The 55,422-nt window shown below is 44.4% G+C and carries 64 protein-coding genes and 1 pseudogene (1 of these 65 only partly in view); 39 read left to right on the forward strand and 26 right to left on the reverse strand.

Annotated features, from left to right (window positions below):
* The 4 genes and pseudogenes from FTT73_RS16360 to FTT73_RS09780 all read left to right on the forward strand — a co-directional run.
* Nucleotides 1-118: pseudogene (locus FTT73_RS16360) on the forward strand (RNA-guided endonuclease TnpB family protein); the annotation flags it as partial.
* Between the two features lie 104 nt (nt 119-222).
* A complete protein-coding gene (locus FTT73_RS09770; RefSeq protein WP_100358170.1) occupies nt 223-600 on the forward strand; it encodes a hypothetical protein in 378 nt (125 codons plus the stop codon).
* Between the two features lie 82 nt (nt 601-682).
* Nucleotides 683-1,096, forward strand: coding sequence for a hypothetical protein (locus FTT73_RS09775; protein ID WP_257232872.1), 414 nt, complete (start codon nt 683-685; stop codon nt 1,094-1,096).
* 342 nt (nt 1,097-1,438) lie between these two features.
* A complete protein-coding gene (locus FTT73_RS09780) occupies nt 1,439-2,668 on the forward strand; it encodes an MFS transporter (protein ID WP_005168783.1) in 1,230 nt (409 codons plus the stop codon).
* 73 nt (nt 2,669-2,741) lie between these two features.
* Here FTT73_RS09780 and FTT73_RS09785 read toward each other — a convergent pair whose 3' ends face one another.
* From FTT73_RS09785 to FTT73_RS09800, 4 genes are all read right to left on the reverse strand, one after another.
* Nucleotides 2,742-3,044 (reverse strand): DUF3817 domain-containing protein, encoded by a 303-nt coding sequence (locus tag FTT73_RS09785; protein WP_180191361.1) that lies wholly within the window; start codon nt 3,042-3,044, stop codon nt 2,742-2,744.
* Nucleotides 3,045-3,346: 302 nt separating this feature from the next.
* Nucleotides 3,347-3,889: a superoxide dismutase family protein gene (sodC, locus tag FTT73_RS09790; RefSeq protein ID WP_180191362.1), complete on the reverse strand. Its 543-nt coding sequence runs from the start codon at nt 3,887-3,889 to the stop codon at nt 3,347-3,349.
* 122 nt (nt 3,890-4,011) lie between these two features.
* Nucleotides 4,012-5,142, reverse strand: a complete 1,131-nt coding sequence (locus FTT73_RS09795; protein ID WP_370982120.1) for an AI-2E family transporter — start codon at nt 5,140-5,142, stop codon at nt 4,012-4,014.
* 128 nt (nt 5,143-5,270) lie between these two features.
* Nucleotides 5,271-5,915 carry a ParA family protein gene (locus FTT73_RS09800; protein WP_005094230.1) on the reverse strand — a complete coding sequence of 215 codons (645 nt, stop codon included), beginning with the start codon at nt 5,913-5,915 and terminating at the stop codon, nt 5,271-5,273.
* A gap of 124 nt (nt 5,916-6,039) precedes the next feature.
* Here FTT73_RS09800 and FTT73_RS09805 point away from each other — a divergent pair, with 124 nt between their 5' ends.
* A complete protein-coding gene (locus FTT73_RS09805) occupies nt 6,040-6,507 on the forward strand; it encodes a Holliday junction resolvase-like protein (RefSeq protein ID WP_005094229.1) in 468 nt (155 codons plus the stop codon).
* Nucleotides 6,508-6,534: 27 nt separating this feature from the next.
* Nucleotides 6,535-7,113 carry a hypothetical protein gene (locus FTT73_RS09810; RefSeq protein ID WP_100357833.1) on the forward strand — a complete coding sequence of 193 codons (579 nt, stop codon included), beginning with the start codon at nt 6,535-6,537 and terminating at the stop codon, nt 7,111-7,113.
* Nucleotides 7,114-7,131: 18 nt separating this feature from the next.
* On the opposite strand, the gene FTT73_RS09815 is transcribed toward FTT73_RS09810, so the two are convergent.
* Complete coding sequence (locus FTT73_RS09815) at nt 7,132-7,761, reverse strand: class I SAM-dependent methyltransferase (RefSeq protein WP_100357832.1); 630 nt, start codon at nt 7,759-7,761, stop codon at nt 7,132-7,134.
* A 191-nt stretch (nt 7,762-7,952) separates the two neighbouring features.
* Between FTT73_RS09815 and FTT73_RS09820 the strand changes: the two genes are divergently transcribed.
* Nucleotides 7,953-8,516 carry a hypothetical protein gene (locus FTT73_RS09820; protein ID WP_034608360.1) on the forward strand — a complete coding sequence of 188 codons (564 nt, stop codon included), beginning with the start codon at nt 7,953-7,955 and terminating at the stop codon, nt 8,514-8,516.
* Nucleotides 8,517-8,586: 70 nt separating this feature from the next.
* On the opposite strand, the gene FTT73_RS09825 is transcribed toward FTT73_RS09820, so the two are convergent.
* Nucleotides 8,587-8,919, reverse strand: a complete 333-nt coding sequence (locus FTT73_RS09825) for a HopJ type III effector protein (RefSeq protein ID WP_180191363.1) — start codon at nt 8,917-8,919, stop codon at nt 8,587-8,589.
* A 175-nt stretch (nt 8,920-9,094) separates the two neighbouring features.
* On the opposite strand from FTT73_RS09825, the gene crcB reads away from it, so the two are divergent.
* A complete protein-coding gene (gene crcB, locus FTT73_RS09830) occupies nt 9,095-9,475 on the forward strand; it encodes a fluoride efflux transporter CrcB (RefSeq protein WP_180191364.1) in 381 nt (126 codons plus the stop codon).
* Nucleotides 9,476-9,562: 87 nt separating this feature from the next.
* On the opposite strand, the gene FTT73_RS09835 is transcribed toward crcB, so the two are convergent.
* Both FTT73_RS09835 and FTT73_RS09840 read right to left on the reverse strand, forming a co-directional pair.
* Nucleotides 9,563-9,814, reverse strand: coding sequence for a type B 50S ribosomal protein L31 (locus FTT73_RS09835; RefSeq protein ID WP_100329368.1), 252 nt, complete (start codon nt 9,812-9,814; stop codon nt 9,563-9,565).
* Nucleotides 9,815-9,911: 97 nt separating this feature from the next.
* On the reverse strand, nt 9,912-11,210 hold the full coding sequence (locus tag FTT73_RS09840) for an AarF/ABC1/UbiB kinase family protein (protein ID WP_005094220.1): 1,299 nt from the start codon (nt 11,208-11,210) through the stop codon (nt 9,912-9,914).
* A gap of 389 nt (nt 11,211-11,599) precedes the next feature.
* On the opposite strand from FTT73_RS09840, the gene FTT73_RS16590 reads away from it, so the two are divergent.
* The gene (locus FTT73_RS16590; RefSeq protein ID WP_005094217.1) at nt 11,600-11,740 is read left to right on the forward strand and encodes a hypothetical protein; all 141 of its coding nucleotides are present in this window, start codon (nt 11,600-11,602) and stop codon (nt 11,738-11,740) included.
* On the opposite strand, the gene FTT73_RS09850 is transcribed toward FTT73_RS16590, so the two are convergent.
* A complete protein-coding gene (locus FTT73_RS09850) occupies nt 11,729-13,105 on the reverse strand; it encodes an MATE family efflux transporter (RefSeq protein WP_373686442.1) in 1,377 nt (458 codons plus the stop codon). The genes FTT73_RS16590 and FTT73_RS09850 overlap by 12 nt on opposite strands.
* Before the next feature lie 40 nt (nt 13,106-13,145).
* Nucleotides 13,146-13,604, reverse strand: coding sequence for a DMT family transporter (locus FTT73_RS09855; protein WP_005094208.1), 459 nt, complete (start codon nt 13,602-13,604; stop codon nt 13,146-13,148).
* A gap of 126 nt (nt 13,605-13,730) precedes the next feature.
* Here FTT73_RS09855 and hemW point away from each other — a divergent pair, with 126 nt between their 5' ends.
* The gene (gene hemW, locus FTT73_RS09860; RefSeq protein WP_180076123.1) at nt 13,731-14,885 is read left to right on the forward strand and encodes a radical SAM family heme chaperone HemW; all 1,155 of its coding nucleotides are present in this window, start codon (nt 13,731-13,733) and stop codon (nt 14,883-14,885) included.
* Between the two features lie 221 nt (nt 14,886-15,106).
* Here hemW and FTT73_RS09865 read toward each other — a convergent pair whose 3' ends face one another.
* The 5 genes from FTT73_RS09865 to hemF all read right to left on the reverse strand — a co-directional run bounded on the left by FTT73_RS09865 (nt 15,107) and on the right by hemF (nt 20,067).
* Complete coding sequence (locus tag FTT73_RS09865) at nt 15,107-15,316, reverse strand: cold-shock protein (RefSeq protein WP_004281542.1); 210 nt, start codon at nt 15,314-15,316, stop codon at nt 15,107-15,109.
* Between the two features lie 346 nt (nt 15,317-15,662).
* Complete coding sequence (locus tag FTT73_RS09870; RefSeq protein WP_180191365.1) at nt 15,663-17,486, reverse strand: acyl-CoA dehydrogenase C-terminal domain-containing protein; 1,824 nt, start codon at nt 17,484-17,486, stop codon at nt 15,663-15,665.
* A 396-nt stretch (nt 17,487-17,882) separates the two neighbouring features.
* Nucleotides 17,883-18,671: a shikimate dehydrogenase gene (gene aroE / locus FTT73_RS09875; protein WP_005094203.1), complete on the reverse strand. Its 789-nt coding sequence runs from the start codon at nt 18,669-18,671 to the stop codon at nt 17,883-17,885.
* Nucleotides 18,672-18,769: 98 nt separating this feature from the next.
* Nucleotides 18,770-18,976, reverse strand: a complete 207-nt coding sequence (locus FTT73_RS09880; protein WP_005094202.1) for a hypothetical protein — start codon at nt 18,974-18,976, stop codon at nt 18,770-18,772.
* A 134-nt stretch (nt 18,977-19,110) separates the two neighbouring features.
* Nucleotides 19,111-20,067, reverse strand: a complete 957-nt coding sequence (gene hemF / locus FTT73_RS09885) for an oxygen-dependent coproporphyrinogen oxidase (protein ID WP_005094200.1) — start codon at nt 20,065-20,067, stop codon at nt 19,111-19,113.
* A gap of 236 nt (nt 20,068-20,303) precedes the next feature.
* On the opposite strand from hemF, the gene hemN reads away from it, so the two are divergent.
* Nucleotides 20,304-21,677: an oxygen-independent coproporphyrinogen III oxidase gene (gene hemN, locus FTT73_RS09890; protein ID WP_180191366.1), complete on the forward strand. Its 1,374-nt coding sequence runs from the start codon at nt 20,304-20,306 to the stop codon at nt 21,675-21,677.
* A gap of 150 nt (nt 21,678-21,827) precedes the next feature.
* On the opposite strand, the gene ribA is transcribed toward hemN, so the two are convergent.
* Nucleotides 21,828-22,430 (reverse strand): GTP cyclohydrolase II, encoded by a 603-nt coding sequence (gene ribA, locus FTT73_RS09895; protein WP_005094196.1) that lies wholly within the window; start codon nt 22,428-22,430, stop codon nt 21,828-21,830.
* A 309-nt stretch (nt 22,431-22,739) separates the two neighbouring features.
* Between ribA and dxs the strand changes: the two genes are divergently transcribed.
* The 8 genes from dxs (at nt 22,740) to FTT73_RS09935 (ending at nt 31,688) form a co-directional block, all read left to right on the forward strand.
* A complete protein-coding gene (dxs, locus tag FTT73_RS09900; RefSeq protein WP_180191367.1) occupies nt 22,740-24,650 on the forward strand; it encodes a 1-deoxy-D-xylulose-5-phosphate synthase in 1,911 nt (636 codons plus the stop codon).
* A 114-nt stretch (nt 24,651-24,764) separates the two neighbouring features.
* Entirely contained in the window at nt 24,765-25,595 is an 831-nt protein-coding gene (locus tag FTT73_RS09905) for an inositol monophosphatase family protein (protein ID WP_034608351.1), read from the forward strand.
* Nucleotides 25,596-26,145: 550 nt separating this feature from the next.
* The gene (locus FTT73_RS09910; RefSeq protein WP_180077521.1) at nt 26,146-28,038 is read left to right on the forward strand and encodes a DEAD/DEAH box helicase; all 1,893 of its coding nucleotides are present in this window, start codon (nt 26,146-26,148) and stop codon (nt 28,036-28,038) included.
* Nucleotides 28,039-28,444: 406 nt separating this feature from the next.
* The gene (locus FTT73_RS09915) at nt 28,445-29,263 is read left to right on the forward strand and encodes an ABC transporter ATP-binding protein (protein ID WP_005094190.1); all 819 of its coding nucleotides are present in this window, start codon (nt 28,445-28,447) and stop codon (nt 29,261-29,263) included.
* Entirely contained in the window at nt 29,260-30,039 is a 780-nt protein-coding gene (gene mlaE, locus FTT73_RS09920; protein WP_100355139.1) for a lipid asymmetry maintenance ABC transporter permease subunit MlaE, read from the forward strand. Before FTT73_RS09915 ends, mlaE begins: the two co-directional genes overlap by 4 nt.
* Nucleotides 30,039-30,716, forward strand: coding sequence for an outer membrane lipid asymmetry maintenance protein MlaD (locus tag FTT73_RS09925; protein WP_005094188.1), 678 nt, complete (start codon nt 30,039-30,041; stop codon nt 30,714-30,716). Before mlaE ends, FTT73_RS09925 begins: the two co-directional genes overlap by 1 nt.
* Before the next feature lie 18 nt (nt 30,717-30,734).
* Nucleotides 30,735-31,382, forward strand: coding sequence for an ABC transporter substrate-binding protein (locus FTT73_RS09930; protein ID WP_180191368.1), 648 nt, complete (start codon nt 30,735-30,737; stop codon nt 31,380-31,382).
* A gap of 15 nt (nt 31,383-31,397) precedes the next feature.
* Nucleotides 31,398-31,688: an STAS domain-containing protein gene (locus FTT73_RS09935; RefSeq protein WP_005168745.1), complete on the forward strand. Its 291-nt coding sequence runs from the start codon at nt 31,398-31,400 to the stop codon at nt 31,686-31,688.
* 325 nt (nt 31,689-32,013) lie between these two features.
* Here FTT73_RS09935 and FTT73_RS09940 read toward each other — a convergent pair whose 3' ends face one another.
* Complete coding sequence (locus FTT73_RS09940; RefSeq protein WP_005168743.1) at nt 32,014-33,027, reverse strand: CorA family divalent cation transporter; 1,014 nt, start codon at nt 33,025-33,027, stop codon at nt 32,014-32,016.
* Nucleotides 33,028-33,179: 152 nt separating this feature from the next.
* Between FTT73_RS09940 and FTT73_RS09945 the strand changes: the two genes are divergently transcribed.
* The gene (locus FTT73_RS09945) at nt 33,180-33,770 is read left to right on the forward strand and encodes a TIGR00730 family Rossman fold protein (protein ID WP_005094184.1); all 591 of its coding nucleotides are present in this window, start codon (nt 33,180-33,182) and stop codon (nt 33,768-33,770) included.
* Between the two features lie 31 nt (nt 33,771-33,801).
* Nucleotides 33,802-34,203, forward strand: coding sequence for an NUDIX domain-containing protein (locus tag FTT73_RS09950; RefSeq protein WP_005094183.1), 402 nt, complete (start codon nt 33,802-33,804; stop codon nt 34,201-34,203).
* A 3-nt stretch (nt 34,204-34,206) separates the two neighbouring features.
* On the opposite strand, the gene FTT73_RS09955 is transcribed toward FTT73_RS09950, so the two are convergent.
* Nucleotides 34,207-34,842, reverse strand: coding sequence for a ComF family protein (locus FTT73_RS09955; protein WP_100357825.1), 636 nt, complete (start codon nt 34,840-34,842; stop codon nt 34,207-34,209).
* Nucleotides 34,829-36,874: an ATP-dependent DNA helicase RecG gene (recG, locus tag FTT73_RS09960; protein WP_100329358.1), complete on the reverse strand. Its 2,046-nt coding sequence runs from the start codon at nt 36,872-36,874 to the stop codon at nt 34,829-34,831. The genes FTT73_RS09955 and recG overlap by 14 nt, the downstream gene beginning before the upstream one ends.
* A gap of 33 nt (nt 36,875-36,907) precedes the next feature.
* Between recG and FTT73_RS09965 the strand changes: the two genes are divergently transcribed.
* Complete coding sequence (locus tag FTT73_RS09965; RefSeq protein WP_180191369.1) at nt 36,908-37,723, forward strand: NAD-dependent epimerase/dehydratase family protein; 816 nt, start codon at nt 36,908-36,910, stop codon at nt 37,721-37,723.
* 137 nt (nt 37,724-37,860) lie between these two features.
* On the opposite strand, the gene plsB is transcribed toward FTT73_RS09965, so the two are convergent.
* Entirely contained in the window at nt 37,861-40,428 is a 2,568-nt protein-coding gene (gene plsB / locus FTT73_RS09970) for a glycerol-3-phosphate 1-O-acyltransferase PlsB (RefSeq protein WP_180191370.1), read from the reverse strand.
* 285 nt (nt 40,429-40,713) lie between these two features.
* Between plsB and FTT73_RS09975 the strand changes: the two genes are divergently transcribed.
* Together FTT73_RS09975 and FTT73_RS09980 are read left to right on the forward strand one after the other, a co-directional pair.
* Nucleotides 40,714-41,586: an acyl-CoA thioesterase II gene (locus tag FTT73_RS09975; RefSeq protein ID WP_005094170.1), complete on the forward strand. Its 873-nt coding sequence runs from the start codon at nt 40,714-40,716 to the stop codon at nt 41,584-41,586.
* Between the two features lie 176 nt (nt 41,587-41,762).
* A complete protein-coding gene (locus FTT73_RS09980) occupies nt 41,763-43,001 on the forward strand; it encodes a dicarboxylate/amino acid:cation symporter (RefSeq protein ID WP_257232873.1) in 1,239 nt (412 codons plus the stop codon).
* On the opposite strand, the gene FTT73_RS09985 is transcribed toward FTT73_RS09980, so the two are convergent.
* The 6 genes from FTT73_RS09985 to FTT73_RS10010 form a co-directional block, all read right to left on the reverse strand.
* Nucleotides 42,998-43,417 (reverse strand): VOC family protein, encoded by a 420-nt coding sequence (locus tag FTT73_RS09985; protein WP_180077512.1) that lies wholly within the window; start codon nt 43,415-43,417, stop codon nt 42,998-43,000. The genes FTT73_RS09980 and FTT73_RS09985 overlap by 4 nt on opposite strands.
* A 231-nt stretch (nt 43,418-43,648) precedes the next feature.
* On the reverse strand, nt 43,649-44,593 hold the full coding sequence (gene yihA, locus FTT73_RS09990) for a ribosome biogenesis GTP-binding protein YihA/YsxC (RefSeq protein WP_005168732.1): 945 nt from the start codon (nt 44,591-44,593) through the stop codon (nt 43,649-43,651).
* 88 nt (nt 44,594-44,681) lie between these two features.
* Nucleotides 44,682-45,134 carry an Rrf2 family transcriptional regulator gene (locus FTT73_RS09995; RefSeq protein ID WP_005094159.1) on the reverse strand — a complete coding sequence of 151 codons (453 nt, stop codon included), beginning with the start codon at nt 45,132-45,134 and terminating at the stop codon, nt 44,682-44,684.
* 89 nt (nt 45,135-45,223) lie between these two features.
* Complete coding sequence (gene hmpA / locus FTT73_RS10000) at nt 45,224-46,435, reverse strand: NO-inducible flavohemoprotein (protein WP_005094157.1); 1,212 nt, start codon at nt 46,433-46,435, stop codon at nt 45,224-45,226.
* Nucleotides 46,436-46,751: 316 nt separating this feature from the next.
* Complete coding sequence (locus FTT73_RS16500; protein WP_180191360.1) at nt 46,752-46,961, reverse strand: hypothetical protein; 210 nt, start codon at nt 46,959-46,961, stop codon at nt 46,752-46,754.
* A gap of 59 nt (nt 46,962-47,020) precedes the next feature.
* Complete coding sequence (locus tag FTT73_RS10010) at nt 47,021-48,223, reverse strand: PLP-dependent transferase (RefSeq protein WP_180191372.1); 1,203 nt, start codon at nt 48,221-48,223, stop codon at nt 47,021-47,023.
* A 161-nt stretch (nt 48,224-48,384) separates the two neighbouring features.
* Here FTT73_RS10010 and FTT73_RS10015 point away from each other — a divergent pair, with 161 nt between their 5' ends.
* From FTT73_RS10015 to rplE, 15 genes are all read left to right on the forward strand, one after another.
* Nucleotides 48,385-49,146: a type 1 glutamine amidotransferase gene (locus tag FTT73_RS10015; RefSeq protein WP_180191373.1), complete on the forward strand. Its 762-nt coding sequence runs from the start codon at nt 48,385-48,387 to the stop codon at nt 49,144-49,146.
* Nucleotides 49,147-49,392: 246 nt separating this feature from the next.
* A complete protein-coding gene (gene rpsJ / locus FTT73_RS10020; protein WP_000070912.1) occupies nt 49,393-49,704 on the forward strand; it encodes a 30S ribosomal protein S10 in 312 nt (103 codons plus the stop codon).
* Nucleotides 49,705-49,764: 60 nt separating this feature from the next.
* Complete coding sequence (gene rplC, locus FTT73_RS10025; protein WP_005094152.1) at nt 49,765-50,403, forward strand: 50S ribosomal protein L3; 639 nt, start codon at nt 49,765-49,767, stop codon at nt 50,401-50,403.
* An 11-nt stretch (nt 50,404-50,414) separates the two neighbouring features.
* Nucleotides 50,415-51,017, forward strand: a complete 603-nt coding sequence (gene rplD, locus FTT73_RS10030; protein ID WP_005094150.1) for a 50S ribosomal protein L4 — start codon at nt 50,415-50,417, stop codon at nt 51,015-51,017.
* Nucleotides 51,014-51,334, forward strand: a complete 321-nt coding sequence (rplW, locus tag FTT73_RS10035) for a 50S ribosomal protein L23 (protein WP_005094149.1) — start codon at nt 51,014-51,016, stop codon at nt 51,332-51,334. The genes rplD and rplW overlap by 4 nt, the downstream gene beginning before the upstream one ends.
* Before the next feature lie 11 nt (nt 51,335-51,345).
* Complete coding sequence (gene rplB / locus FTT73_RS10040) at nt 51,346-52,170, forward strand: 50S ribosomal protein L2 (protein WP_180191374.1); 825 nt, start codon at nt 51,346-51,348, stop codon at nt 52,168-52,170.
* 19 nt (nt 52,171-52,189) lie between these two features.
* A complete protein-coding gene (gene rpsS, locus FTT73_RS10045) occupies nt 52,190-52,465 on the forward strand; it encodes a 30S ribosomal protein S19 (RefSeq protein WP_004281508.1) in 276 nt (91 codons plus the stop codon).
* Between the two features lie 11 nt (nt 52,466-52,476).
* The gene (rplV, locus tag FTT73_RS10050; RefSeq protein WP_001982638.1) at nt 52,477-52,806 is read left to right on the forward strand and encodes a 50S ribosomal protein L22; all 330 of its coding nucleotides are present in this window, start codon (nt 52,477-52,479) and stop codon (nt 52,804-52,806) included.
* A gap of 1 nt (nt 52,807) precedes the next feature.
* Nucleotides 52,808-53,560, forward strand: coding sequence for a 30S ribosomal protein S3 (rpsC, locus tag FTT73_RS10055; protein WP_004281507.1), 753 nt, complete (start codon nt 52,808-52,810; stop codon nt 53,558-53,560).
* Nucleotides 53,561-53,563: 3 nt separating this feature from the next.
* Nucleotides 53,564-53,977, forward strand: a complete 414-nt coding sequence (gene rplP / locus FTT73_RS10060; protein WP_004281506.1) for a 50S ribosomal protein L16 — start codon at nt 53,564-53,566, stop codon at nt 53,975-53,977.
* A complete protein-coding gene (rpmC, locus tag FTT73_RS10065) occupies nt 53,977-54,174 on the forward strand; it encodes a 50S ribosomal protein L29 (protein WP_004281505.1) in 198 nt (65 codons plus the stop codon). Before rplP ends, rpmC begins: the two co-directional genes overlap by 1 nt.
* On the forward strand, nt 54,171-54,428 hold the full coding sequence (gene rpsQ / locus FTT73_RS10070; RefSeq protein ID WP_004281504.1) for a 30S ribosomal protein S17: 258 nt from the start codon (nt 54,171-54,173) through the stop codon (nt 54,426-54,428). Before rpmC ends, rpsQ begins: the two co-directional genes overlap by 4 nt.
* A 91-nt stretch (nt 54,429-54,519) precedes the next feature.
* On the forward strand, nt 54,520-54,888 hold the full coding sequence (gene rplN / locus FTT73_RS10075) for a 50S ribosomal protein L14 (protein ID WP_005094147.1): 369 nt from the start codon (nt 54,520-54,522) through the stop codon (nt 54,886-54,888).
* Nucleotides 54,889-54,897: 9 nt separating this feature from the next.
* Nucleotides 54,898-55,215, forward strand: coding sequence for a 50S ribosomal protein L24 (gene rplX / locus FTT73_RS10080; protein WP_004281502.1), 318 nt, complete (start codon nt 54,898-54,900; stop codon nt 55,213-55,215).
* A 16-nt stretch (nt 55,216-55,231) separates the two neighbouring features.
* Nucleotides 55,232-55,422: the 5' end (the start) of a 50S ribosomal protein L5 gene (rplE, locus tag FTT73_RS10085; RefSeq protein ID WP_005094146.1), read on the forward strand. The gene runs 346 nt beyond the window's last position; the window shows 191 of its 537 coding nt (coding positions 1-191); its start codon is at nt 55,232-55,234; the stop codon falls past the right edge of the window.

Here is a 55,422-nt window from a genome sequence, read left to right on the forward strand (position 1 = left end):
AGTATGGGAGTGTGAATGCGGAAGTTCCAATAACAGGGACGAAAATGCAGCGAAGAACATACTTGCGCTTGGGCATAAGCGTCTAGCAGTAGGAATCACCTCCGTTTCAGGGAGGTGAGGATGTCAATGCTGTGTAAATGGGGTTACATAGTCTAAATAGCGTTAAGCTGAAAAGCGCGGCATGATGAATTTGTATAATAAGGATAATCTGGGTTAAACAATATGTTACGGTTATTGGCGGTTACAGCTTTAGGTCTGGGTATGATGATGTCGGGTTGTACCACTACCCAGCAGGTGATTGCAAAAGTGCAGTCTTCTTCGGATACACCTTTGGATCAGGTGCTTAAAATGAGGCCTGATTTACGTAATGAACTGGCAACAGTCGAGATTCGTCAGTTTTTTAATAATGTGGAGTCACCGACCGTTGGGCAGGTGAAAGTGACTGAAACAGGTTTGTTGGATGATTCGGTCAAATCAGTACAGACCATTTATCATTTCAAAAAAGAACAGAAGAGCTGGAAAATGCACAATGCTGAAAAGTTATATCAGTGTGCACGTGGTTCAAATACCAGAAACTTCCAGAAAGCAGCCTGCCCATAATAGTGTTTGATCTTTAGTCAGAATTTAGTTAAAAGCGTATCTTAGTGATGCGCTTTTTGCTTTTGGGAAGAGGGGGGAGTTGATGGACTCAAATATATTAGCCGCTACAATTGGCGTGATTGGAGGATTTTTAGCTTCACTCTTATTATTCTATCTAAATAGGTTTTATACCAATTACGATAAAAGAAAATCAGAAAAAATCCTACGAGAAAAATTATTGTATCGTGAGAAAGATAGTGAATTAGAGGCAGATCAAAATTTTATTTTTTCTTTACCTGACTTGAAAAGAGAAGTGTATTTAAACTGTCATATCAATTGGGATAGCGAAATTGCTCTTAATATGATGAAAGGTAATGAAGACTTAATCTGGTTTTTAAGATTCTGTTGGCTGAGCTTAGTAAAATTTTTCCTCAAGACCATTTTTCAACAGAAGGATATGTTAATTATATTGATAAATTTATCATGGATAGGGCTAACTATCATTACTCTAGATTAGACTGTAGTGACCAATTAAAAAGTGGAAGTATTTCAAAAATAACGTTAGGATCTTCGATAGCAAAAGATATTGATCAACTAATTATAGACTTAGTAGAACAAATTCTTCATTTTGAAAATCCTAGAAAAGAAAAATGGTTTCAAGAGTGGAACTCACTAGAGTCTATTTGATTTTTATAAATTATTAGAATATAGATGAATAATGTATCCTCCATTGATTTGTTTTGAGTAGGTCATTAAAAAAGAGAACGGACTTAAAAACAGGACTCTGCTAAAATTTCTTCTTTCTATTTTAGACAAAGTTTAGCCTGCTTAAACGAGCAGGCTGACAATAAAAACTCCCATGCAAAACATCCAAACCCAAAAACTGACCCGTGCCACACTCATGTTTCCACTGGCACTGGTTCTGTTTGAATTTTCCGTCTATATCTGTAATGACCTGATCCAACCGGCCATGCTATCGATTACCCGTGACTTTGGCGTAAGCAGTTCATGGGCGCCATCCTCCATGTCCTTTTTCCTGTTAGGTGGGGCATTTGTTGCAGCGATTTTGGGGCCATTGTCCGATCGTCTTGGACGTAAAACCGTACTCTTGGGTGGCGTGGCATTTTTCACAATTAGCTGTCTGGCCATTTTATTGACCCCCAATATCGAAAGTTTTTTATTTCTGCGTTTCTTACAAGGCTTTGGCTTATCCTTTATTACCGCCGTAGGTTATGCCGCCATTCAGGAAAGCTTCGAAGAGCGCGATGCCATTAAAGTCATGGCACTCATGGCCAATGTTTCTTTACTGGCGCCATTGCTCGGGCCGGTACTGGGTGCCTTTATGATTGATCATATCTCCTGGCATTGGGGCTTTATCGGCATTGCATTTCTGTCATTTTTAAGCTGGTTTGGCCTGAAAGCCAAAATGCCAAACCTGAAAGTCAGTGTTCCGAAGCAGCCCTTCAGCTATATTTTGGATGACTTTAAACAGGTTTTAAAAAATAAACGTTTTGTAATTATGACCGCGGCCTTGCCCTTGGTCAGCCTGCCGTTGATGTTATGGATTGCCTTATCGCCTGTAATTCTGGTCGAGCAGTTTGGATTCAGCAGCGTGCAATATGGTCTGGCGCAGTTTCCGGTTTTGGGCGGCTTGATTATCGGTAATCTGGTTTTGCTAAAAATCATCGACAAAATGCCGCTGGGGAAAACTGTACTCTTGGGTGTGCCATTGATGCTGTTTGGTACAGGCTTATTAATACTCGGTCTGTTTATTCCAGATTATTTTGTGCATTGCCTGATTATCGGCACCACCTGTATCAGCCTTGGTGAAGGCGTAAGTTTCTCGGTGCTGTACCGTTTTGCACTGATGTCTTCTGAAGTGTCCAAAGGTACGGTGGCTGCTACGGTTTCGATTATCCTGATGCTGAGCTTTTTCGTGGTGATTGAAGCAGTTCGAATGGCTTATGAAGCCTATGACATTTGGGCCTATTGCATCGCCTCTTTCATTTTGATTGCATTGTGGTTTACTTTGCCGCGTCTGAGCTTAAAGCAGATTATTTCTGAGCGGAAGGTGAGAGGGGAGTTTTAAAGCTCCTCCTTTTATAAAGGAAGGCTATACCCTCTCTCTAACTCTCTCCCAGAGGGGGAGAGGATTTTAATATCTATTGAAGCTCAGCGACGGGCTGCTCTAGTTTCTTTAATTTCAGATCAAACAAAAATGGCCCAAATGGCAAAATTAAAGCGATCAGGCCCATCAAAAACATGCTGAGCGACCATTTTTGCTTTTCACAGACCGCAAATAACACCACTAAAAACAGTACAAATAGTACGCCATGCCCCATACCAACATATTTCACTAAAATCGGATTATCCATCATGTATTTCACGGGCATCGCGATAAATAAAAGTAGCAGAAATGAAATCCCTTCAAACAAACCGACCAGACGTAAAGTTTTGATGTTCATAAGACATACTGATTTAATTAAATTAACCCTGAGTGTACCCAATATAAATTGAAGATTAAATCTTAAAAATAAAAATATATTCAATATTTATAATGAGTTATAACCGAGTAAAGCAGTTGGTTATTGAGTTTCACGATACTATTATTGATGGCATAACTGCAAAAAAACTTTAAGTTTTCCGACAATAAACTGATCTATTTCAAGAGCAAAAAAGTTATTTAGATGCCAACTCTAAAGAAAATTTCATGAAAAAAGACGAGCAGATAGCCCGTCTTTTTCTTTTTATATCTACACTAATCTGTTTAGATCACACCACATGCAATGCGGTCACCACCACCACCTAATGGTAAGGGGTTGTCAGAATAGTTGTCGCCGCCGGCATGAACCATAATGGCACGACCCTGAAGATCCGCCAGTTTCAAACGTGGTGCAAGCAGGGTGACACGGGCAGTACCGTCAGTATTGACTTTTAATGCAGGCAAATCACCGAGGTGACCGGTCACCGGCGTACCATGATTGGGTGACTGGTTCGGATTGTAATGACTACCGGCAGCCAGTGCTGCACCCATCTTGCCATCTTTCATGGCGGGTGCACATGAACCATTTTCGTGAATATGGAAACCTCGCTCACCGGCAGGGAGCTGTTTCAGGTTGGTACGTATCACCAGACCGGCTGGACTGTCACTGAGTAATACGGTGCCAATCTCTTGACCTATCACCTCAGCGGTTACTGCATTTACAGTCACGGCTCTGACCAGTTCATTCGATGGAGACGTCGAGGCGCAACCTGTGAAAAGTGCAGCACTGAGCGCACAAAGTGTCGTAATTTTAAACAATGAAGACATGGTATTGGCATCCTGATCTTTATTCTGTTTTGTAAATCTATTGAAACAGAGCAAGATCAGAAGCTCTATATAGAATCAGTACTTAAATGTTTTGTTTTGTTTAAGTCGACTCAATCTGTGCTTTAAGGTGCTTTGGGCGGTGTGTCCTCGGTCTGCGGATCGATGTCATGTGCCATGGTGGCTTTAGGCATCATTAAGGGTTCATTCAAATTACTTTCATGTAACCATTCACGCCAAATTGCCAGCAAGACTGCAAGAATCACTGGACCAATGAAGACGCCGACCAGACCAAAACTGGCAATACCGCCCAGAACACCAAACATAATCAACAGGAATGGAATTTGTGTTGCGCCAGAAATCACCAGTGGACGAATTACGTTGTCGGCCGTGCTGACAATACAGACACCCCAAGCCATCACCCCAATCGCCTCAATCGTCTGTCCCTGTGAAAAGAGCCACAGTGATACTGCGCTATAAGCCACCGGTGGGCCAAAAGGAATCAGAGCGAAAATAAAGGTCACAATGGTCAAGACCATCGGATTTGGCACACCCGCGACAAAATAACTCAGACCTGCCAATAAAGACTGGGCAATTGCAGTCAAACCAACGCCATAGACCACCGCACGTGTAGTGGCAGAAATGGTAGAAAAATAATGATGTACACGTGGCCCGACCACCATCTCAAAAGCTTTACGCACCTGATTTAAAATGGTCTGACCATCACGGTAGAAAAAGAACAGCGAAAGTATCGCAAAACACAATTTAAAGATATTTTTACTGACTTCATTCAATACCACTTTGCCGTAATTCAGATGACCTTGAATCCAGCTCGAGATCGATAGCGCGATACTGTTTGGATCGGTATTGATTTCATTTAAAGTTCGGCTAATTTCCTTGCCGACAATCGGAAGGCCACGAATAAAATCCGGTACATCCAGATGACCGGAAAAGACCTGTCGCTGCAATTCAAAATACAGATTACGACCTTCATGCTGCAACATAAAAATGGCGAAGATAAATGGCAGACCAAACACCAGAATCACGGCCAGAATCATCACGGTTGCACTCAGCGTTGGCCGATTGCCGCACATGCGTAACACCGACTGATACAAGGGCCAAGTCATATAGGCGATAATCGCTGCCCAAACTACAGGGATGATGAAATATTTGAGTATATGAAAACTCAAAAAAATCAGGATAAAGAACAATCCAAATAATAAGACTTTTTGTAATGTAGGCGCGTACTGTTGCACTGAATTTAATGGCTCATTTTTTAGGTCGTGTTCAGGCATATTAACTGAAAAAAAAGCGATCGAAAATGACGGCTTGGTAAGTAGCGTGATTATTTTCCCAAAGCAGTGTTAGGATTCAGCGGACTGGCTTAAAACCACTGACTGGGATCATCGATAATGGCATTCAGCACCGGTTGCCATTGATCCTGTAATTCCCGATAGATTTTTTGAGGTTTATCAAAGACTGACAGACCTTCCATAGCCAGACGGCTATAAGGTGCACGTTCTGAAATCCAGGCCACCGGCTGCTGGTCGATCTTGTCAAAAAACTGCTGTATGTCCTGATTACTGGCTGCATTCGGTTTGGTACGGTTGGCCAACAGTAAAATTTCAACCTTGCCTTTACGAATCCGCTTAATGTCCTGCAAATGCTTGAGAAAACGGCGGGTCGAATCAATATCAAAAAATGAAGGCTGGATCGGAATAATAATCGCATGCGCTTCACTGATCAGCTGCTCGGCATGATCTTCAGTCAACGCTCCCGGTGCATCAATGATCAGATACTCAATCTGCTTCGGTGCATCACCAATGGATTTGTGATTGCGCCAGTCCAGACTTTGAATCGGCATGGCCTGTTCCGGACGTTGCTTGAGCCATTGCAATGCCGATTTCTGGTTATCGGCATCGGCCAGCGCCACCTTATAACCTTTTTGTGCGAGTGCTGAGGCTAGACTAATCGCTGTCATGGTTTTGCCACAACCGCCTTTCTGATTCGCAACTAAAATTGTTTTCATGACTCAAGGTGATTTTATTCTGTTCCTGCCTAGCATATCATTCTTTTCAAGCGTACCAATGGCTGATGTTTTCAACTTCAGTCGAATGTTGTGCTGAAAAAATAAAGTAAATTAGGAAGATTGAATGTCCATATGGATGGCCATGCTGATTGGCACATGTATCGGGGTGGTGCTGACCACCATTATTTTAAGTCAGACACGCAATGGACGCATCAAGGCTGAATATGAGCAGTATATTGCCGAGCTGGAACTAGAACATCAGCAGGCATTGATCGCCGCGCAAAAACGCAGTGTCAATACCAGCAGGGCAGTCCTGAAAGGCAAAATGGCGGAACAGCTCGCACCGATCATGCCGGAATTTCAATATCTGCCCAGTGATGCCAAGTTTCTGGGCGATCCTGTCGATTATGTGGTCTTTGATGGCTATACCGATTTCAGAGACGGCGAAGGCGAAGCAGAGGATATTGAAGTGGTATTGATTGATATCAAAAGTGGCGGAGCGCGTCTGACTAAAGGCCAGCAAGCGATTGCCCGTGCAGTTCAGGAAGGGCGGGTGCGTTTTGAAACCATCCGGATTGATTTCGATGATTGAGCACGACCAAGGAAAGAATAAGAAATTATGCAGAAATTACTGATCACTGCGCTGCTGTTTATGCTTGGACTGTGGGTCTGGAATGAGTTTTTTCGTGCGATCCCACATCTGGAAGAACGAGGTGTCTTGAAAAACTTTTCGGTAGAGCCGATTCAACCTATTTCAGCTACATTTACTGTGCATGATAAACGTTTCGTTAAACCGAATCGTCGTGTCTTGCATCAGGCCAGCCCTATGGTTGGACATTTTAATGATCTGGCCTATGTCAGTAATATCGATGTGCTGTTGCTCAGCCAGTCACTGCCAGCCATGCAGGCAACATTAGCATTTGATCAAGCAAAACGCTGTTATCAAATCGAGGAACAAATCAGCCAGGCTGAAGCTGAATTTCTCAGCACGCATATCCGGCATTTTAGTCTGATCGCTGCCAACGAGAAAATTGCCAATCAGATTCGCAGGCTAAAATCAGGGCAGAAGATTACACTCAGCGGTGATCTGGTCACAGTACATTCAGGAAGCACGGGACAGGAATTTCAGGTGGGTACAGGCTCGGAATATCATGCCCATTGTCAGTTGCTGCGTGTGACTCAGTTGCAGCAACATTAACGGCAAAACGAAAATAAATTAGCCTTGCGGTTTACGCAGTCGAGCCAGCAGCATACGCTGGCCAATCTTCGGAATCCCTGCGGCATTGATATAATTCAATTCTTCAATTTCAAAACCAGTTTCCAGTAAGGCAGTTTCAATATCCCGGTTTAAATGACAGCCATCTGCGACTTTCTTCTGAATCGGGGTGAGTAAATGCTGCAGGCGCTGGATATTTAAATTTTGTCGATTCAGCACATGTTCGACCACATGCAAGTGACCGCCCGGTTGTAGCACACGATAAATCTCACGCAGACTTTGGCCGAGGTCAGCAATACTACACAGCGTCCAGGTCGAGATCACATGTTCTAGACTATGTTCTGCAAAAGGCAATGCTTCTGCGCTGGCCTGAATATGTTCAACCTGAAAAGCAGCCTGCTGGATGCGCGGTTCTGCCAGCTTGAAAATGGCCGGATTGGGTTCTACGGCATAGACCAGATCTACTTCTTGATAGAAAGGCAGATTCAGCCCTGTACCAAAACCAATTTCCAGTACTTCACCAGAAATGTTCAAAAGCAATTCACGGCGTAAATCCATCAAGGACGGCGTTTGCATCACCTGATTTAAAAGGTGCGGAAAGATGTGTTGTTGATAAAGTTGATACAGCATTTGGGTTATTTTAATTTAATCTGAATGTATTTTAGCTTAACTGAAAAATACAATATTCGGGAATGCCCAAGCTGACTAAATACACCCAGTTTGTTACCAAGTTCAACTGTTTATTCATTAAAAAATACGTAAGATCAAGGAAGATATCCTTAAAACGTTTGATCAACTCGATTAGGATTAGATTAAAAATGATGTTCAAACACTTTAAACATTATGCTTTGTTGGCCGGTTTGTTGCTGCCTATTTCCAGCTATAGCTCGGTCGATCACAATATTGCCAAAGGTTTGCCACCTGTGGTCAAAGGACAGTCGATTTCCGTCTTGCAGCCTTTTAAAGGTGATTTCCGTATTTTGGGTTCCAAAGTCTATAGCGCTGATCCGCAGGCCAAATTCTCTCCGATTGATTATGCGGTGAGTTGGGGCCTGTTTGCTGAACCTGAAATTGCCCGACATATTAGTGTCAATCAATATGACCGTTATCTGAACTGGAAAATGGATCGGGTGCCCGTGCCGGTAGAACAAGCCAAGCAGATGGTGTCCAATATGCATATCATTCCGGCCAATCCTGAAATTGCCAAGGCCATTAAAAAGGTAAAACGTGGCGATCTGGTGCGTATGCAGGGTGAGCTGGTTGAAGTGCGTGATAAAGATCTGGTCTGGACTTCTTCATTGACCCCGACGGATACCGGTGATGGCGCCTGTGAGGTATTCCGTGTCAGTTCAATTCAGTGGATTGAACAGGTTGGGAAAAGCTAAATTAAAATTTGCTATTTAGATGCCTATAAAAAATCGCTCTTATGAGCGGTTTTTTATACTGATAAACTGCTTATTTAGCAGTTAAAGCCTGACCTTCAAATGCAACGCCATCCCAGCCATTTTGCATAAACTGGCGGATATTCTGATGATCGCTGGCTTGAGGCGTCGCTTGTACAGCTGCATAGTGCTCGGCAAACAGGCTTAAGGTTTGGGCCTGATCCAGCCCATTGAGTCGTGCAAAGGCAAAAACTTTGGCGCTGCCTTGGTTTTCAGTGGTCGCATTGCTCTGCTGGCCATTTTTAAATGCAGTCGGGGTATGGGTATAATGCGCTTCGATATAGGCAATCACATCTGCAAATTTTGCCTCACCTGCGGCCAATTGTGCCAATAAATCTTGTGCCATGCTGTTTTCCCTTTGCAATCAATAAAAATTTCGATGCGATGAATATAGCAATTTTCTTGCGAAGTTCCATGGTATTTAATGGGTTTGCAGTTCAAGATAATCATGAAAATGATTCATAATTAATTTGAAATTCCGGATCAAATCAACTGGATCAATAAATAGAATAGGAACGTATATGGGCTGGCTTTGGGTGGCAATCGGCGGGGCAGTGGGTGCCAGTTTACGGTATGCAGCAGGGCTCTGGTTGCTAAAACCACAGATGCAATTTCCTTGGCCGACTTGGTGGGTCAATATTCTGGGCTGCTTATGTGCAGGGATCTTTTTTGCCTGTAGCCAAAAATATCCAATGCTGCAACAGGAAGCACGTCTGTTTTTAATGGTGGGGATACTGGGCGGATTTACCACATTTTCCAGTTTTGGTCTGGAAAGCTTTCAGCTTTTGAAACATGGCGCCGTAGGTTTAGCTCTATTGTATGGGCTGTCGAGTGTAATTGTTGGAATTATCGTTCTGGCGCTGGGTTTTTACTTGACTTCACTGGCTTTGGCTCAAAGCTGAAACAGACATAAAAAAGTCAGGAAACTGGAGGTTATTTCCTGACATAAACCACGATTTGAAGATCAAGATAATCGACGGTTTTTAGTTTTAGCCACGTTTAAAGCGGCCAAAACGTTTATTAAAGCTTGCCACGCGACCTTCATTGCTGGTTTGACGCTGCTCGCCAGTATAGAAGGGATGAGAAGCACTTGAAATATCAAGCGTGACATAAGGATATGTTTTACCTTCATATTCTTTAGTCTGGCTAGAGTTCATTGTGCTGCCAATCACAAAATAAGTATTGGCATTGGTGTCATGGAATAACACTTCACGATACGCTGGATGAATATCTGGACGCATATATAATTCCCTTATGATTCTTAATGAAATGTTATAATATAACATTTGGTATTTCAAGTCATTTAGAGTTACAGCGTGTAAGCCTTTGGGGTCAAAATTAACCTCGACTCGGCACCAGTTCTTCAAATACATCACTCAGATCATCATGAACTTTTAAATGAATCAGGTTCCAGTATTGTCCTGAAATTGTCCGGTTCACCATGAGCGTATCTGGAGATGGCTTAAACACATCCCAATATTTTAGAGAAGGTTTGAGCAACTCCATGCCATCATGATGGGCCGAGTTTTCAGCAAAATCATAATGGGTGACCAGTGGACGCATCAGAACTTCCAGCCATTGTTCATACAATTCAGTCGGGAATTTTCCGGTTTCAGTCAAGGAATGCAGCGCATCTAACTGTTGCTCGATCACGGGAATATTCTTCTCGCGTGCGGCATGAATAAGTTCCCGGAAATGCCCAATCACTTCAGTCGAAAGAGTCTTAACGCCACCATAATCATAAACAATCACAGAGCCATCTTCACGAAAGGCAAAGTTGCCCGGATGCGGGTCACAGTGAAAGCGTTTCAGATAAAAAATTTCCTGACCAATCGCACGCAGCAGACGTCGCCCTAAGGCATTGCGGGTTTCCTGTGGCCAGGTGCTGGCGGTTTCAATACTTTCTCCCATTTCCTGACTCAAGGTTAGAATATGCCGTGAAGAATATTCATGAAAAACCTGTGGAATCACAATTTTATGATCCAGGGATTCATGGAAGGCGCGGGCAACTTCTAGGTTCTGAGCTTCAATTTCATAGTTGAGCTCATTGTCCAGACTATGCTGGATTTCTTTAAATAACTGATCCTGAAGTTTACGGTCAATCTTTAAAACGCCCATCATGCGTAGCGCCAGACGTACCTGTTTCAGGTCACTTTCACAGGCTTCATCGACCCCCGGATACTGTACCTTGACCACCACTTGCTGGCCATTGGGTAAAGTGGCTTTATGTACCTGACCAATCGATGCTGCGGCAAAAGGCTGTTCATCAAACTGTTGAAATAATTGCTGTAAAGGTTTACCGAGTTCCTTTTCAATTTGCGCCTGAATGTCCTTAAATGGCATGGGCGGTGCCTGACGTTGCAATTTGGCAATGGCTTTGGCAACTTCGGGTGGAAAAATATCTTTATATTGCGAGGCGATCTGACCAACTTTCATGACCGCGCCTTTCATTTCTCCCAAGGTATCCGCGATTTGTATACCAATATCCTGAAATAATTTGCTGCGCGCAGTATTTTTCTGCTCTTCATCGGCAGTTAAATTTTTAATTGAATTGGATAGGGTTTTACCTGCAATACTTGCGGTCATTCCGGCAAGTTTCATAAAGCGACGACCGGGTGTGCTAGCCGTTTTTGCCATGCGAGATTCCTTGAAACCAACAATTATTTGATGTATTTGATCATAGGTGACAAAGATTCAATTGCCTAGATTTAATTGTAGAGGTTGTGTTGTGATTTTCTTTAACTTCTCCATCTTTGGTGCATGATCTTTGATTTATCAGAAGATTTTTCTTCATCTCCTGTACTTAAACCAAAACAAGATTCCTGAATACATCATTGTTTTAGGTCAGGCTGCATAATCATACTAAAGGTTGTTTTAGTCCCAAAAGTATAAATAAAACAACTCGCAGTAATGAAGAAAATTCAATGAAAGTCTATCGATATTTTACTGCTCAAGATGATGTGTATTTTTGTGTGCGTATCACTTAAACCTTAAATACAGGACCTAAGTTAGATGATTCACCCACCATGCGCTTTAATGGCACGGAGGTGGTTGTAGAGCCGCTGCTGATCAAAGATGTGATAGACGAATCAGAGATTTCCAAAGCATTAAAAAATGCGCTGGATCCTGAATCGCAGCGCATTTTCCAGCTTGAATTAATCGGCTGAACGCATTGAGTGGTCGAGACTTAAACGTTTATTGTTGTCATATAAACGAGCTAATAAAAGTACACAGGCCACACTCAGACCCACAATCAGGCCAACCCAGACACCGGCTGCGCCCATGTCGGTAAAGCGGGACAAATACACCCCGACCGGGAAGGCAATCACCCAGTAAGCCAGCATGGTGATCCACATAGGGCCTTTGGTGTCCTGCATCCCACGCAGACAACCTGCTGCACTGATCTGCCAGCCATCCATTAGTTGATAAGCAATCGCAAACAGAATCAGATAGACCGCGATTTGGGTCACGATCATATCCGAGGTGTAGAGCGCCACGATTTCATTACGGAACACCCAAAGCAAAATCATGGTCAGGATTGCCAGAATAGTGGCCGTAATCAGGCCGAGATATTGCACTTTACGCATTGCCTGCCAGTTCTGTTCGCCATAATAGGTGCCGACCCGAATGGTCAGGGCAATCGCCAGTGACATTGGAATCATAAACAGCTGTGAGGTCACTGAAATGGCAATCTGATGCGCAGCAACAATGGTTTCTCCCAAAGGGCTGAGCACGATCGCCGCAGTACTAAAAATACTGACCTCAAAGAAAATCGCCAGTCCGATCGGCAGACCAAGCTGCAAGATGCGTTTCATCCATTCCGGGTTGATTTTTTCCCAATGAGTAAACGGCTGGGTGCGTTGATAGGCTTTATTCTTAAAAATATACAGTGCCAGAGTAATGACCATTAACCACTGTAAAATTGCCGTAGCAAAACCACAGCCGGCACTACCCAAGGCTGGAACAGGGCCAATTCCATACATAAATACATAGTTCAGTGGAACCAGCAATATCAGTGCCAATAGGCTGATGACGGTCACCGGGCGTGGATGACCAATCGCTTCTGAATAGCCACGTAAGGCGGCATACATAGTCACTGCCGGCATACCAAAACCAATTGCATGCAGGAATAAACCGGCTTTAGGCTGCAAGCTTTCCGGTACACCTAAGATTGGTAAAGTCGCTGGCAACAGCTGCAAAATCAGGCCAGCAATAATCCCCAGAATCAGGGCCACCCAAAGTGACTGACGGGCAATGGTGGCAATTTTTTCAGGGGTACGTGCGCCATTCGCTTCAGCCACCAAGGGTGTCGTGGCAATCATGATGCCGCTAAACAGCAGCATCACCGGAATCCACAGACCCACCCCGACTGCAATTGCTGCAAGATCGGTCGCAGACAGATGACCTGCCATAATGGTATCAATCAGGCCCAAACCTGCCTGGGAAAATTGGGTCACCAGAATAGGTAACATCAGATGAAACAGTTTTTTTAATTCAAAACCAAAGGTCGTAACCGGTGTAACATTCGACACAAAAATTACTCATCGTGATCATGTGCTTAAATAGAGGGGTTTAGCGTTGTAAAGTGAGAAGCACACCAATAAAAATTACTCCGCCGCCTAAAAGACGTTGCCAGTTAATCGGCATTTTTTCGTTGCCCAATAAACCCAGATGATCGACCAGCATCGACATGGCCATCTGACCAAATATAATCAGGCCGCTAAGCACCAGAAAGCCAAGTTTTGGGGCTGCATAAATGCTCATGCTAATCGCGTAGACACCCACGATGCCCCCAAGCCATAAATACCAGGGAACATTCATTAATTCCTGTACACCGGGTTTGGGGTTGGACTGAAAAAGTACAATCACAGCGAGCACTATTGTACCAATCAAAAAGGAAAAAAATGCAGCTTGCATAGGAGAATATAAATATTCTTTCAGTTGTGTGTTAATTGCGGTTTGAAGCGTCAGCAAAACACCAATTGCAAAGACTAAAGGAAGTAAAATAATCAATTGAGAAGATATTTTCATAATTTTAACTGTCTAATTCTATTTGAGTTTTTAGATATAACCCGGTGATCATTTTAATTTTAGCAGTGTTGCTGCCGAGTCATGTTAAAATTCAGCTATATCTTGTAGTCGTTTTTGAGTAGTTCTTTGGCTGAATTGAATCCTGCTGTTATCCCATTGTCTTTATATATTCATATGCCATGGTGCGTGCGCAAATGTCCGTATTGTGACTTTAATTCGCATGCTGTTCCTGATGGTGAATTATCACTGGAACTAGAACAGGAATATTTACATGCCTTGGTTGAGGATTTTAAAACGCAGGTCGATTTTGCCCAAGGCCGTCAGATTCATAGTGTATTTATTGGTGGCGGTACGCCGTCGCTGATTTCTGCTCAAGGTTATCAATGGCTATTTGATCAGTTGCAAGCCATTATTCCCTTTGCAGAAGGCTGTGAAATTACGCTGGAAGCAAATCCTGGTACGGTAGAGCATGACCCATTTGCAGGTTATTTGCAGGCCGGCATTAACCGTTTGTCGATTGGGGTGCAGAGTTTTAATACTGACCATCTTAAACGCTTGGGTCGGATTCACAGCAATGAAGATGCGATTTCTGCGATTGGATTGGCGCGTGAAGCAGGCTTTCGACGAATTAATGTCGATTTAATGCATGGCTTGCCTGAACAGACTTTAGATCAGGCCTTGCATGATTTAAAACTTGCGGTAGAAAATGGCGCGACACATATTTCCTGGTATCAGCTGACGATTGAACCGAATACGGTATTTTTCCGTACCCAACCTATTCTACCGGTAGATGATGTACTTGAAGAGATTCAGGAGCAGGGCGAAATTTATCTCAAAGCTCAAGGCTTTATCAATTATGAAGTTTCTGCCTGGCGTAAAGAATTACCTTCAGCGCATAACCTGAATTATTGGCAATTCGGCGATTATCTGGCGATTGGTGCGGGTGCACATGGCAAAGTGACTCAACCTGATGGCGTATATCGTTTCCAGAAAACCCGCTTACCTAAGGATTACTTAGCCAAAGTACCTGCTGAACATTTGCAGTTTAAGCGTATTGAAGCTGAAGAGATGCTATTTGAGTTTATGATGAATGCGCTACGCTTAAATCAGGGCGTAGAGGCTAAATTTTATATCGAGCGTACTGGTCAAAGTTTGGATACTTTACAAGATTTATTAAGCTCTTTACGTAAAAGAAAATTAATGATCGATGACCAAAACCGGCTTGCATGTACCGAGCAGGGGCATATCTTCTTAAATTCGGTACTGGAAGAATTTCTTTAACTGATTTTTATTTTCTGAACATTTTTCAAAGACCTTCATAAATCTATATGAGGGTTTTTTATTGTGCAGATTTTACCAGATCAGGAATTTTTAGCTTGGCATAGAGCACACCGGTTTTTAGATCAAACAAATAATCTTTAAAAGCTAGAGCTGAATAAGAGAAATTACAAGCACAAAAAAAGCACTCTAAGAGTGCTTTTTTTCAATATCTTGCTTCTAAATTATAGAGCAACGATATTTACAGCTGTAGGGCCTTTTTGACCTTGAGCTACGCTGAAAGAAACCTTTTGGCCTTCAACTAAAGTTTTGAAACCTGAACCAGTGATTTCGCTGAAATGAGCAAAAACGTCTGGACCTGATTCTTGTTGAATGAAACCGAAACCTTTAGTTTCGTTGAACCATTTTACTGTACCGTTAACTGTATTAGACATAATGTAACCTATTGAATCGTATGAATTTATAGCCAAAATTTCAGATGACTAACTGTAACTTTGAAAAATAAAAAGGATGGAGCTTTTTGATCTGTAATACGAAGGTTTATGACTAAAACTGCGATACTTAAAAGAAACTAACCAAAACAAGAATTTTTCTAGTTGGGATTATCATACCGCTTATTTTGAGATATACAAGCGTTTTATTTATCTAATTTATTAGGCTATTGAAAAATATAAAATTAAACCTGTATATTTTGTATTCAGGCCGGTGTTTTTAGGGTTTTAAAAGGGTAGCTCTCAATACAAAGAGCGCCGAAGCGCTCTTTGTAATTCAATTTACAGCTTAGTAATCAAAACTAAAGTGCTCTGGCGCCAGTGCGGTCATGGTTTTGGATGGATTCACCATCGCTTCAGCATGACCTTGGGTACGAGGCAGAATACGTTCGAAATAGAAATCAGCGGTTTTGATTTTTGCTTTATAGAACTCAGGTACTTCTGCGCCATCGCCAGAAGCCAGTTTGGCTGAGGCAACTGCGGCTTGCTGCGCCCAGAAGTATGCCATCATCACATAGCCCGAGAACATCAGGAAATCGACTGAAGCAGAAGAGACGATGTCGCGGTCTTTACGGGCTGCCAGCATGATTCGAACAGTTAATGCATTCCACTGGGCACATAGCTTGGTGAGATCCCAAGCAAAGCGGCGCATATATTTATTACGCGCATGCTGACCACAAAATTTCAGGATTTCAGCGGTATAATCACGAATCACTTTGCCTTTCGAGGTTAACAGTACTTTACGACCGATCAGATCGAGTGCCTGTACACCTGTCGTTCCTTCGTACAAGGTAGAAATACGTGAGTCACGCACGATCTGTTCCATGCCCCATTCTTTGATATAGCCATGACCACCAAAGACTTGCATACCGTGATTCGATGCTTCATAGCCCATTTCAGTCAGGAAGCCTTTTAGAATCGGGGTATAGAAACCTAAGTGATCATCATGCTGTTCAAAGGCAGCGGTATCGCCACGCAATAAAGCATCATTCATGTTGTCGGCAATTTGCGCAGCATGATAAATCATGGCACGGCCACCTTCGGCAATGGCTTTTTGCGTCAACAGCATACGGCGTACATCGGCATGATGAATGATGGCATCCGCCACTTTTTCCGGATCTTTTTTGCCAGACAGGGCACGCATCGACATACGTTCTTTGGCATACGGCAGAGCACCTTGGAAGGATAACTCCGCATGACAGATGCCTTGAATCGCAGTGCCAATACGCGCAGTGTTCATGAAGGTGAACATGGCATGCAAGCCTTTATTCGGTTCACCAATCAAGTAACCCGTGGCCTTGTCGAAATTCAGCACGGCTGTTGCTGAGGCGCGAATCCCCATTTTATGTTCAATCGAACCGCAATTGACTGGATTGCGCTCACCGATGCCACCATCGGCAGCAGCAATAAATTTCGGTACGATAAACAGTGAAATGCCTTTAGTACCTTGCGGTGCATCCGGAAGGCGCGCCAGCACGATATGTACGATATTTTCAGTGAGATCGTGCTCGCCTGCGGAAATAAAGATTTTGGTTCCTGAAATGGTATACGTGCCATCTTCTTGCGGCTCGGCTTTGGTTTTAACCTGACCCAAGTCAGTACCACATTGCGGCTCAGTCAGACACATGGTGCCAGCCCAAGTACCCGCAACCAGATGCGGCAGATAGGTATTCTTCTGCTCATCGGTGCCGTACTGGATAATGGTATTGATACAGCCCACGCTTAAACCCGGATACATCTGGAATGACCAGTTTGCAGTTCCCATCATTTCCGATTTGATCAGGTTTAAAGACATTGGCAGGTTTTGACCACCAAACTCTTCAGGATAAGACAGACCTTGCCAGCCACCTTGGACGAACTGATCATAAGCGTCTTTAAAGCCCTTAGGCGTTTTCACTTCGCCATTTTCAAAATGACAGCCTTCAGCATCACCGCTTTCATTCAGAGGTGAAAGTACATTTTCACAGAAATCTGCTGCACCTTCCAAGATCATGTCTACCGTGTCGGTATCGGCATATTCACCATTCGACAAATTCTGGTAGTGCGCAGGGTAATCGAGCACTTCATTCATAAGGAAGCGAATGTCGTGTAAAGGGGCTTTATATGCTGGCATGCGTTTAATCCTGATTAAAATAGTTTTGGATTATCTGTATCGATTCTTTGATTATTCATATTTGAGATAAAAAAACATTGATAAGGCAAGCAAATAAAAATGTCAGAAAAGCGAATCGAGTCTTAGAGCCAACCAATAAAATCGGATGATTTCATCTTCTGGCTGTCAGCGTACAGAAAGGTTGAAAACTTCTTATCTGATTGGACTTTAATGAATTGAACACCAGATTGTCTAGTGCTACTTTTGTATGAATTGTACTCAATTGTTATCAATAAAAAATTCAAGTTAAAAATGTCATTAAATCCAGTAGCTGAATTTTTAGTCTTTAATAATGGAGTTAAGATCAATTCGGATTGTTGTTACAACCCGAATTCTCTGGTCAAAATAACTGGATATTTATAGAAAATCTTTTAAATCTGGTTTGATGCCATTCCAGATAGAAAAAGATTCCAGTGCCTGACCGACCAGCATGCCAAAGCCTTCAGATGTTGGCACAGCACGTGCTTTGGCCTGATCAAGGAAGGAGGAAGGCTTGCCATAGGCCATTTCATAGGCATAGTTAAACTGTAAGGCTTCTGGAAGCAGCAAAGCATCACCGCTGAGACTGGCTGAAGTGGCATTGATCACCAGATCAAACTCACCTGCAAGATGTTCTAGTGAAATAGCCTGTAATTCGAGCTGCGCTACAGCATCCTGCAGATCCGCAACCAGTTGTTCAGCGCGTGCCAAGGTGCGATTGGCAATCACAATTTTTTTTGCGCCTGCCTGGGCGAGAGGATAGATCACGCCACGGGTTGCGCCGCCTGCACCGATAATCAGGATGTTGGTATTTTCCAGCGGCCAGTTGAGTGCACGAATCGCATCGACCAGACCTTGACCATCAGTATTATCGCCATGCAAAATACCATTTTTCATCCACAGGGTATTCACTGCCTTGGCAATTTTGGCTCGCTCACTGAGCACCTGACACTGGGCAAAAGCCTGCTCTTTAAACGGCACGGTGACATTCATCCCGATTCCGCCATGGGCAAAAAACTCCTGAATATTGGCCTCAAAGCCATCCAGTGGAGCCAGACGTTTGCTGTAATTTAGATCAATTCCGGTTTTTGCTGCAAAAGCATGATGCAATTCTGGAGAGCGTGACTGTTCAATCGGATTACCAATCACGGCAAATTGTTTGCTCATTTCACAATGTCCATGTGCTGAAATGAGCATCAATATACGTGAAAAAGCGCAGGGACTAAAGCCTGCGCTGTTTTAAATAAGGGGGCTGGAAGTGCGGTTTAGGAACTGCAGATGTCCATAATATGTTCTGCAAATACCAGCGCCATACTAAGCACAGCTCCGACCACAGTCAGGATACTCACCAGAATAGCCGCGCCATCCAGAAGCAGATTATGACTCAAAACGGCGGTACTCATCGCACTGATGGCGAGAGCCAGAAAAAGCCAAAAGGCAAAAACAGGAAGATTTAATTGAAGATGATGCATTGTTATTCTCACTAGACATCTAATAGATTGTGATCGATGTAGCGATAGGATGCCGCGACCAAATCAGGGATTACTCTGCAGCAGTATAGAGGAATAATGGATTAAAACAGCCCTCTATTTGAGGGCTGTTTGTATCATTTCATTGCAGTTGATTTTAATTCTGTGAGCCAGTCATGGGGTTTCAGATAGTAATCGGTCAAACGCTTTTCCGGCGAGCCTTCATCCCATTCAGGACGATAGGACCAGCCGGTCAGCGGAGGCAAGCTCACCAAGATTGATTCAATTCGGCCGCCGGTCTGCAAACCAAATAGCGTACCGCGGTCATAAACCAGATTGTATTCGACATAACGGCCACGACGATACAACTGGAACTCGCGTTGTGCTTCGGTATAAGGCTTATCCTGATTACGCTGGAAAATCGGCAGAATCGCCTCTAGATAACCATTGCCTACGGCCTGTATATACTGGAAACAGGTATCAAAATCCCACTGATTCAGATCATCAAAGAATAACCCGCCGACACCACGCTGTTCATCACGATGTTTTAAATAGAAATAGTCATCACACCATTGTTTATGTTCAGGATAAATCTCTTCACCAAATGGCGCACACAGATCATGCGCCGTCTGATGCCACGAAAGGACATCTTCATCATTTGGATAGAAGGGCGTCAGGTCGAAACCGCCACCAAACCACCAGATTGGATCTTGCCCTTCTTTTTCTGCAACAAATAAACGCACGTTGGCATGTGAGGTCGGTACATTCGGATTTTTCGGATGGATGACCAGCGATACACCCATCGCTTGCGCCTTGGCACCGGCAATATTGGGATGGCGTTCAGTGGCTGAAGCGGGCAGTTTGGAAATATTGATATGGGAGAACATCACCCCGCCTTTCTCAATCACGGTACCATTTTGCAAGACACGCGAACGGCCACCACCACCTTCCGGACGTTCCCAGTCATCAATGATAAATTCGGCCGTACCGCCGCCAGCACGCTCCTGTTGTTCCAGTGCTGCACAAATCCGTGCCTGCAAGTCGAGGAGAAATTCACGAACGCGTTGAATATCCGCAGATGTAGGATGCTGCATCAGAGCCTCGTAGGAAAATAAAAAACTAGCTACATCAAAGCATAAAATCAGTCAAAGATTAAGGTCTATTTAGCAATGTAGTGGATTGAACCAGGCTTTAAATTTGAGTATTGATGGACAGAATGGGGCATTAAATCCGACCAAATGGCTAGGTTGAATTCTTTTTTCAAGCTCCGCACAATAACTTGCAAGCGCTCATGGGTTTGGGCATTTCTCGATGGTAATAGGTGGGTGTCATGTCGGTACAGGTCAATTCCCTGATTCAAAAATATAATGTTCCCGGTCCCCGCTATACCAGTTATCCGACCGTTCCATATTGGGAAGAGCAGAATTTCTCACTGGAACAATGGAAGCAAACGCTGAAAAAATCCTTTACTGAATCCAATCAAAGTGAAGGCATCAGCCTGTATATCCATCTGCCATTTTGCGAAAGCCTGTGCACTTTTTGCGGGTGTCATAAGCGAGTCACGAAAAAACATGAAATGGAACAGCCCTATATTCAGGCAGTGCTGAAAGAATGGGATTTGTATTGTGAGTTGCTGAAAGATAAGCCAATGATTAAAGAAATTCATTTGGGCGGGGGAACACCGACTTTCTTTTCTGTTGAGCATTTGACTCAACTGATTCAAGGTATTTTGGCCAAAGCAGACATAGCGCCTGTGCATGAATTCAGTTTTGAAGGGCATCCGAACAATACCACGCGTGAGCATTTACAAGGCTTGTATGATCTGGGCTTTCGCCGGGTCAGTTATGGGGTGCAGGATTATAATGAAACCGTGCAAAAAGCCATTCACCGGATTCAGCCCTATGAACATGTCAAACAGGTAACCGAATGGGCGCGTGAAATTGGCTATGAGTCGATTTCGCATGACTTGGTGTTTGGCCTGCCTTTTCAGCATCTGGACGATGTCTTAAACACCATTGAGCAAACCAATTCACTTCTGCCGGATCGTTTGGCTTTATATAGCTATGCACATGTGCCTTGGATTAAAGGCAATGGCCAGCGCGGGTTTAAAGATGCTGATGTACCCAAAGATGCGATCAAACGTGAATGTTATGAAGCGGCTAAAAAGAAACTGCTGGCGTATGGCTATCATGAAATTGGCATGGATCATTTTGCTTTAGATACAGATGGCATGTACCAGTCCTTTCAAGCTGGAACATTACACCGCAATTTTATGGGATATACCGCCTCTAAAACTCAAGTGATGATCGGTTTAGGAATTTCTTCGATCAGTGATAGCTGGTACAGCTTTGCCCAGAATGTGAAAACCATTGAAGAATATTATGCGTGTTTAGCCCGTAATGAAATTCCGGTATTTAAAGGGCATCTATTAAGTCAGGAAGATTTGATTATTCGTCAGCATATTCTGAATTTGATGTGCAGCTTTAGTACCTCATGGGAAAAACCCGAACTATTTTTCCCTGAAATTGGTCAGGTCTTGGTGCAGCTTGAAGAAATGGCACAGGATGGTTTGATTCAAATGACAGACTCATCAGTCACGATTTTGGAGAAAGGGAAACCATTTGTACGTAATATTTGTATGGCTTTTGATTTACGTTTAAAGCGACGCATGCCCGAGAACCGGATTTTTTCGATGACGATTTAACACTTAATCCACCCCAGCCCTCCTTTAAGAAAGGAGGGAGTTTTCTCCTCTTTTTGAAAGAAGGAAAAGCCTCCCTGAGCAAGACTTAAGCATTGCTTTAAGTCGAAGCGCAAGAAAGGGAGGTTTGGAGGGATTTATTAAGGGGAGGATTTAAAAATCATCCTTCTGATAAAGATGCGCCATACGTTCATGTTTGGTTTTGAGATATTGCTCATTAAACGGATTTAAGCCGACGGTGAGGGGCACCCGATCGACCACATTAATCCCTTGGGCTTTTAAAGCTTCAATTTTTAAAGGATTGTTGGTCACCAGACGTACCGCTTTGACCTGCAAATGATCCAGCATAATGCTGCACATGTCATATTGACGTGCATCAGCCGGCAGATTAAGCATTAAATTGGCATCGACCGTATCATGTCCCTGATCTTGCAGGGCATAGGCACGAATCTTGTTGGTCAGGCCAATACCGCGTCCTTCCTGACGCAAATACAGAATCGCCCCGCGACCTAACTCATTGATCAGCTTTAAAGTCGCCTGCAATTGCGGGCCACAGTCACATTTCAGTGAAGCAAAGGCATCACCGGTTAAACATTCAGAATGTACACGAACCACGACTGGCTCGTCAGAAACTTCTTCAAGTCCTTTGGAAAGAGCGACATGTTCTTCGCCAGTCTTAGGGTCTTGAAATACAGTAATTTTAAATTCACCGTGAGCGGTAGGTAATCTTGACGTTGCGACAAATTCGATTGGCACAGCTGAACCCGTTAAATCCTGAAAGTGGCTAAAGTATAGCGTAATGATTGAACATTGGTAGAATTGCAAAGTCGAAATTCTGTATTAGATTTTCTTTTTTGTATAAAGCAGACGATAATAGTTGATAAATAGTAAGATTATTCAGGATAATCGTAGCCTGCGATTTTTTCACCCCGATGAGATCATTGTTTAATATTGCATCGCTAGAAGCGTAGCTGAATTGAAGCTGCTACAATTCAGCTATATGATCGGGTACTCCCCATTGACCTAGCTTTAGATTTGCCAGGCTTTAGAAGGCTTTGCCATAATATGCTGTATACAGAAATCCCTACTCAACGCCCTGTAACACCGTTGCTGGATACGATCAATCATCCTGAGCAACTACGTTTACTCGAGCAAAGCCAGCTAGTACAGGTGGCAGATGAGTTACGTCAATTCATTTTGTATGCTGCCGGGCAAAGTGGTGGACATTTTGGTGCAAACCTCGGTGTTATTGAGCTTACGGTGGCTCTGCACTATTGCTTCAATACTCCACATGACCGTCTGATCTGGGATGTGGGGCATCAGGCCTATCCGCATAAGGCATTGACCGGCCGTCGTGAACAGCTCACCACTATCCGGGCCAAAGATGGTCTGGCAGCCTTTCCAGCACGTGAAGAATCTGAATTTGATACCTTTGGGGTAGGGCATTCTTCGACGGCAATTTCTGCTGGTCTGGGCATGGCCTTGGCACGTCGCTACCAGAACAAGCCATGTGAAGTGGTATCGATTATTGGCGATGGCGCCATGACGGCGGGTATGGCCTTTGAAGCCTTGAACGATGCCGTTGCGCACAATGCCGATCTGATGGTGGTGCTGAACGACAATGACATGTCGATTTCTTGCAGTACTGGCGGTTTTGCCAAGCATCTGGCGGCGATCTGGGAGCGCGGTGAATTCGTTAATATTACCGAGGAAGGTGAAGCTTACGTACAGCCGTATCCGGAGTGGCTGTATAACTCACGCTTGCACTGTGCCGCGACTGATGCCGCAGATAACCTGTTTAAAGCCATCGGCTTTGACTATTTTGGCCCTTATGATGGTCATGATGTCAAACAACTGGTGCATGTATTTAAAGCGCTGAAAAAGCGTACAGGCCCACGTCTGATTCATATCTATACTAAAAAGGGCAAGGGCTTTGCGCCGGCCGAATCGGATCAAATCAAATATCACGCGATTAGCAAGCTTAATGCCATTACCGCTGCCAAGACTGCACCGAAATATTCGGATGTATTTGGACAGTGGCTCTGCGATGAAGCAGCACAGGACTCGCGCTTGCTCGCGATTACACCGGCCATGTGCGAAGGCTCAGGTATGGTGCAGTTTGCCAAAGAATATCCGGAACGTTTTTTCGATGTCGCGATTGCAGAGCAGCATGCCGTGACGCTGGCTGCGGGCATGGCCTGTGAAGGCTTAAAGCCGGTCGTGGCAATTTATTCGACCTTCCTGCAACGTGGTTATGACCAGCTGGTACACGATGTGGCCTTACAAAATCTGGATGTGACCTTCGGTGTTGATCGTGCTGGTCTGGTCGGTGAAGATGGCCCGACCCATGCCGGTGCCTATGACTATGCCTATATGCGGACGATCCCGAATATCGTGATCATGGCACCAAAAGACGAAAATGAATGTCGTCAAATGCTGCATACCGCTTATTTATATCCTGGGCCGGCAGCTGTGCGTTATCCACGTGGTAATGGCTTAGGGGTGGATATCCAGCAAAAGATGCTTGAAATTCCAATCGGTCAGGCGGAAATTGTCGCCAGCTTTAATGCGCAGTGTGACGAATATATTTCTGTGCTGGCTTTTGGCAGCCGGGTACAGGCCGCAGTCGACGCCGCTGAAGCCTTTGCAGTGAAACATGAGATTGGTGTGCGTGTTGTGAACATGCGTTTTATCAAACCTCTTGATACGCAAATGCTGGATGATCTGGCATCAAGCACCAGTCTGTTTGTGACAGTAGAAGAACATGCCGTGATGGGCGGTGCGGGTAGTGCTGTGAATGAATATCTGGCAGAAGCACAGATTGTGAAACCGCTGCTGAATCTTGGTTTAGACGACACGTTTATGGCTCAGGCCACGCATGCACAAATGTTGCAGCAGGCCGGATTGGATGCGCAAGGTATTGAAAAATCAATGAATCAAGCCTGGTCAGCCTTGGGGCAAAGCGTTTTGTCATAAGTTCTTAAAAATTTTAGACACATTTTCTCCAAAAAAGCCCTGATATTTGCTAAGATATCGGGGCTTTTATGCATTATTCTTTATCAGTTTCTTTAAATTTGTAGTGGGTGTTCAATGGAACCTATGGTGGTGATGGCTGCGCGTGCGGCTCAGTTAGTTGGTCAAGAGCTTTTAAAAGCGCATCAGAATCGTCATAAACTCGATCTACAAGTCGAAGAAAAAGGAATTGATGGTCCAGTAACGCGTGTAGATCGTTATTTGGAGCAGTTGACCATCGATACCCTACGTAAAAGCTATAAAAATCACAGTTTCCTTGGTGAAGAGTTTGGCTATCAGGAAGGTAATGGTCACGACGCCGATTGGTGTTGGGTGATCGATCCACTGGATGGTACTTTAAACTTCATTAACGGTTTCCCGCATTTCTGTATCTCTATCGCAGTTCAGCACAAAGGCATTACTCAACACGGGGTGATTTATGACCCGGTGAAAGATGAGCTATTCTCTGCCAGTCGTGGTCGTGGTGCCATGATGAACCAGCGTCGTATTCGTGTGAATGTCAAAGACAGTCTGGAAAATACCTTTATGGCTGTTGGTCACGCTTACCGTGCTAAACGTAATGGCGAAGTTGTATCTTATGCCAAGAACCATTTTCAAAGTTTGTTAAACGTGACTGAAGCTGGCGCGCAATATCGTCGTTCAGGTTCTGCGGCATTGGATTTAGCCTATGTTGCTGCAGGCCGTTTTGATGCTTACTTCGAACTTGGTTTAAAACCTTGGGATATCGCAGCGGGCGAATTGATCGTGAAAGAAGCAGGCGGTACTGTAGTTGATGCACGTGGTGGTAGCGACTCTATGGAAAATGGTCAAGTTTTGGCTTGTTCAATGAAAATGCTTAAACCTTTAATGCAAGCAGTTGTTCCTGCTTGGGGTGAAGCAGCAAAATAATCGGGTTTAGATGAAATATATCTAATTTTCAGAAAAGGCATCCTTCGGGATGCCTTTTTTAGAGCAGTAAAATAGTTAAGAAGGGAGGTAGAGTATATTTCTAACATGATATGAATATTGGAAATATCAAGTGAATTGGCGAAAACTGCCTTTTTATACCGGTTGTTACATTTTTTATTCATATTTAAGTGTATGAAATTAATATATAAATTATAGACAGAGCAAATTAGTTTTAAAACTTAATGACATTGTTGATTATTCTGCTATAATTTCGCCACGCACTTAATTTCTGTTCTTTACCTGAACACTATCTTCTAATCATTGTATGCGCGTGCTGTCCATAGAGAGGACATATCCTTCGCGCCCCAATCGCTTAAGCGATTCCTTCAGGTTTGCGGCCGTAATCATGCGTGCGTTATATCCACATCGTCGTTACTCGGATCGCTGCTGAATCCTAATATTTTCAGCATTATTTGCTGTGCCGCTTTTTGCCGATGTCCATAATTGTTATTTATTAAATGGAGCACCCACTTCAGGGTGAATACTCTCTATGAGCAAAACTTTTGCTGATTTTTCCCTCGACGAATCTCTAACCCAGGCTCTCGATGCTTTAGGCTTTACTACTCCAACTCCTGTACAAGAACAAGCGATTCCAGCTGCACTTGAAGGTAAAGACCTTCTTGTGTCAAGCCAAACAGGTTCTGGTAAAACTGCTGCTTTCTTGCTTCCTACCTTAAATGCGTTGGCAAGCCAAGATACATTAGTACCATTTAAAGACCGTATGAAAGCGGTTACTCAACCGAATATTCTGGTGATTTCACCGACTCGTGAATTGGCACAACAGGTATGTCAAGACGCAATTGCATTTGTACGTCACATGAAAGGTGTTCGTATTGCTGCAATCATGGGCGGTATGCCTTTCGGTAAGCAAATTCAACAGTTAAAAGGCGCGCAAGTTGTTGTTGCAACTCCAGGCCGTCTACTTGACTTGGTGAATCGTCGTCAAATCAAGCTTGATAAAGTTGACGCGTTAATCGTCGATGAAGCTGACCGTATGCTTGACCTCGGTTTCTCTGAAGACTTAGAAGCAATTGGTGAGTTGGCTGCAAACCGTAAACAAACTCTAATGTTCTCTGCGACGTTTGCACCACGTATCATTACACTTGCAGAACGCATGATGAATGATCCACTGCGTATTTCGATTGAAACTGGTCACTCTACAAATACTGATATTACTCAGACTTTGCATTGGACTGACGGTTTCGAGCACAAGAAAAAACTTCTTACTCACTGGTTGAACGAAGAAGACGTTGATCAAGCAGTTGTATTTGCGTCAACTCAAGAAGACACAGATATGCTGGCTGAAGAACTTGCTGAAGCAGGCCTATCAGTTGTAGCGCTACACGGTGCTATGCCACAAACTGTACGTAACCGCCGTTTACGCAGCATCCGTGAAGGTCGTGCGAAGATCTTAGTTGCAACTGACGTTGCTGCTCGTGGTCTTGACGTACCAACCATTTCACACGTAATTAACTTCGGTCTTCCAATGAAGAACGAAGACTATGTACACCGTATTGGTCGTACAGGTCGTGCCGGTCGTACTGGTAAAGCCATTACACTTGCAACTTACCGTGAGCGTGGCAAGATCCGTGCTTTGGAAGACTTCCTTGATGCGCGTCTAAACGTATCTGAAATCGAGGGTCTTGAGCCATCTCCACCTCCTGCACGTGGTAGCCGTGATGGCGCTGGCCGTGGTCGTGGTCGTGATGGCGGCGGTCGTCGTGATGGCGGTCGTGGTGATGGCGGTCGTGGTGGTTTTGGCGGTGGTCGTCGTTTTGAAGGCGAAAGCAACTTCAAACGTCGTGAAGGCGGTGATGATCGTCCACGTCGTAGCTTCGATGACAAACCACGTGGCGAACGTCCGGCATTTGGCGAAGATCGTCCACGTCGTGACTTCGGTGATCGTCCAGCGCCACGTCGTGAAGGTGGTTTTGGCGACCGTCCACAACGTTCGTTTGATGACCGTCCAAAGCGTGACTTCGGTGATCGTCCAGCTCCGCGTCGTGAAGGTGGTTTTGGCGACCGTCCACAACGTTCGTTTGATGACCGTCCAAAGCGTGACTTCGGTGATCGTGCAGCTCCGCGTCGTGAAGGTGGTTTTGGTGACCGTCCTCGCTCTAATGATGACAACCGTGGCAACCGTGTAGATTACAAGCCAGCTCGTGAAGGCGGTTATGGTGATCGTCCAAAACGTGATTTTGGTGATCGTCCTGCTCCACGTCGTGAAGGTGGTTTCGGTGATCGTCCAGCGCGTTCATTCGGTGATGACCGTCCAAAACGTGATTTCGGTGATCGTCCAGTACGTCGCAACTTTGATGACAAACCACGTGGTGAACGTTCGTTCGGTGGTGAAGATCGTCCACGTCGTAAATTTAACGACTAATAGAGTCGCTAGATGAAGATAAAAAAACCGGTAGAAATACCGGTTTTTTTATGCATTGAGTTTTTTGCTTTTTAACGTAAAATGTCTACTAATTCATATTTTGTCAGGGTTATGATAATTATTAATATGAAAAGTTTAGCTGCTCGATCTCAATTGATAGAGGTGCATATGCCATATATCGCATTGACTTTGATTTTATGTAATATTATCTATTATTTATACAGTGTTTTTAATTAATCAATCTAGTCATTTTAAGCCTAAGTACATATTTTTATTATAAAAAACACGAAATAATCAATTATTGTCATCTTTTTATGATATTCACCCACCTTTTTCAACTGCTAACATTTTGAACTTCGTTCCTTTATAGTATGCATGCTGAAAAAATGTAGGAATAAACTCAGCTATGAAAAATCAAACAGCGCGAGATACTCAGTCTTTGATTGAAGTCAAGAATTTGAGCTTCAAACGAGGCGAGCGCGTGATTTATGACGACGTGAGTTTAAATATTCGTCGTGGGCAGATTACCGCCATTATGGGGCCATCCGGAACTGGTAAAACTACCTTATTAAGATTGATCGGTGGGCAGCTGACGCCTGAGCATGGTCAGGTCTTATTGGATGGCAAAGATATTGCCTCGATGTCACGTTCCGAACTTTTTTCAGCACGTGCACGGATGGGTATGCTATTTCAGAGCGGTGCTTTGTTTACCGATATGAGCGTGTATGAAAATGTCGCGTTTCCAATTCGGGCCCATACCAAACTGCCAGAACATCTAATTAAGGAAATCGTGGCATTGAAACTGGAATCCGTCGGCTTGCGCGGTGCAGAGCAAATGATGCCATCGGAACTGTCTGGTGGTATGAACCGACGTGTGGCTTTGGCCCGGGCGATTGCGCTGGACCCTGAACTGATCATGTACGATGAACCCTTTGCCGGACAAGATCCGATTGTGATGGGGGTATTGACTCGCCTGATCCGTTCATTGCGTGAAGCACTGGATCTGACCACGATTATTGTCTCGCATGATGTGACAGAAACCTTATCCATTGCTGATTACATTTATATTGTGGCAGAAGGCAAGATCCAGGGCGAGGGGACACCGGCAGAGCTAAAAGTGCATCCTTCAACTTTTGTGCAGCAATTCCTGACGGGTTCGGTGGAAGGTCCAGTCGATTATCAGTTTAGTCATCGGGCTTATTTAAGTGATGAGGTACGTTCATGAATGCAATTGCCGCATTAGGTAGACGCGTTATTGAACGTGTACAGGGGATTGGGGTCGCAACCCTGATGCTGTTGCAGATCTTATTTTCCATGCCGACCTGGCTTGGGCTAAGACTATTTATTTATCAGATGTATCGGGTCGGGGTATTGTCGCTGCTGATTATTGTGGTTTCTGGTCTGTTTATTGGTGCCGTGCTTGGCTTGCAGATGTTCAGTATTCTGTCGACCTTTGGCAGTGAATCCATGCTTGGTACAGCGGTGGCGTTGACCTTGCTGCGTGAATTAGCACCTGTGGTCGCGGCTTTGCTGTTTGCAGGACGTGCCGGTTCGGCTTTGACCGCAGAAATTGGTCTGATGAAAGCCACTGAACAATTGTCCAGTATGGAGATGATCGGGGTGGATCCCTTAAAACGGGTGATTTCGCCACGTCTCTGGGCGGGGATTTTCAGCTTGCCCATGCTTTCGGTGATCTTTGCCGCAGTCGGAATTATGGGCGGTAAAATGGTCGGTGTAGACTTTTTGGGGGCTGATGAAGGCGCTTATTGGAGCGGCATGGAAAGCAGCGTGCAATTCTATAAAGATGTCTTGAATGGCACTATTATTAAAAGTTTTGTATTCGCATTAATGTGTACCTGGATTGCGGTATATCAAGGCTATGCCTGTGTACCAACATCGGAAGGTATTGCAACTTCTACAACGCGTACAGTCGTGTATTCTTCACTGTGCGTTTTAGGCTTTGATTTTGTGTTGACTGCGGTCATGTTCGGAGGTGTTTAATGAAATCACGTACTAGTGAGCTGGCCGTTGGTGTTTTTGTTATTTTATTTGGTATTGCCTTATTCTTTTTAGCGATGCGTGTCAGTGGTCTGGTCGGCAGCAATATTTCCGACAGCTATAAAATGACGGCAACTTTTGAAAATGTGAATGGCATCAAGCCACGTGCCAAAGTCGCTTTAAGCGGGGTGAAAGTGGGACAGGTCGATGAGATTACCCTGGATCCTGTAACGCGTCTGGCAACCGTACATATGACTTTAGATGGCTCATTGACCTCGTTTAATGCTGAACAATTAAAGCAAGTTCAGGAGGAAGCTCTGGACGAGTTACGCTACAGCTCGGACTATGAAGCAGCGACACCTGCGCAACAAAAAGACATGGAAAAACAACTGTTAGCTAACATGAAATCCATCACCAATATTGATGAAGATGCTTATATTATGGTAGCGACCAATGGCTTATTGGGTGAAAAGTACCTGAAAATTATTCCAGGTGGTGGCCTGAGCTATTTGCAACGCGGCGATCAGATTGCCAATACCCAAGGCACTATGGAAATTGAAGATTTGGTGACGAAATTTATTACCGGTGGTGCTGGCAAATCGTCAGATAGTCAAGAAACTACATCGGAACAGACGACAGTTTCAGAAACAACAGATGCAGAACCTGCATTTGTTGAATAATAGATTGAGGAGAATTCAGTGAAGACTTTAGTAAAACAAACGCTTGCAGTAAGCATTCTTTCAACAATGGTTGCTGGTACAGTGTTTGCTGGTACAGTGTTTGCTGCACCGTCTGAAGCACCACCTGCTTTTATTAAAAAAGTAGCAGATGGTTTAATTGAGCGCCTCAAAGCTGACAATGCAAAACTGCAATCAAATCCAGCTTTGGTCAAAAGCATTGTGCGCCAGAATCTGGATCCGTATATTGATTCTCAATCTTTCACACGTATTGTGATGGGCACATATGCCACGAACCAATATAGTACGGCGGCACAGCGTGCGCAGTTTGAAAAGAATTTCCGTGAAACCTTAATTGAAAACTATGGTTCTTCCTTTGCCAAGTTCAGTAATCAGACTTATAGCGTGCGTCCTTACAAGGCCAGCAACAGCAAAAACCCTGTCGTGACCATCGACTTTAATAACAAGGGCGAGAAAATTCCAGTAGCATTCCAGCTGGTGGACAAGGGTTCACAATGGAAAATCCGCAATATCAACGTATCGGGTATTGACCTGGGTTTGCAGTTCCGTAACCAGTTTGCTGCGACGGTAAAACGTAATGGCGGTAATATTGATAAAGCAATTGCTAACTTTAAACCGGATGCAGAAGCTGCAATCGACAAGAAATAATCAAACAGGTGAGCCGTGATTACATTCAATGATCAGGAACTACAGGTTTCAGGCAAGATTGACTATGACAATGCACAGGACTATTACTTAAATGGTCTGCGTGTGATCCAGTCACAAAGCAAGTTTCCACTTGTGGTTAATCTGGCTGAGCTTGAAAGTGGCAGTACTTTGGCTTTGGCAGTGTTGGTGCGCTGGCTGCGCCAGACTCCTCAGGCTCAAGGGCTACAGTTTAAAGCTGTTCCTGCTAAAATGATGAATATCATTCAGGCCAGCCATTTGCAGGATGATTTAAACATCGTTCAGTAAAAGAAAAGCACCGAAAGGTGCTTTTTTATTGTGATCAAATTTTAAGAAATCATTCAAATCAAATAGATCTAAATATGGATTGCACGTCCTCTCTGCCTCAGGGAGAGAGTTAGAGAGAGGGGTGTAAAAATCCTCCCTAACCATTTTCTTCACTTTTTAAAGAGAAGTTGAAGAGGGATTAAATAAATATGAATTAAATACAGGCATTTCTTGCGCTTCACTTTAATTAAAGAGCAAGTGAGACTTAGAAAGGGATATCTAATAAAAAAACCTCTCCCTGACAGGAAACATCTCTCCCTTTTCAAAAGGGAGGTTAGGAGGGATTCTAGATCCACTTCTTCCATCTAAAGTAAATCAATGGGCCAATCAGGAAGCCAATTAAAATAATACTGACCATGATGAAACTCATGGTGCCTTGTGCAAAGGGCAGCACTTCGGTGTTCATACCGTAAATACTGGCAATCAGCATTGGTGGCGCAAGCATACTCGGCAGAATCGAGAATCGACGAATGGTATCGTTCTGCTCAGTGTTAATGAATCCGGACGTGGTATCGAGCAGGAAACGTACTTTCTGGAACAAGAAAGCATCATGCTCGACCAGCGAGCGCACATCTTCACTCAGTTCTCGAATATCCGCATCATAAATATGACTGCCCAAGGCGCGTGGACGCGACAGGAAGGTCAGGACGCGGCGTAAATCGATTAAACACAGTTGCGCTTTACCCAACATATCTTCAAGTTGCGCCAAGCGGGTAATCATGTCATCCAGATCCAGAATCTGTTCACGATGGCGGTTATTCAACACTTCAGTTGAATATTTCTCTAAATCTTTATGCACATCTTCCAGAATATCGGCCAGCTCATCCAGCTTGGCTTCGAGTAAGCCCAATAAAATCCAGGTCGGATCTTTATAATCGATTTCATAATCATTGCGGCGCGCGCGAGCACGAAAGGCGCGAAAAGCCACCAGTTTTTCACCACGCAAAGTAAACAGACGATCCTTGTGCAGAATGAATGCAACGGTTTGTACTGTTGCCAACATACTGGATTCATCTTCGTGTTCGTTTTCGACCTGATAGTTTTTATTCTTGGTTAAAAAATAGGTGCTGATATGCAAAATACCGTCATCATCACGGTAAAATCGGGCACTCGAGGAAATATCTTCCAGCGATTTTAAGGTCGGTAAATTTTGCTCGTAGGCATCTAAAATCCATTGCTGCTCTTCCTGTGAAGGTGCAATCAGATCAAGCCAGACTAAATCTGGATGCAGGTCGAAATCACCATTAATCGTGATATCTTCTAAGCTACCGCGCTCTGTGGCGTAAAAGGCTTCAAGCATGCTGTCTTTTCTCCCGGGCGCAGTATGTGAATTGGAATGGGTGTATTTTAGACAAGGAATTGAATAAAAACACTGATATTAAGCAGTTATTTTGGTAAAAAGCGTGCTTGCCGCGATTTCGTACAATATAGCGTCAATTGGAGAGTGAAATGATGAATTCTATCGCAATTTTTTGTGGTTCAGCGCTTGGCTCGGATCCTCTTTATACGCAGGTTGCCGAAAAAGTCGGTCAGACTCTGGCGGCACGACAGCAAACGCTGGTTTATGGAGGAGGTCGTTCTGGCTTAATGGGTATTGTGGCTGATAGTGCCTTGGCGGCGGGCGGTAAGGTGATTGGCGTAATTCCAAGACAGCTGGTCAATCGTGAGCTGGCACATCCACATATTACCGAGCTGTATGTGGTGGATAATATGCATGAGCGTAAAACCCGGATGTCGGAACTGGCTCAGGGATTTATTGCCATTCCCGGTGGTGCAGGAACACTGGAAGAGATTTCTGAACAATGGACTTGGGCACAATTGGGGATTCATCAGAAGCCTTGTGCTTTTCTCAATACCGATGGTTTTTATGATGACCTGATTAAATTCATCCGTATGACCACGGAGAAGGGTTTTACTAAATCACGTTTCACTGAGGCTTTGATTATCAGTGATGATCTGGACGATATTTTGCGCCAATTCGAAAGTTATCAGCCGCCTGAAGCCAAATGGGGTATGGTTGATCAGACCGACCTTGTAAAATAAGTTATCTAGAATACGCAATTGTAGAAAATAAATGAAAGTGATTACGGTGGCTGCAGCCATTATTTTAAATGAAGCGCAGCAACTGCTGGTGGTTCGCAAGCAAGGAACATCCTGCTTTATGCAGGTCGGTGGCAAGCTGGAGCCAAATGAAACCCCGGAAGCCACCATGTTGCGTGAAATTCAGGAAGAAATTGGCACACAAGCCCAGATTCAGCAATTCATTGGCCGTTTTGAAACCCAGACTGCCAATGAACCTGATCATCAACTGGTGAGTTATGTCTATTGGGTAAGGCTCGATCAAGCACCTAAAATTGAAGCAGAAATCGCTGAAATGAAATGGGTTGATCTGGATGAAAAAGAGGTCTTGCTGGCGCCCTTAACGACTGAAATTGTGATTCCGTGGGTGAAGTCACATTTGCTCGCCCAAGCTTAAATTTTAGATTTGCGCGCCTGCCAGACAGGCTGCATAAATTTTTTGACAACCCAATTGTTCAAGTGTTTGGCTCAGTGCCCGAATCGAACTGCCGGTTGTCACCACATCATCAATAATCAGCACGCGTCGGTAACGAATATTAGACGGTGTACTGATCTGAAATTGCGACTGGATATCTTCGATTCTTTCCAGACGGCTTAAGCCTTTTTGTGAATGCTGTTTCAGCCGGCTAACAGGTTGCCAGATGGGAACATTCAATTTTTTCGCCACATGCTTGGCCAGCACCAGAGATTGATTATAACCGCGTTCGGCCAGGCGTTCAGTCGAGATCGGCATCGGGACTATTGCACTGACTTTGGGTAGCTCTAAACTCAACAGCGTACCGGCCAGTAAATTTTGCAGATGCAGCTTCTGTTCATATTTAAACAGCTGAATCAACCGATCCATTGGGTAGGCATAATCGCAGGCAATCTGAAACTGCATTTCCTGACGCTGAATGGTTTGATGTATCCACGGCAACTGCTGCCAGCAATCCTGACAGACTGAATAAATGCTCTGATAATCAGTCTGACACAACTGGCAGGGCTGAAGCGTATTCAGCTTGGAGATTCCCTGTGCCAGTAATTTAAACATAGGCATAACGCGGTGCTTCCGGTAGCCAGCGTTGTAATAACGCCTCAGCCTGATCTGGATAATCTTTTAAAATTTGCTGCGCCACATAATGTGCCTGATTGAGCAGGTGATCATCGCGTTCAAGTTTGGCCACGCGGAAATTCATATCGCCGGTTTGTTTAGTCCCCAGTAATTCACCCGGCCCACGCAATTCCAGATCTTTCTCGGCAATCATAAAACCATCATTGGTTTCACGCATGATTCTTAAGCGTTCCTGACCGTTTTGCGATAGTGGATGCTTGTATAGCAGGGCGCAGAAACTGGCTTTGGCACCACGGCCAACCCGACCACGTAGCTGATGTAGCTGTGACAGGCCTAAACGTTCGGCATTTTCAATCACCATAATGGAAGCGTTGGGTACATCGACCCCGACCTCAATTACGGTGGTGGCAATGAGTAGCTGTAATTCATTATTCTTAAATTGCTGCATCACCGCCTGTTTTTCATCGGCTTTCATTTTGCCATGTACCAGACCGATATTCAGCGCAGGAAAGCGTTCCCGAATTTCGGCAAAAGTGGCTTCCGCGGCCTGGGCATCTAAAGTTTCGGATTGCTCCACCAAGGTACAGACCCAATAGGCCTGTTTGCCTTCAGCGCAATTCGTCGCAATACGTTGCAGAACTTGTTCACGCCGATCCAGTGGAATGGTCACCGTTTGAATCGGGGTACGACCCGGTGGCAGCTCGTCAATCACCGAGGTATCCAGATCACCATAAGCCGACATGGCCAAGGTGCGGGGAATCGGGGTTGCGGTCATCACCAGCTGATGCGGGGACATGCCATCCAGACCTTTATTTCTGAGTGCAAGACGTTGATCGACTCCAAAGCGGTGTTGCTCATCAATAATCACCAGACCGAGTTTGGCAAACTCGACATTCTCCTGAAACAGGGCGTGGGTGCCAATCACCAGATGGGCGCTCCCGTCCCGAATCAGCTGTTCCGCTGCGGCGCGGGCTTTGCCTTTTTGCTTGCCGGACAGCCAAGCGATATTAAGACCTAGTGGCTCAAACCAGCGTTTAAAGTTGAGATAATGCTGCTCGGCCAGAATTTCGGTAGGGGCCATCAACGCCACTTGCCAGCTTTCTTCCAGGGCATGACAGGCTGCGACACCGGCCACCAATGTTTTGCCGGCACCGACATCGCCTTGTACCAGACGTAACATCGGTTTATTGGCTTTTAAATCTTGTGCGATTTCTTTGGATACACGTTTTTGCGCACCGGTCATTTCAAAAGCCAGACTGGCCAGAAGCTGTTTGGCATAGGTTTTACTCGGTGCAAATGAAGGGGCTTCAACCTGCTGAATAAAGGCACGCCGGGTCAATAAACTGATCTGATGCGCCACCAGTTCTTCAAAGATCAGGCGTTGCTGTGCGGGATGCGAACCTTGTGCCAGTTGCAACATATTGGCATTGACTGGCGGATGATGGATATATTCCAGTGCCTGTTTTAACGCATAACCATTGCTAAATTTTGCTGGCAGCAGTTCAGGCAGATGATCGCTATACTGAGCCAAAGCCTGCTGAATATAATCGCGTATTTTTGGCTGGGTCAGACCTTCAGTGGCAGGATAAATCGCGGTAAGTTGGGTTTGCGGTAGCGGGGTATCTTCAGTAATGACTTGCAGTTCGGGATGATACATTTCCAGACCGCGCGCACCGACCCGGACTTCACCAAAAATTCTTAAACGGTGACCGAGCTTGCAGCGATCGGTGATGCCTTTATAAATATGATAAAAACGCAAAGTGACTTTACCGCAGTCATCATCCAGTAATACAGCCATGGACTTGCGTTTACCCGGCGGGAAATCCACACCTTTGACGATACCTTCGAGCAAATAGCTACGCCCCACGCTCAATTGATTCATGGGAATGATCGTGCTACGGTCTTCATAGTCACGTGGTAGATGAAAAAGCAAATCATCAGTATTGAAGATATTTAATTTTTCAAGTAATGCAGCGGCGGCATTGCCAACGCCTTGTAACTGATGGACTGCAGCCATGTCCCCTCAACCAGATTCGTGATTCGGTGCTCAATGCATATTCTATTTATCGGTTATGGTAAAACATCCCGGCGTGTTGCTAAACAACTATTTGAGCAAGGTCATCAAATTAGCACAATTAGCTCAAGTCCCAAAACAGATTCCTTTGCAACTCATCTGATTCAAGATGTGCATAAACTGAATTTAACGACAGTCACACCGATTGATTGGGTCTATGTATTGCTTAGTCCAAAACAAAGTACGGTTGAAGGCTATCAGTACACCTATCTGGATTCAGTTCAGCCGATTGTGACTGCCTTGAAACAGCATCCAGTGCAGCGGATTGTGGTGGTGTCATCGACACGGGTCTATGGGCAAAATGCTGGAGAAAATATCAATGATGAAACGCCTCTACAGCCCAATGATGCACAAGGAGAAATCCTGTATCAGATGGAGCAGGCCTATTTAGCGGCTTATCCTGAGCAATGTACAATTATTCGCCCAAGTGGAATTTATGGAACATCGGTAGAGCGCTTACAAAAAATGGCAGTATCTATGACCAGCTATCCAAATCTGCACTGGTCAAACCGGATTCATATCGAAGATTTATCACGTTTCTTGTCACAGATGATTCACGTGGAACATCCTGAGTCTTCTTATATTGTGAGCAATAACCAGCCACAGCTTTTACATGAAGTCTTGCAATGGTTTCAGCAGCAGATGGGGCTGCCTTTACTCGAAGTTGAGAACAAGCAGGTCACCGGTAAAAAGCTCTATGCCACTCGGATGCAAAAAACAGGATTTGAATTAAAGCATACAGATTGTTTTGAGGATTATTTGGAACTAATGAGGAAAAGTAATCCCTCCTAACCTCCCTTTAAAAAGGGAGGATTAAATTCCCGTTCCTTGTAGGAGAGAGCTGGGGAGAAGGGGAAGGATTTTAAATTCCCCCTCATCCCCTTATGAAGCATTGCTTCCCATCTCTTGAAAGAGAGAGAATAAAAGCTTTACTTCTTTTTGCGCTTGGCGCGTTTCTTGGCTTGTTCAGCCGCAACTGCATCAAGTGCTTCTTTGAGTTCTTCATCGGTAAAGGCGGTGATGTGATGCAGCATCTGTAATTTCACTTCATCCAGTACCAGATCTGCATATTGCGCCACGTTGGTCAGCTGCTCATCAAAAACAATGGCATTGTCTTCATTGGTACACAGATAACCTTTTTGGGTTAAGACTTTAATAAAGCTCTGGAACAGGGCTTTGTCGAAGAATTCTGGCGAATTGAATTCGTATAGAACTGATAAACGCTGACCAACCAGATAGCTCAATTCTTCAACCTGACGGGTCGAAATGTTGCCTGAACCACGTTGGGTAATCAGTGCCAAAGTCATGTAATAACGTTCCAGACTTTGAGTCACTGGTGCAGCCAGAACTTCGAGCTGATGATGGACTTCAGTATTGGGTGCCGGAGCAAGCAGATTTTCACCATCTTGCGTGATCAGTTTGGCAGAAATCAAGTTATCAATATGCGCATTGACTTGATCCTGAATCTCATCTTCACGCCATTTTAAAAACAGCTCTGCTTTTAGGAATGGGTACAGGGTGCTGCTGATGTTGACGACATCATCACGGCGAATCGTTCCATTGTGTTCAGCCAGTGCTGCAATCAATGACGGAAGCACAAAGGAATGCACGATATTGTTACGGAAATAAGTCAGCAAAACTGCCTGATTATCTTCAATGGCAATGATATCGCCCAGCACATGTTTTACCCGCTTGATCAGTTTCAGCTTCATTGCATAGGCAATAATTTCTTTGCCTGAAAGCGGTGTAACTTCCATCCGTTCATCATAAGGTAATGCCGCCAGCAGGGTACGATAAGTATCCAGCTGCTTGATACAGATTTCTTCATCCAGCGTATGTTTCGGTGTCGCCAACAGGATCAACGATAATAGCGATACCGGATTGATCACCACTGCACGGTTGATATTTTCCAGAATCGCTTGCGCAGAGCTGTTTACTGCATCAGAAACTGCTTGTGGAATTGGATCATCGTTCTTTTCAATTTTAATATTTTCTGCGCCATGCTGTTTCAGGATGTCATCCAGAAATACCGGCTCACCAAAATTCAGATGCACTTTACCGAAAATGCGTTCAATTTTGCGCAGGGTTTTGACAATACCAAAAATAGATTCGGCTTCTTTCGGCTTGCCGCTCATCTCACCGACATAAGTGCCGCCTTCCATCAGGCGTTCATAACCGATATAGGTCGGTACAAAGACAATTGGTTTGGCTTTGCCGCGTAAATGACCATGCACGGTCATCGCCAGCATCCCAGTTTTAGGTGGTAGCAAACGACCAGTACGTGAACGACCACCTTCGATAAAGTATTCCAGTGGGGTATTGCGTGATAGAACGCTATATAAATATTCTTTAAAGACTGTGGTATAGAGCGCATTGCCACGGAAAGTACGGCGGATAAAGAAGGCACCGCCACCACGTAAAATCTGACCCACAAAAGGCATGTTCAGGTTATCGCCCGCAGCGATATACGGCACCATCAAGCCACGACGATAGATCACATAAGACAATAACAAATAGTCGATGTGACTGCGGTGACATGGGGTATAGACAATCTCATAATCTTTGGCCAGTTCACGCACGGTACTGAAATTATGTACTTCTACGCCGTCATAGAGTTGCGTCCATAAGCGGGTCAGAGCTTTATCGGCAAAACGTACAGTCGAATGAGAATAATCGGAAACGATTTCGTTCAGATAACCAATGGCACGACGTTCAGATTCCAGCATCGAGATTTTACTGCGAATACTGTCATTGCGAATCGCAGCCTGTACATCTGGCGATTTGATTAAACCGTGCATGACATTACGGCGATCGGACAGATCCGGCCCGAGAATCACTTCGCGCTGCCCATCCAGATAATCATTTAAAGTGCTAACAATATAAGTCGCTGGTGCTGAATTTGGATGCGTTTTTTTGGCATGCTCAATCATGGCACGTAAAGACTGGGGTTCGTGAAACTCTAAATAAGACTGACGGCCATGCAGACCGATATTGACCAGTTGCTTGACCCGGCTTGGCGTAGACCAGGTATCGGTAAATAGCAGTTTGAACCAGGAATCTTCTTTTTCAGGTTCACGTCCCCAAAGCACCGTGACTGGTACCAATTCCACATCTAGTTCAGGATGTTGTTCCAGGATTTCAATCAGGCGTAACAGGCGCGGCGGAAACGCATGCGGCGGTGAGCTGAGCAGGTTATTTTCATCATGATGCTGTAAAAACAGCAGCGAAGCTTTTTCCTTACTATTGCCCAGTTGCATTGGATCGAGCGCAGCTGGCAACTTTAAACGGCGGGTTTCTGCATCGACGACCAGCGCATTACTACGCGAATGGTTCTGTAAAACGTAGCAGACCAGCTTTCGCGATTCTGTTGCAGTCTGATCAGGTTCAGGTGCTGTCACTTCACTTGGTACTTCCCCAAGAACATGAGGGGTAACCACAAGATCAAGTAGCTTACTTGAAAGCTTGCGATACATTTGACCAAAGCCATTCTTGGACATAGCTGCTCCTAATTTTACTGACCAAAACCACAGGACTTCTGAGGGGATTTATTTTTGCGGGTTTCCAAAGCGAAACCATATATCTTTTTTTAACAACTTCAACAGAAGTGCTCTAATTTTAGCGTGAAAGCAGATGCTTTTCCTAGTCACTTATGACATCAGTATGACAGAACAGTCATGCAATCTTTAGAGTTTCGGTCTGATTTTGTGGCAGAATATTCCAGATTAATTATTTAGATCTGTTTTTCCATTTTTGGGATATCTCCAATATTACGTAGGTTGCTTATGAATGCCTTAACACAGGAACTGGTCGAGCTGCTCAGCTTGGAAAAGTTAGAAGAAAACATTTTTCGGGGAATCAGCCGTAATCTGGTGGGCAAGCGCGTGTTTGGTGGGCAGGTTTTAGGGCAGGCACTCCGCGCTGCGTCTTATACCACAGACCGTCCGGCACACTCGTTACATGCCTATTTTCTGTTTGGTGGAGATGTCAATGCACCGATTATTTATGAAGTGGATCGTATCCGTGACGGCAAGAGCTTTGTCAGCCGTCAAGTACGTGCAATTCAGCATGGTCGCACTATTTTTATGTGTATGGTGTCTTTTGCGCATCAGGAAGAAGGTCTCAATTACCAGATTTCAGAGCCGGAATATCCGCCAGCAGAAAGCCTGAAAAATGAAGCAGAACTGATCAAACAAATGATTGAGTTTATTCCGGAAAATGTCCGTGCGTCCTTCACCCGTGATCGTCATGTCGAGATTCGCCCGATCAATCCGCAAAATCCGTTTCAGCCGCAACCGGAAGCGCCGTCTTATGCGCACTATATCCGCACGCATGACCGAATTGCTGCAGAAGTGGATCAGATTTCTTTGCATCAGGCCATTGCCGCTTTCTATTCAGACTTTACCTTGATGACCACGGCACTGCGTCCACATGGTCTGAGCTATATTTCGCCAAGCCTGCAATGTGCCAGTATTGACCATGCCATGTACTTCCATAAGCCATTTCGTGCCGATGAATGGATGCTATATGACATGGATGCCACCCAGAGTGCCAGTTCGCGTGGTCTGAATTTTGGACGGATGTGGCAGAATGGCGAACTGGTCTGTAGTACCACGCAGGAAGGGCTGATCCGCTTACGTGAAATCGAAACCCAATAATTTTTATATTTTTGCTCAAAAAGCCGAATCCCAGATTCGGTTTTTTTGTTTTTAATCCGCAGAACAATCATTATTTGAGATCTTGTTCTAGGCACGCGTTTATAAAATATTACTCGATTCTGTAGAATCGGCATGGCATAGTGCCGCTTAAGATCTATATTAAAATGCATGAAAAGATGAGCTTAAATACGCAAATTTTAATTGCCGCCGTATTGGGGGTGCTGTTTGGATTTTTACTCACAATATTTCCGCAGACCTCATTTTTTGATGTCAGTTTATACGGCATTGGTATCGTCAGCAGTGTTTTTATCGGCTTATTAAAAATGCTGTTGGTTCCGCTAATTTTTACGTCGATTGTGGTCGGGGTATCTAATCTACAGGCAGGCGGACAACTGAATCGCACCTGGAAAATCACCCTGATGTGCTGTGTGACCACAACGACTTTGGCACTCATTTTAGGTCTGGCCTGTGCACATCTGTTTGATGTCGGCAAGGGTGTCGATGTACTGATGTTCCAGGATGCCATGGCGCAGCATCAGACTCCGGACACCTTAACGCCATCTTCTTTCTTTACCAATTTTATCCAAAATACCCTGATCAATCCGTTTAAGGCATTTTCAGATGGCAATGTCCTGGCGGTGGTGGTCTTTGCCTTGTTTGTCGGTGTGGCACTGGTCGCAGGCGGAGATAAATTCCGTACCGTGCGCAAGTTGAGTCACCAGTTTTTTGAAATCATGATGTTGATGATTGGCTGGGTGATGAAACTGGCACCTTTCGGTATTTTTGCTTTATTGGCCAAGCTGATCGCGACTGAGGATATTTCGGTACTCAGTCGTCTGGCTGAATTTGCGGCCGTGGTCACTGGAACCACCATTTTCCATGGCATCGTGGTATTGCCTTTATTGCTGTGGATTTTTGGCAAGATGGATCCGATCACGTTCTTTAAAGGCACACGCGCTGCTTTAATTACCGCATTTGCCACCAGTTCCAGTTCGGCCACCATGCCACTGTCAATGAAATGTGCGCAGGAAAATCTGGGCGTACGTCCGCATACGGCAGGTTTTGTGATTCCACTGGGAACACAGCTGAATATGGATGGTACAGCACTCTATGAAGCAGCAGCAGCCTTGTTTATTGCCAATTTAATGGGACTGGATCTGAGTTTAGGGCAACAGCTGGTGGTCTGTGCCACGGCAATGATTGCATCCTTAGGCGCACCTGGGATTCCAAGCGCTGGCATGGTCACCATGATTATGGTGTTGCAATCTGTGGGATTGCCTGCCGAGGCGATTGCGATTTTATTGCCGATCGACCGTTTACTGGATACGGTACGTACCGTGGTGAATGTGCAGGGCGATATGATGATCAGTGTGGTGGTAGACCGGCATACCCGTGAACCTGAAGCGCCGGCTTAATCTTTATCTAAGTCCGGATTCCAGACAATTTCCCAGAGATGACCATTGGGATCCTGAAAATAACCAGCATATCCGCCATAAAAGGTGGTGTGTGCAGCTTTGATAATTTTAGCGCCCGCACGTTCAGCCAGCGCCATGATCTGGTCAACCTCTAAGGGGCTAAATACATGATGCCCCAGTGCCATTTGCGTGGGGCAGATCGGACTCAAGGCAAGACCGGTATCTTGCTGCAGGCTATGCTGTGGCCATAAGGCAAGCTGAAGGCCGGATTGCAGTTGAATAAAAGCCACCGCTCCATACTCAAATTCCTGACCAATAATTCCATCACTGCTAAAACCTAAACCTTCACAATAAAATTGCAATGATTGCTCTAGATCCTGTACCGCCAGAGTGATGACAGAGATAGAGGGTTTCATAATGTTTTCCTGATCTACAGTTGAACAAGATTTATTCTAATATGAATCGAGATTCGGCCATTCAGCAGAAATATAGCGTTCATGTAAATACAGTGAAGCATCTCAACAAACTGCTGCTGTTATCAGTAGCACTGTATGATCTAGCGAAAATTAGCCTGTAAAAAACCTCCGTTATGCGGCATAACGGAGGTTTCTCATTTAAATCAATTAATCAAATATTTTGTTATTTGATTATTCAGCTGAGCGTTTATTCTGGTTCAGCTCATCTGCTGCTTTAAGTTCTGACTGATCCTGCTCAAGTAATTCAAGCGGTTCTTCAGCTTCATTTAAGTCATGCGGTGAAACCTCACCAATAGCAGTTGCATCAGACCCAGAGTCGAGTTCAACTGGTTCATCGAATTGATTTAGATCATGAGCCGATACTTCCGGAATACTGTCCAAATCAAATTGAGTTGATTGATCTAAAGTGAAATTCAGACGGCCGCCCATGACGCTGGCCAGTTCTTCAAGTCCCTCTTTGTTCATAGAGGAGAACAATTGAATCGAGAAGTCCAGTTTCATTTTTTTTAATGCGGCTTTGACTTCCTGAAGCGCTTTAGAGGCAGGGCCACGATTCAGCTTATCTGATTTGGTCAAAAGAACATGCACAAACAAATGACGTGAATAAGCCCATTCCAGCATCATCACATCAAAGTGTTGTAGCGGATGACGAATATCCATCAACAGCACCAAGCCCTGTAAGCTTTTGCGATGAATCAGATAATTTTCCAGTTCTTTTTGCCAAACAATTTTCATCGCCTCTGGTACGGCAGCATAGCCATAGCCTGGTAAATCGACCAGACGCTGATCTGGATTACCCAAGCTAAAAAAGTTAATCATCTGGGTGCGGCCGGGTCTTTTTGATGCACGTGCCAACTGTTTCTGGTTGGTCAGGGCATTAATCGCACTGGATTTACCGGCATTGGAGCGACCGGCAAAAGCAATTTCATAGCCTGTATCTTCTACACAAAGACTGAGTTTTGGTGCACTCATTAAAAATTCGGCTTTGCGTAGCCAGTTGAGTGAGCGCACAGAATATTCAGTAATAGCAGAATCAACTTTTTTCTCGTAGCTGATCTTTTGCTTGGGTGCATGGGCTGTCTTACTGTTTTTGGATTTTCCTCTGCTGTGGTGCATAACTCAACTTCAATAAATGATCTACAAAGAAACATTATAAAGGAAGTCGCACAGGCAAGCGAACTTTGCTTTGCAATGCTATTGCAACTTAATCCATCAGGTTAATTAAACCGATTGGAGAAACAGTACTAAAATGAGATTGGTTAGATGGGGTGAGCACATCGGCCAGCGTATATTGGTTCAGGCTTTGGTAAAACTGTTCCAGCGCATGGTCGAGAATACCTTTTAAACCACAATTGCTACGCAGTACGCAGGGTGGGGTATTACATTCGACAATCACATGATTTTCACCCTGCAAGCTAAGCACGATCTCACCGAGTTTTAGATTTAGTGTAGTAGGATTTAAGCGGATGCCGCCGCCTTTACCGCGTGTGGCAATAATCCAGTCTTGTTTCGACATGAAATGCACAATCTTCATTAAATGATTTTGTGACACATACAAATCTCGCGCAATTTCCGCAATCGTATACGGCGTATCTCGCGGCTGGGAGATGTACATTAAAATACGCAAAGCATAGTCGGTAAATTTGTTTAATTGCATGATCGCACTAATATCTTTAAGAATTAAATAGATAAGGGCTAGTCTAGCATAACCAGACTAGCCCCACCTATTCAGCTTGAAGCGAGGGCTTAGTGGTGAACCCCACCTGTACCAAATGCTTCACTATGAATATTTTCAGCAGGAATACCGCGGGCAACGAGTGCTTTTTGCTGTTCTGCCATAAATGGCATTGGGCCGCAAAGGTAGTAATCGGCATTGACTGGTAACAGCGCTGCATCAACTGTACTCAGATCCAGACGACCTGCTACATCATAATCCTCACCCAGTTTGTCAGCTTGATGTGGAAATTCATAAGCAGTAAGGGTGCTTAAGCGCGGATATTTTGCTTTCAGGTCATGAATATGCTGGTGCATCGCATGAACCTGTTTGCTACGGCAAGCATGGATAAAGGTCACAGGTTGTGGCATATCCAGAGTCACCAGCTGGTTCAGCATCGCGATCATTGGCGTCAGGCCAACACCACCACTGATAAACACATTACGTTTAGCTGGATCGATCAGGTAGAAGTTACCTGTTGGTGCAGATACTTCAATTTCTGAACCTTCCGGCAAACCATGTAGAGTGTTAGACACCCAACCTGCAACTTGATCTGCGCCATTGCCCGGTTCACGTTTAACTGAAATACGCAAATAGTCTGCTTGAGGGCTGGTTGAAAGCGTATATTGACGCGGCTGTTTTAAGCCGAGTTCTTCTACGAATACACGAACTGAAATATATTGACCCGCTTCATATTTCGGTAAATCGCCACCATCTACCGGTTGTAGATAGATTGAAGTAATCTCGTCACTTTCTACTACTTTTCGGGCAATTTTGAAATTGCGCCAGCCTAACCAGCTACCTTTGGTTTGCTGATGCTGCTCATAGATCGTTTTTTCAGTGCTGATGAACAAGTCAGCCAATTGACCATAAGCTGTAGCCCAAGCATCAATTAATGGATCTTCCATCGGGATGCTTAATACTTCACTAATAGAATGCAGCAGGTTTTCACCCACAATATTATAGTCTGGCGCTTGAATGTTTAAGCTCACGTGTTTATGCGCGATCAGCTCAACCACAGGTAAAAGTACAGATGGGTCTTCAATATTTTCGGCATAGGCCAATACAGCGCCGGCAAGAGCTTGCGCCTGTGCACCACTGCGTTGGTGACCCATATTAAACGTTTCTTTAAGGGCAGGGTTGTTGCCTAACATGCGGTTATAAAAATAGCCCGTGAGTGCCACACCATTTTCGCGGAGTACAGGCACTGTTGCTTTTACAAGGTCAATTTGCTGCGGAGTCATATTTGATCTCTCATGGCTGTTTATTTATAAGATGTATTTAAAATACATCTTAAAGCATGCCTTGTAAATACATCTTTTAATAAAACCATAAAAAAATTATGGGATATCTGAATATCCCATAATTTTAAAAATCTTGATAGGAATAAATCGTGCTATTTTCACTGAAAAAGCAGTCATGAAACTCGCGGACAATTCTCCCCGGTATCATCTCCGAGCCTGCGTGCGCAGTTTGATAAATCGATCAGTATCTTTTATGAACTCTTCAGGTTGCCTAAGTCGCGTGTTCTAATTCCTTTGGTTGCTCACCGGTTAGAGGTCACTGTTCCTTGGCTTGCTGTTTTGCAAATTCTGCTTGTTTGGCATTTTTTTTGAGGTTCAGCCACTTGGGTTTTTGCAGCATTTCAAAAGCACTATTCCGATCGACACTCTGTTCATAAATAAGAGTGACTGTTTTTTTAGTTTCAGTTAAACCGACAAGCAGACCATGCCGACTGGCAAGCTGTGAACGTAAGACAATGTCTTGCATGGTATTTGTGGTTTTTTAGCAATACCAAGTGGTGCTCACATAACTTTTCCTATTGTTTATCATTTATTTTTAGGCTTTTTCATGTGTTCTAGGGCGTACTGGATATCTTGAATCAAATCTTGCGGATGTTCCAGGCCGATACAGAAACGAACCAGAAAGCCATCTTTTAAATGTGAATGTTTCAGTACACGCATGTCTTTTAAGTTATAGAGCATGACCAGGCTGACAGGGCCACCCCAGCTAAATCCAAGTTTAAATAAGGTTAAAGCATCGCAGAAATGACGAATATCTTTGAAACTAAACTTGGCATCAAAAATAACACTCACAAGTCCTGCACTATGACTCTCGGAGCAAATATCTTTCCAGTATTGATGTCCAGCGCAATCTGGATCGGCTGGATGTAAAACTTGAACAAGCTCAGTTTGCTGTTTGAGCCACTTCATTAAAGTCAGTGCGCTTTCGGACTGATGCTGATAACGCAGTTGCATCGAAGCCAGACTGCGTTGTACCTGCGCCACATCATCACCAGAAACACTAATGCCCTGAATGGCATGGGTACGGAACAGTTTGTGATGCAGGGTTTTATCTCGTGTAACAACTGAGCCCATCAAGATGTCGCCACCACCGCTTGGATATTTGGTCAGTGCATGAACCGTGATATCGACACTTAAATGCTCTTCGCCAAAATCAAAAGCATTAAAAGCCAGACCTGCGCCCCACGTATTATCCAGCGCCGTCAAAATATGATGTGCCTGGGCTTTTTTGATTAAACCGACCAGATCTGGAAATTCCAGTGTGACTGAACCGGCCGCTTCCAGCCAAAGCAGTTTTGCTTTTTTACTTGGTGTAAAGGTTTCGACCTCAAGCGGGTTATACACTTTGACCGCAATGCCATAACGCGTTTCCAGATTGCGCAGATGTTCCATGTTTGGGCCATAGATGTTATCGGCAACCCAGACTTCATCACCTTGGCTCAAGAAACAAGAATTCACCAGGTTAATGGCGGATAAACCGCTCGGCGCAAGTAGGCAGTATTCACCCCCTTCAATTTGCGCGATGTTATCGCCTAAGGTGAATGTCGTGGGTGTGCCGTGGGTGCCGTAGCTATAGTCATAAGCATCGGTCCAGTGGCGATTAAATAGCGCATCAGTATTCTCAAAAATAATGGTCGATGCACGAAACAGGGGAGGTTGAACCGTAGAAATGGACTGAGGGGCTTTTCGTGGTGCATGAATCAGGGTGGTTTGAGCGTTTTTTTTCACGTGAATGCCCTTAAATGTAATCAAATATTACCTTAGCTTAAGAGAATCTGTGACTCACTGCCAGTTCGGTTGTGAATTGTTAAAAAAATTGGTCCTTGAAAAAAGTTGGCTTCATTTTTGCAAAACCTAAAACTATCTAGCTAAAAAATAGGTTGAGGAGCATGAAGTCGCATTTAAAAGTGCATTATTTTCAGCATATTGCTGGCGAAGGTTATGGTAGTTGTCATGAGTTTTTAAAGCAGTATCAGGCGTACATTAGTGCGACTGAGTTTTTTGCTTTACCGTTGGATCGTCCTTTAGAGATTGAGGCTTTGCCAAGGGTTGAGGACGTCGATTTACTGATCATCATGGGCGGAACCATGAGTGTCAATGATGAGGCGAATTTCCCTTGGTTAAAGATAGAGAAACGCTGGTTGCGTCGTTATCTGTCACATGGCAAACCGGCAATCGGTTTATGCCTGGGTGGACAATTGATTGCCAATGCATTGGGGGCGGGCGTCAGTCGTAATCCTGAGCAGGAATTGGGCTGGGCCACGGTACACAAGGTAGCCAGTCTACCGCAAGAATGTTTTAGCTTGCCCGAACAGTTCAATATTCTGCAATGGCATAGTGAAAGCTTTGAAATACCCAAAGGGGCAGTGCATCTGGCAGAAAACCAAGCCTGTCGTAATCAGATGTACCAGTTGGGCAAAAATGTACTCGGTTTTCAGTTTCATCCAGAGAGTACTCCAGAAACCCTGTCTTTATTTTTGGAAGATGAGGAGCAGCTTGCACAATTTTCAGGAAAATATGTTCAGGATCTCTCTGAATTAAAAAAGACCCATAAAAATAAGTTTGTTGAAGGAAATCAGATATTAAATCGAGCTATAGAATATGTCTTGGCGAAAACTGCCCCGCATTCAGAAAATAAACTCTTGTTTTAGGGGGTAAATTGAAAACTTGGATAAAACCATAAAAGGGATTTGCTTATGCATTAAACAATGGCTATAATAAGCGACCCTTCGATAGGAAGGGGGTTAACTGCGAATAAAGTAGTTAACTATCGTTACAGTCGTGGCATCGATCACGACCTTAGTGATATTTCACTGCTCTTGACACTTACCCGTATTAAAGTGGGGTGAGATGCGTCAGGAGTGATTCTTTATATATTTGGCTTGGAGTTTACTGGTATGTCTAACCAGAGAATTCGTATCCGTCTTAAGTCTTTTGATCATCGCCTGATTGATCAATCTGCTCAAGAAATCGTAGAAACCGCAAAACGTACTGGAGCACAAGTGTGTGGTCCAATTCCAATGCCAACACGCATTGAACGTTTTAACGTTTTAACATCACCACACGTAAACAAAGACGCGCGTGACCAGTACGAAATCCGTACTTACAAGCGTTTGATCGACATCGTTCAACCTACAGACAAAACTGTAGATGCATTGATGAAGTTAGATCTTGCAGCTGGTGTTGATGTTCAGATCGCATTGGGTTAAGGCTTTCGGGTTAATTAACACTCTAAGTTAATTAGGCCGCTTTTTTAGAGGTTTATGCACATGGCTATTGGTTTAGTCGGTCGCAAGTGCGGTATGACACGTATCTTTACAGATGCTGGTGTTTCTGTGCCTGTTACAGTGATTGAGGTTGATCCTAACCGCATCACTCAAATCAAAACGCTTGAAACTGATGGTTATCAAGCGATTCAAATCACTACTGGTGAACGTCGCGAATCTCGCGTAACTAACGCTCAGAAAGGCCACTTTGCGAAAGCAGGTGTTGCAGCTGGTCGTCTAGTTCAAGAATTCCGCGCTACAGAAGCTGATCTTGAAGGTCGTGAAGTTGGTGGTACGCTTACCGTTGAATTGTTCCAGGTTGGTCAAGTTGTTGACGTAACTGGTCAATCTAAAGGTAAAGGTTTCCAAGGTGGTGTTAAGCGTTGGAATTTCCGTACGCAAGATGCAACTCACGGTAACTCGCTTTCTCACCGTGTTTTAGGTTCTACTGGTCAAAACCAGACTCCTGGTCGCGTATTCAAAGGCAAAAAAATGGCTGGCCATTTAGGTGCTGAACGCGTAACTACACAGGGTCTTGAGATCGTTGCTATCGACACAGAACGTTCAGTTCTTGTTGTTAAAGGCGCGGTTCCTGGTGCTACTGGTGGCGACGTAATCGTTCGTCCTACGATCAAGGCCTGAGGGGAAATAACGTGAATTTAAATACTGTTTCCGGCTCTGCTGTTGAATTATCAGAAGTTGCGTTCGGTCGTGAATTTAATGAAGCTCTTGTTCACCAAGTGGTTACAGCTTATTTAGCTGGTGGCCGTCAAGGTTCAAAAGCTCAGAAATCACGTGCAGACGTTTCTGGCGGTGGCCGCAAGCCATTCCGTCAAAAAGGTACTGGCCGTGCTCGTGCTGGTTCTATTCGTAGCCCAATCTGGGTTGGCGGTGGTAAAACTTTTGCTGCTCGTCCACAAGACTGGTCTCAAAAAGTAAACCGTAAAATGTACCGCGGTGCTATGCAATGCATCATGGCTGAACTTGTTCGTCAAGATCGCCTAATTTTAGTTGATGAGTTTGCTGTTGCAGCTCCAAAAACTAAAGAATTGCTTGCAAAGCTTAACGACTTGAATGCAACTCGTGCATTGATCGTTACCGATGCTGTTGATGAGAACTTGTATCTTGCTGCACGCAATATTCCACACGTAGATGTGGTTGATGCTGCTGCAATCGATCCGGTTAGCTTGATTGCGTTCGACAAAGTTGTTATGTCTGTAGCTGCTGCTAAGAAAATTGAGGTAGAACTCGGATGAACAACGAACGTATCTATCAAGTCCTGCAAGGACCTGTATTCTCAGAAAAAGCACAAGTTTTAGGTGAAACTGCTGGTGTTCAAGTGTTTAAAGTTGCTATCAACGCAAACAAGCTTGAAATCAAAAAAGCAGTGGAACAACTCTTTGGTGTAGAAGTTGTTAAAGTTAACACGACTATCACTAAAGGTAAGTCTAAACGCTTTGGTAAAACATTAGGACGTCGTTCTGATGTTAAAAAAGCATACGTCACCCTGAAAGCTGGCCAAGATGTTGAAATGGCTGACTTGGGCGATACCGCTGAAAGCACAGCGGAATAAGGACGAGAATTATGCCTATTCAAAAATGTAAGCCAACGTCTCCAGGACGTCGCTTTGTAGAGAAAGTGGTTTATGATCACCTTCACAAAGGCGCACCGTACTCTCCGTTGGTTGAAGCTAAAAAACGTACTGGCGGCCGTAACAATAACGGTCACATCACGACTCGTCACGTTGGTGGCGGTCATAAGCAGCACTACCGTCTAGTTGACTTTAAACGTAACAAAGATGGTATTCCTGCAACTGTAGAGCGTATCGAATACGATCCTAACCGTACTGCACACATTGCACTTGTATTGTATGCTGATGGTGAACGTCGTTATATCATCGCTCCTAAAGGCCTTCGCGCTGGCGATAAAGTACAGTCTGGTAACGATGCTCCAATTCGTCCAGGTAACTGCTTGCCGCTTCGCAACATGCCAATCGGTTCTACTCTTCACAACATCGAACTTAAAATCGGTAAAGGCGCGCAGATTGCTCGTTCAGCTGGTACTTCAGTTCAGCTGTTGGGTCGTGACGGTTCTTACGCTATCGTTCGTCTACGTTCAGGCGAGATGCGTAAAATTCACGTTGAATGTCGCGCTGTGTTAGGTGAAGTATCTAACTCGGAAAGCAACCTTCGTTCGCTTGGTAAAGCTGGTGCATCGCGCTGGCGTGGTGTTCGTCCTACCGTTCGTGGTATGGCAATGAACCCGGTTGACCATCCGCACGGTGGTGGTGAAGGGCGTAACAAAGGTATTCAACCTGTAAGCCCATGGGGTCAAAAAGCTAAAGGGTACAAGACACGTACCAATAAGCGTACGACTAAGATGATCATTCGCGACCGTCGCGTTAAGTAACAAGTAAAGGAATCTGACAATGCCTCGTTCTCTGAAAAAAGGCCCATTCGTCGATGCGCACTTGTTCGCTAAGGTTGAAGCGGCTATCGCGGCTAATAACCGTAAGCCGATCAAAACTTGGTCGCGTCGTTCGATGATCCTACCGGATTTTGTTGGTTTAACAATTTCTGTACACAATGGCCGTAACCACGTTCCTGTGATCGTTTCTGAACACATGGTTGGTCACAAGCTTGGTGAATTTGCACCAACTCGTACCTATCGCGGTCACGGTGTTGACAAGAAATCTAAACGTTAATGGGTGCTATGATGGAAGTAACTGCTAAATTACGCGGTGCCGCTATCTCGGCACAAAAAGCTCGTTTGGTTGCAGATCTTATCCGCGGCAAATCTGTTGCGCACGCGCTTAACATCCTTAACTTCAGCAACAAAAAAGCTGCAGTTCTAGTTAAGAAAGCGTTGGAATCTGCAATTGCAAACGCTGAACACAATAACAGTTTAGATGTAGACGACCTTAAAGTTTCTACGATCTACGTTGATGAAGGCATGAGCCTGAAACGTATTATGCCACGTGCTAAAGGCCGTGCAGATCGTATTACTAAGCGTACTTGTCACATCACCGTTAAGGTAGGGGTTTGATATGGGTCAGAAGGTTCATCCAATCGGTATCCGCCTAGGTGTTGTGAAACGTCATAACGCTAACTGGTATGCGAATCCGAAACAATACGCTGAATACTTGCTTAAAGATCTTCAAGTTCGTGAGTTTTTAATCAAAAAACTTAAAAACGCGATGATCAGCAACATTCTTATCGAACGTCCTACAGGCGCTGCTAAAGTAACTATTAGCACTGCGCGTCCTGGTATCGTAATCGGTAAAAAAGGCGAAGATATTGAGAAACTACAACGCGAATTAACATCTATCATGGGTGTTCCTGCGCAAGTAAGTATCAATGAAATTGATCGTCCAGACTTAGACGCGCGTCTAGTTGCTGAAGCAATCGCTTCTCAATTGGAAAAACGTGTAATGTTCCGTCGTGCTATGAAGCGTGCGGTACAAAATACAATGCGTGCTGGTGCTAAAGGTATCAAAGTAGAAGTTTCAGGCCGTTTAGGTGGTGCTGAGATTGCTCGTACTGAGTGGTATCGTGAAGGTCGTGTACCTCTACATACGCTTCGTGCAGATATCGACTATGCGACTATGCGTGCTGAGACTACTTACGGTACGATTGGTGTTAAAGTTTGGATCTTCCGTGGTGAGATCTTGGGCGGCATGAAACAAGTCATGAACCCAGCTCCAGCAGAAGAACGTCCAGCTAAACGCGGTCGTGGTCGTGGTGAAGGTCAAGAGCGTCGTGGTCGTCGCAATGATCGTTCTGCTGAAAAAGGAGAATAATCCATGTTGCAACCTAAGCGTACTAAATTCCGTAAAGTGCAGAAAGGCCGTAACACTGGTCTAGCACACCGCGGTAGCACAGTATCTTTCGGTACTATTGCACTTAAATCAGTTGAACGTGGTCAAATGACTGCGCGTCAAATTGAAGCAGCGCGTCGTACAATTAGCCGTCGTATTAAGCGTGGTGGTAAGATCTTTATCCGTGTATTCCCGGACAAACCGATTACTTCTAAGCCGCTTGAAGTGCGTATGGGTAAAGGTAAAGGTTCTGTGGAATATTGGGTTTGCCAAATCAAACCAGGTAAAGTCTTGTACGAAATTGATGGTGTTAACGAAGAATTGGCTCGCGAAGCGTTTACGCTTGCAGCAGCTAAGCTTCCGTTTAAAACCGCTATCGTGACTCGGACGGTAATGTAATGAAAACTAAAGATCTACGTGAAAAGTCGGTAGAAGAGTTGACAGCTTTGCTTGATGAGCAACAGCTTAACCAATTCCGTCTTCGTATGGCGAAAGCAACTGGTCAATTGGGTAAATCGCATGAAGTTGCACTTACTCGTCAGACGATTGCTCGTATTAAGACCCTCCTTACCGAAAAACAGGGGAACGGACAATGAGTGATAAAACAGTCCGCACGTTAACTGGCAAAGTTGTAAGCGACAAGATGGATAAATCTATCGTTGTTCTTATTGAACGCCAAGTTCAACACCCGTTGTATGGCAAATTAATCCGCCGTTCAACAAAATTACATGCTCATGATGAGAACAACACAGCGAAAGCTGGTGATGTTGTAACCATTAAAGAAAGCCGCCCAATTTCTAAAACTAAGTCTTGGACTCTAGTTGAAGTTGTTGAAGCAGCTGCTGAGTAATTAACGTTCTTGTTGCATCATCGGTCAATTTCGAGTACTCTTTGAGCCTTTCGAAATTTCGACCGGTGTTGCTCGGTTTTGGAGTAGGGCAATGATTCAGACCGAAACTATGCTCGACGTAGCAGACAACAGTGGTGCACGCCGCGTACAATGTATTAAAGTACTTGGTGGCTCGCATCGTCGTTATGCTTCTGTTGGCGACATTATTAAAGTTACTGTAAAAGAAGCAATTCCACGCGCACGTGTTAAAAAAGGTGACGTGATGAATGCAGTTGTGGTTCGTACAAAATTCGGTATCCGTCGTGCAGACGGTTCAGTGATTCGTTTCGACGATAACGCTGCTGTTATTTTGAACACCAACAAAGCGCCGATTGCAACTCGTATTTTCGGACCAGTGACTCGTGAACTTCGTACTGAACAGTTCATGAAAATTATTTCATTGGCTCCTGAAGTTCTATAAGAGGCGATCATGGCTAAGATTAAAAAAGGCGATCAAGTAATTGTGATCGCAGGTAAAGAAAAAGGCAAACAGGGTACTGTTCTGTCTGTTTCTAATGACCGTGTTAAGGTTGAAGGCCTTAACTTGGTGAAGAAGCACCAAAAGCCGAACCGTGCTACAGGCGCTGAAGGTAGCGTTGTAACTCAGGAAGCTTCGCTTCATATTTCAAACGTGGCAGTTTTTAATGCTACAACCCAAAAGGCTGACCGTGTTGGTTACCAAGTGATTGATGGCGTGAAAACTCGCGTATTCAAATCAAATGGTGAATCAGTGGCGGTAGCGAAGTAATAGGTTGATATAGGCCATGGCCAGACTTAAAACACGTTACAATGACGAACTTAAAGCTCAGTTATTAGAGACTTTAGGCGTTAAAAATGTGATGGAAATTCCTCGCATCACTAAAATCACGATCAACATGGGTGTTGGCGCAGCTGCTGCTGACAAAAAACTCCTTGATGGTGCTCTTTCAGATATGCAAGCTATCGCTGGTCAAAA

Origin of the sequence: Acinetobacter sp. YH01006 (genome assembly GCF_013420445.1) — a bacterium.
In the GTDB taxonomy this organism is placed as follows: domain Bacteria; phylum Pseudomonadota; class Gammaproteobacteria; order Pseudomonadales; family Moraxellaceae; genus Acinetobacter; species Acinetobacter pseudolwoffii.

What these genes read in the sequence shown, in the direction of transcription:
- FTT73_RS09770 (WP_100358170.1), top strand. Translation starts at nt 223, where the DNA reads ATGTTACGGTTATTGGCGGTTACAGCTTTAGGTCTGGGTATGATGATG.
- FTT73_RS09775 (WP_257232872.1), top strand. Translation starts at nt 683, where the DNA reads ATGGACTCAAATATATTAGCCGCTACAATTGGCGTGATTGGAGGATTT.
- FTT73_RS09780 (WP_005168783.1), top strand. Translation starts at nt 1,439, where the DNA reads ATGCAAAACATCCAAACCCAAAAACTGACCCGTGCCACACTCATGTTT.
- FTT73_RS09785 (WP_180191361.1), bottom strand. Translation starts at nt 3,044, where the DNA reads ATGAACATCAAAACTTTACGTCTGGTCGGTTTGTTTGAAGGGATTTCA.
- sodC (WP_180191362.1), bottom strand. Translation starts at nt 3,889, where the DNA reads ATGTCTTCATTGTTTAAAATTACGACACTTTGTGCGCTCAGTGCTGCA.
- FTT73_RS09800 (WP_005094230.1), bottom strand. Translation starts at nt 5,915, where the DNA reads ATGAAAACAATTTTAGTTGCGAATCAGAAAGGCGGTTGTGGCAAAACC.
- FTT73_RS09805 (WP_005094229.1), top strand. Translation starts at nt 6,040, where the DNA reads ATGTCCATATGGATGGCCATGCTGATTGGCACATGTATCGGGGTGGTG.
- FTT73_RS09810 (WP_100357833.1), top strand. Translation starts at nt 6,535, where the DNA reads ATGCAGAAATTACTGATCACTGCGCTGCTGTTTATGCTTGGACTGTGG.
- FTT73_RS09815 (WP_100357832.1), bottom strand. Translation starts at nt 7,761, where the DNA reads ATGCTGTATCAACTTTATCAACAACACATCTTTCCGCACCTTTTAAAT.
- FTT73_RS09820 (WP_034608360.1), top strand. Translation starts at nt 7,953, where the DNA reads ATGTTCAAACACTTTAAACATTATGCTTTGTTGGCCGGTTTGTTGCTG.
- FTT73_RS09825 (WP_180191363.1), bottom strand. Translation starts at nt 8,919, where the DNA reads ATGGCACAAGATTTATTGGCACAATTGGCCGCAGGTGAGGCAAAATTT.
- crcB (WP_180191364.1), top strand. Translation starts at nt 9,095, where the DNA reads ATGGGCTGGCTTTGGGTGGCAATCGGCGGGGCAGTGGGTGCCAGTTTA.
- FTT73_RS09835 (WP_100329368.1), bottom strand. Translation starts at nt 9,814, where the DNA reads ATGCGTCCAGATATTCATCCAGCGTATCGTGAAGTGTTATTCCATGAC.
- FTT73_RS09840 (WP_005094220.1), bottom strand. Translation starts at nt 11,210, where the DNA reads ATGGCAAAAACGGCTAGCACACCCGGTCGTCGCTTTATGAAACTTGCC.
- FTT73_RS16590 (WP_005094217.1), top strand. Translation starts at nt 11,600, where the DNA reads ATGCGCTTTAATGGCACGGAGGTGGTTGTAGAGCCGCTGCTGATCAAA.
- FTT73_RS09855 (WP_005094208.1), bottom strand. Translation starts at nt 13,604, where the DNA reads ATGAAAATATCTTCTCAATTGATTATTTTACTTCCTTTAGTCTTTGCA.
- FTT73_RS09865 (WP_004281542.1), bottom strand. Translation starts at nt 15,316, where the DNA reads ATGTCTAATACAGTTAACGGTACAGTAAAATGGTTCAACGAAACTAAA.
- FTT73_RS09870 (WP_180191365.1), bottom strand. Translation starts at nt 17,486, where the DNA reads ATGCCAGCATATAAAGCCCCTTTACACGACATTCGCTTCCTTATGAAT.
- aroE (WP_005094203.1), bottom strand. Translation starts at nt 18,671, where the DNA reads ATGAGCAAACAATTTGCCGTGATTGGTAATCCGATTGAACAGTCACGC.
- FTT73_RS09880 (WP_005094202.1), bottom strand. Translation starts at nt 18,976, where the DNA reads ATGCATCATCTTCAATTAAATCTTCCTGTTTTTGCCTTTTGGCTTTTT.
- hemF (WP_005094200.1), bottom strand. Translation starts at nt 20,067, where the DNA reads ATGCAGCATCCTACATCTGCGGATATTCAACGCGTTCGTGAATTTCTC.
- hemN (WP_180191366.1), top strand. Translation starts at nt 20,304, where the DNA reads ATGTCGGTACAGGTCAATTCCCTGATTCAAAAATATAATGTTCCCGGT.
- dxs (WP_180191367.1), top strand. Translation starts at nt 22,740, where the DNA reads ATGCTGTATACAGAAATCCCTACTCAACGCCCTGTAACACCGTTGCTG.
- FTT73_RS09905 (WP_034608351.1), top strand. Translation starts at nt 24,765, where the DNA reads ATGGAACCTATGGTGGTGATGGCTGCGCGTGCGGCTCAGTTAGTTGGT.
- FTT73_RS09910 (WP_180077521.1), top strand. Translation starts at nt 26,146, where the DNA reads ATGAGCAAAACTTTTGCTGATTTTTCCCTCGACGAATCTCTAACCCAG.
- FTT73_RS09915 (WP_005094190.1), top strand. Translation starts at nt 28,445, where the DNA reads ATGAAAAATCAAACAGCGCGAGATACTCAGTCTTTGATTGAAGTCAAG.
- mlaE (WP_100355139.1), top strand. Translation starts at nt 29,260, where the DNA reads ATGAATGCAATTGCCGCATTAGGTAGACGCGTTATTGAACGTGTACAG.
- FTT73_RS09925 (WP_005094188.1), top strand. Translation starts at nt 30,039, where the DNA reads ATGAAATCACGTACTAGTGAGCTGGCCGTTGGTGTTTTTGTTATTTTA.
- FTT73_RS09940 (WP_005168743.1), bottom strand. Translation starts at nt 33,027, where the DNA reads ATGCTTGAAGCCTTTTACGCCACAGAGCGCGGTAGCTTAGAAGATATC.
- FTT73_RS09945 (WP_005094184.1), top strand. Translation starts at nt 33,180, where the DNA reads ATGAATTCTATCGCAATTTTTTGTGGTTCAGCGCTTGGCTCGGATCCT.
- FTT73_RS09950 (WP_005094183.1), top strand. Translation starts at nt 33,802, where the DNA reads ATGAAAGTGATTACGGTGGCTGCAGCCATTATTTTAAATGAAGCGCAG.
- FTT73_RS09955 (WP_100357825.1), bottom strand. Translation starts at nt 34,842, where the DNA reads ATGCCTATGTTTAAATTACTGGCACAGGGAATCTCCAAGCTGAATACG.
- recG (WP_100329358.1), bottom strand. Translation starts at nt 36,874, where the DNA reads ATGGCTGCAGTCCATCAGTTACAAGGCGTTGGCAATGCCGCCGCTGCA.
- FTT73_RS09965 (WP_180191369.1), top strand. Translation starts at nt 36,908, where the DNA reads ATGCATATTCTATTTATCGGTTATGGTAAAACATCCCGGCGTGTTGCT.
- plsB (WP_180191370.1), bottom strand. Translation starts at nt 40,428, where the DNA reads ATGTCCAAGAATGGCTTTGGTCAAATGTATCGCAAGCTTTCAAGTAAG.
- FTT73_RS09975 (WP_005094170.1), top strand. Translation starts at nt 40,714, where the DNA reads ATGAATGCCTTAACACAGGAACTGGTCGAGCTGCTCAGCTTGGAAAAG.
- FTT73_RS09980 (WP_257232873.1), top strand. Translation starts at nt 41,763, where the DNA reads ATGAGCTTAAATACGCAAATTTTAATTGCCGCCGTATTGGGGGTGCTG.
- FTT73_RS09985 (WP_180077512.1), bottom strand. Translation starts at nt 43,417, where the DNA reads ATGAAACCCTCTATCTCTGTCATCACTCTGGCGGTACAGGATCTAGAG.
- yihA (WP_005168732.1), bottom strand. Translation starts at nt 44,593, where the DNA reads ATGCACCACAGCAGAGGAAAATCCAAAAACAGTAAGACAGCCCATGCA.
- FTT73_RS09995 (WP_005094159.1), bottom strand. Translation starts at nt 45,134, where the DNA reads ATGCAATTAAACAAATTTACCGACTATGCTTTGCGTATTTTAATGTAC.
- hmpA (WP_005094157.1), bottom strand. Translation starts at nt 46,435, where the DNA reads ATGACTCCGCAGCAAATTGACCTTGTAAAAGCAACAGTGCCTGTACTC.
- FTT73_RS16500 (WP_180191360.1), bottom strand. Translation starts at nt 46,961, where the DNA reads ATGCAAGACATTGTCTTACGTTCACAGCTTGCCAGTCGGCATGGTCTG.
- FTT73_RS10015 (WP_180191373.1), top strand. Translation starts at nt 48,385, where the DNA reads ATGAAGTCGCATTTAAAAGTGCATTATTTTCAGCATATTGCTGGCGAA.
- rpsJ (WP_000070912.1), top strand. Translation starts at nt 49,393, where the DNA reads ATGTCTAACCAGAGAATTCGTATCCGTCTTAAGTCTTTTGATCATCGC.
- rplC (WP_005094152.1), top strand. Translation starts at nt 49,765, where the DNA reads ATGGCTATTGGTTTAGTCGGTCGCAAGTGCGGTATGACACGTATCTTT.
- rplW (WP_005094149.1), top strand. Translation starts at nt 51,014, where the DNA reads ATGAACAACGAACGTATCTATCAAGTCCTGCAAGGACCTGTATTCTCA.
- rplB (WP_180191374.1), top strand. Translation starts at nt 51,346, where the DNA reads ATGCCTATTCAAAAATGTAAGCCAACGTCTCCAGGACGTCGCTTTGTA.
- rpsS (WP_004281508.1), top strand. Translation starts at nt 52,190, where the DNA reads ATGCCTCGTTCTCTGAAAAAAGGCCCATTCGTCGATGCGCACTTGTTC.
- rplV (WP_001982638.1), top strand. Translation starts at nt 52,477, where the DNA reads ATGGAAGTAACTGCTAAATTACGCGGTGCCGCTATCTCGGCACAAAAA.
- rpsC (WP_004281507.1), top strand. Translation starts at nt 52,808, where the DNA reads ATGGGTCAGAAGGTTCATCCAATCGGTATCCGCCTAGGTGTTGTGAAA.
- rplP (WP_004281506.1), top strand. Translation starts at nt 53,564, where the DNA reads ATGTTGCAACCTAAGCGTACTAAATTCCGTAAAGTGCAGAAAGGCCGT.
- rpmC (WP_004281505.1), top strand. Translation starts at nt 53,977, where the DNA reads ATGAAAACTAAAGATCTACGTGAAAAGTCGGTAGAAGAGTTGACAGCT.
- rpsQ (WP_004281504.1), top strand. Translation starts at nt 54,171, where the DNA reads ATGAGTGATAAAACAGTCCGCACGTTAACTGGCAAAGTTGTAAGCGAC.
- rplN (WP_005094147.1), top strand. Translation starts at nt 54,520, where the DNA reads ATGATTCAGACCGAAACTATGCTCGACGTAGCAGACAACAGTGGTGCA.
- rplX (WP_004281502.1), top strand. Translation starts at nt 54,898, where the DNA reads ATGGCTAAGATTAAAAAAGGCGATCAAGTAATTGTGATCGCAGGTAAA.